The sequence below is a fragment of the Marinomonas foliarum genome, assembly GCF_003337275.1.
Lineage (GTDB): Bacteria > Pseudomonadota > Gammaproteobacteria > Pseudomonadales > Marinomonadaceae > Marinomonas > Marinomonas foliarum.
Window position 1 is genome coordinate 1 of sequence record NZ_QPJQ01000033.1, and the last position, 55,313, is coordinate 55,313.

The following is a 55,313-nucleotide window of genomic DNA, read 5'->3' on the forward strand; positions in this document are numbered from 1 at the left end:
AACAATCAGTCACAACAAAACCCCTAACCTATAAGGGCATTAAAACCAGATAAACACTAGATGTAGTGTCTGGTTGCTCTAAATGGATAGCCCTTGCATATATACAGTATATTGAGTGTTGGGTTTTAATAAAGCAAGTTTTCTTTTGTTGGCTTTTTACAACGAGACGTTACGTTTTTGTCGCATCAGGAATACAAAAGCGATGCCGCCGACAAGGCCTGTAAGTATGCCGATTGGCATGTCTTCGGGTGGCATGATGATTCTGGAAGCGATGTCTGCCGCGACTAGGAACAAAGCACCGAATAGCGCCGATAACGGCAGGACTTTGCGATAATCGCCGCCAACCAGCAAACGCACGATATGCGGTACCATCAAGCCGACAAAGCCGATGACGCCAGAAAAAGCTACCGCAGCGCCAGTCAGCAGTGCGCAGACAACAATCACTATCAGGCGGAAGCGCTCGACCGGAACGCCCAAGGTGCTGGCACTTTCATCGCCAAGAGTCATAGCGTTTAGATAACGGGCGTTGTAAATCAAATAGCCGGAACCGAGTAAAAGCGTGACCAGCGGAAACCAAAGTTGTCCCCATTGAGCCAGTCCTAATCCGCCAAGCATCCAGAAAATCACTGTATGAGACGATCGATGATCGCCCATAAAAATGAACAGATTTCCCAAGGCCGTCAGCACAAAGGCGACGGCGACACCGGCGAGAATCAAACGACCCGCACTGTGTGCCGAGGAAAAATTCGCGACAGCTAAGACCAAAAACATTGCACCTAAGGCGCCAATGAAGGCAAACACGGGAACTGTAACCACACCTAAAATCATGCCAGTGTGGAGCAAGGCGATAATCGCGCCTAACGCCGCCCCAGAAGACACACCCAATAAATGCGGATCGGCCAAAGGATTGCGAGTCACGGATTGCAGTGCCGCACCGACAATCGCCAAGGCAGCCCCGACCATGGCGGCAAGCAGTGTGCGCGGTAAGCGAACTGCCCAGATGATGTTCTCGCGCCCCATCGACCAGTTAGGCAGCGTGTTGGTGATTGACAGTTTATGGCCGATCACGCTCCACACAGTGGACTGGCTAATGGACACGGAACCCACACCAATTGCCACGCCCATTAATAGCAAGAGTAAGATGCTCAACATGATTAACAACGCTGGCAGGGGGATGCGTCCCATGATGGTGAGCTTTTTCTGGCCTGCTTTCATGATGCGGTTCTAAAAGCCTCAGCTAAGCGTTTAATTGCATTAATATTACGAGGCCCCGGCGTTGCCTCGACGTATTCCAATACCACGAAATGATTGTTTTTCACGGCTGGAATATTTTCGAAGGCTGGGTTACTGCGCAAGAAGTTGATCTTTTGTTCTGCAGTCACGTCGCCATAGTTAACGATGACAATTACCTCTGGAGATCGATCAATAACAGCCTCCCATCCCATTTGCGTCCAGCTTTTCTGTACATCATCAACAATGTTTTTACCGCCAGCAGCTTCGATCAAAGCGGTTGGCATGCCGAATCGACCCGAAGTAAAAGGCTGCTCTTCACCGGAATCGTAAACGAAGACTTTCGGTGCTGTTTTTAATGGCTTGAGGTTGGCTTGGAAGTTAGCCAAATCTTGTTGGTAGCCTTTGACTAAAGCTTGCGCTTTTTCTTCTTTGTCAAAAATACGACCTAGATTGAGTAAATCCACATAAAGGTCATCCATGGAAACTTTTGGTTTGTCCATGATGTGAATACAGCTTTCTGTTAACTCGTAAACCTTGATGCCAAGAGGAGCCAAGGTATCAGGTGTGACGCCGCCACCGACACGCATGCCGTAGTTCCAGCCAGCAAAATAAAAGTCGGCATCGGCGCCTAATAGGACTTCTTTGTTTGGGTATTTAGGAGAAAGCTCAGGCAATTCACCAATGCCATTTCGTAGCGTTGGGTCTAGAGTTTTCCAGCCAGAAACACCTGTAAAGCCGACCATGTGGTCCTGTAGGCCAAGGGCCAACATCATCTCAGTTAGATTCACATCGTTTGATATCGCCGCTCTAGGCGCTTGCTCAAACGTGACCTCTCGGTCGCAGCTTTGTATCGTAACAGGATAGCCAGAAGCATTGGCCAAGCAAGTGTGTAAAAGCCCGAGTAATGCTCCGCCAATAATTAGTGACGTGCGTTTGGTGCGTGTATTGACGTTCGTTGTCATCGGTCTGTCCTGTTAATCATTCCGTTAATCGTTAATAAAAAAAGAAAATCTGGGTCGTTGTGTGATGGGATGCTCATCAATAATGGTGTCCACATCAAATACTTGTTTTATGCGTTGCTTGGTAAAGACATCATTGGGTGGCGCGCAGTCCTGCATTTCACCATTTTGCATTACTAAGACTCGGTCAGCGTAAGCGGAGGCGAGGGCCAAATCATGCAATGACACAATAAGCGTGCAGGGCAGTTTTGCTAATAAAGCCAACACATCAAGCTGGTGACGAATGTCGAGATGATTGGTTGGCTCATCGAGAATAAGTACATCAGGGCGCTGCGCTAACGCTCTGGCGATCATCACTCGTTGGCGTTCGCCGCCAGACAAAGAGTCAAAAGAGCGATCGGCCAAATGTGCCACATCAAGTAAGGCGAGTGCGCTATCGACGATTTCGGAATCTTCGTCAGAGCGTCCCCAAACAAGCGACTTTGGTGTCAGGCCGATTTCTACCATTTCAAAAACGCTTAGACCAAATTCACCGCCTGCGTCTTGTAATACGGTAGCGATGCGTTGGGCGCATTGGCGCGGCGACAAGGACCATAAATCTTGGTTATCAAGTAAAACCGTGCCCTTGGTTGGTTTATTGGTACGATAAAGACAGCGTAATAAGCTGGTTTTTCCGGAACCGTTCGGCCCAACAATCGCCAGAAACTCGCCTGGATGAATGGTGGCGGTTATTGGCTTGAGCAAGGTTTTGTCACGATAAGGCGACCAAGCGACGTCGTTCAGTTGTATGCCAGCGGGCTTGCAAGCGGAAAAAAACGCGTAAGAAGTATCGTCTTGTTGGCATTTATTAGTTGGAGTATTACTGGTTTGGCTGGTCAAGGCGATAGGGTTCCGTAATATTTAAATGTTATAATATAACAAAATAAGATATGGACACAATCTGCCCTTTAAAAGGCTGACTATACGTAAGGACGGTTAGCTCAACAAGGCCTGTTGATTGGCGAATTTTCATCTTCACATGCGCTAATTCAATAAAGAATCGGCAAGAGGGCTATATTGGCTCACGGTAGCGAGGTAAAGTTAGCCTATTTATGCCATGAGATGAAATGAGGATCGATATGTCTGAATACTTTGCAACGGTTGAGTGGAAGCGTGGTTCGCAGGTTTTTTCAGACAAAAAATACAGCCGTGCCCATGAATGGCAGTTCGAAGGCGGTATCGTTATTCCTGCTTCGTCGTCGCCACACATTGTGCCTTTGCCCATGTCTGTGGCGGAAAATGTCGATCCTGAAGAGGCCTTTGTTGCTTCTATTTCCAGCTGTCATATGTTGTTCTTTTTGGACTTCGCCTCACGCAAAAAACTCATAGTCGAACAATACACAGACCGCGCTATGGGCACCTTGGCCGTCGGCCCCAACGGCAAACAAATGATGACCGAAGTCGTGCTTCGTCCAACGGCCACCTTTGTGGGTGAAAGGCCCAGCGCCGATGTATTAAAAGCGCTTCATCACCAATCCCACGAAGCTTGTTTTATCGCTAACTCGGTGTTGACCGAAGTTCGAGTCGATGAGGCGTTTTGTATTTGATTTTTGACGTTAAACTTGGGTAATGGGAATGAACCAATCCAAGTCCTCAATCTCTTTAATCCAACGTTGAATATTTGGATACTCAGACAATTGATAAGCGCCGCCTTCTTCCGCCACATGGGTATAAGGGAAAAGGCAAATATCGGCAAGAGTCATAGTGTTTCCGACTAAATAAGTGTGATCGGCTAAGGCCTCTTCCATTTGTTTTAACGCGGCGTGACCTTGCTTAATCCGGTCTGGCAGCATCTGCTTTTTTAGATCCGTCATGGCGTTATGAGTTAGCCAAAATCGTGGTGAAGCAATATTAGGTTCATGGCTGTATTGCTCCCAAAATAACCATTTATAGACCTTGGCTCTAAGGATCGGATCCGGTGGCAATAGCGAGGAATTATACTGTTCCGCAAGATAGAGAAGCACCGCATTACTTTCGCTTAAGCATTGCCCGTCATCCAATTCCAAGACTGGAATTTTTCCATTTGGGTTCATCGCCAAGAAAGACTCTGTACGCGTTTCGCCCTTGGTGATGTCATATTGTTTTAAGATCACTTTCATGTCTAAGCGCGCGCATAACAAACGGATTTTATAACCGTTCCCTGAGGGCAAGAAATCGTGCAGAATCATGAGTGTCTCCTTCTTAGTTGATGCTTTGATCATCTGATAAACAGCGCACGGAAAAAAGCGAATTAAATTGAAGGCTGGCTTAACGCATTTTGATGAATGCATTTAAGTTAAAGTGTGTAAAACAAAGAGAGGACAGCATTGGACACGGAACTATTAAAGACGCTTGTGGCGATTGTTGATCATGGCAGTTTTCAACGCGCCGCTATGCAAACTTTTCGTACTCCCTCGGCCGTCAGCATGCAAATGAAGCGGCTAGAAGAGCAAGTCGGCACCGAGCTGTTTTGCAAGCAAGGTCGGGAGCAAGTGCTTACTGAAGACGGTCAGCAGTTGGTGCATTACGCACGGCGCATCTTGCAGCTGCAAGAGAGCGCATTACAATCCATCAAAGGCCCACAGCAGGGTGTCTTGCTGAATCTCGGTTGCCCAAATGATTATGTGGCGAATTTACTCGTTATTGTCATGTCTGTCATGGAAACCATGCAGCCTAGTATTCGCTTTCGAATTCGTACGGGGACATCGGCTGAACTAAGAGAGCTGATGGACAAGGGGGAGGTGGATTTAGCACTAGTTACACGAACACCTGACAGCGACGAAGGTTTGACCTTGTTCCAAGACAAAGGTGTTTGGGTGGCGAAGAAAGGCTTTGATTGGACGACACTGAATCCTTTATCACTGGCCTTATATGAATCGAGCTGTAAATTCCATTCTAGCGCAGTTGATGGTTTGCAGAAAAAAGGCACGGATTATCAGCTGTATTGTGTGACCGCGAATCTTACCCTGATTGAACGTCTTCTAATGGCCGAAAAAGCTATCTCCGCCATCGCCAGCATCAGCGTGAATGATTCACTGGAAATCATCGAAAGTGACCTATTGCCAGCCTTGCCAGCGGTACAAATTGCCTTTTCCCGCTCCGCCTCCGCACCCGATTGGTTAACGATCGCTTGGATAGAAGAAGTAATTGAACGGGTGAGGAAGTAAAGTTAATGACAAGTTCAAGCCTCTGCAACAGTATAAAACCATTCAACATTTTTCGTTATTTCACCCCAATGTGACGCCTTCACTCTGGCTTGATGTTTTTCAAATGCCGCTTTGTCGGTGAATTCTTCGTACACATCAAAGTGTTGTGGGTTGTTTGAATCTCGCACCACAGTGAAGGCGTTGCAACCCGCTTCTTGCTGCGTCAGGGTGATGTGGTTGGGTAGCTCTGCCAATACCGCATTTAGATCTTCTGATGGCACTTCAATATGACCGCTTAGGGTAACGTTTGGCATGGTCGTTCGTCCTATCGGTTCTTTGTGAGAGAAAATGCCCAATTAAATTTCACTGCGCTGACGGCGAGTAATATCAATATCACTCCGAGTATTTGCGTTAGGCTGATATGGGTCGAAAAAGCCAAATGGTCGACAAATAGAGCGGTGATCGGATAAATAAACGATAGCAAGGCAATTAGACTGGTGGGTAGCTTTTGAAAGCTGTCGTACATGATGATGTACATAAATCCGGTTAGCACGGCACCGAGTATCAATAGATCCATCCAATGACTGGTTTGCGTCGGTAAATTGTTGAAGTCCGCAAAGGGCAAAAGCATAAAGATACCAACGACCACCTGTACCAAGGCCACAAATGTCGAAGGTACTTGGCTGACTTTTTTCGTCACCAAAGTAGTCACGGTATAAAGTAACGCCGCACCTAAGGCGAGTGATAAGCCAAATAATGCATAAGATCCATCGCTGCTTGCTTCACCCGAGAAGAGGGCATTGAGTTCATTCAAATCCAATTCTACGATTAAAAACAGCCCGATAAACGCCAAGGCGAGCCAAAACAGTAAGCTGGCCGATAACTTTTCTTTGGTGATTAACGCACCAGTTATGACTAAAAAGAGTGGTTGCATGTGATAAGCCACTGTGGCGATAGAAAAGGGAATGTAATTGAACGAGGCAAATAGAAATATCCAGTTTCCTACCAAGGTGACGCCACCCAAAATAATCATCAGCAAGACACTGCGCTGAAAGTATTCTCGACGAATTAATCCTGCATAGTAGGCGTAACCGCCTAGAACAAGAGCGCCGATGACGCAGCGGAAAAATACTACGTTCCAAAAGGCTTGGCCTGAACTGATAACAAAATAACCGATAGTGCCAGAGAGAATCATGGCGAGAACCAATTCGATAGTGCCTATGGTGGTGCTGGAGCGCTGCATGGTATTCCTTTGAGTCATGACGAAACTCGATAATAACAGAGTCTTAAATCAAGATTGTCATTTTGCTGTGTTAGAGAAGGTTAATGTGTAAAATGATTAACCATTATCGCTAAAACTGTTCGCGCAACTATCCATGAGAACTTATGACTTCTGACAATTCGTTATTTCCTAAAAATCCATTATTACTCGACAACCAGTTGTGTTTTGCCCTGTACTCGACGTCTCTTGCGATGACGCAGTTTTATAAAGAGCCGCTTTCAGCGATCGGTCTGACCTATCCGCAATATACGGTGATGTTGATTTTGTGGGAGCAAGATGGCGTAAGCTTGAAGCACATCAGCGATGCGCTTGGGCAAAAATCTGGTGCACTTACACCCGTAATCAAGCGTATGGAAGCTGATGGATTAGTGCAGCGTTTACGTGGTGTGGACGATGATCGTAGCTTGAGTATTGCCTTGACTGAAAAAGGCAAAAAACTGCGTGAACAAGGTTTAGAAGTAAACCGCTGTGTTGCTGAAGCATGCGGAATCGATATGAATGAAGTGGTCGCTTTACGTGAGCAGCTCGTTGCCCTTAGGAAAAAACTTACGAAATAGGTATTGCGCAATAATAGTTATTGCAATAACATAAATTCATCGGCTCATCCTATTGAGCCTTTATTTTTAACTTTATTGTTATCGCGATAATTATTAAGTAAGCAATATTCATCAATAGTGTTATTAAGGAGCAATATTATGAAACCTATTTACAGCGCAACAGCAACATCCACTGGTGGCCGCGACGGTCGCTCTGTTTCATCTGATAATAAACTGGACCTCGCTCTAAGCACGCCAAAAGAACTTGGTGGCGCTGGTGGTGAAGGGACTAACCCAGAGCAGCTATTTGCCGCAGGTTACTCTGCTTGTTTTATCGGTGCATTTAAGTTGGTGGCATCCAAGCAAAAAGTGAAACTTCCAAATGATGTCAGCATAACGGCTACCATTGGTATCGGTGAAAACACGAAAGGCGAAGGCTTCACTATCTGTGCAGATTTAGAAGTAGATGTGCCTGGCGTAGAAAAAGACGTTGTTGAGCAATTGGTTGAAGCCGCTCACAAGGTTTGCCCATATTCCAATGCGACACGCGGTAACATTGATGTGAACTTCACCATCAAATAAACGCTTTCAAATTGAAGCGTTAGTCTGAGAGTCCCTTTTGCATGAATTTGCAGAAGGGATTTTTTGTTGCGTTTTAATCATAGTCTTAACCGACTACACTGGTGTTGATACGACACATTTTCTGATTTAAATAGAGGTGAAACAGCATGACACATCGAAAGCTCGAACAGCATGAGATAGAGCAAGCCCTTAACCAGCTAAATACAGAATCGTCAGAAGACTGGGCAATAGAAGACGAAAAACTCAGTAAAACCTTTAAATTCAAAGACTTTCAGCATGCTTTCGGTTTTATGACCATGTGTGCGATATACGCAGAAAAGAAAGATCATCATCCCGAATGGTTTAATGTTTACAACAAAGTTAGCATTCAACTGACGTCTCACGATGTATCTGGCATCTCTAATAAAGACTTTGATTTAGCGAAAAAAATGGAAGCCTTTGCATTGTCTTTGTAACCGATATTTCGCGGTAACGCATAGGCTTTTCATATAACGGAATTAATTGGCCATAATGGCTGCTAATAACTGGCTAGAAGTAGGCACTAGACCCACTTTAATTTCGAAAGGCTTGAATACTTTATTGATGATCTCAGAGGTGTAATTGCCCTTGTCGTTTTCGATCTCGGACAGAGTTTTACGTGACACACCTGCAAGCTCTGTGTATGCATCTTGCCGTAAGCCTAAGACACCAACACGTAGCTCCCGCAACGCCATACCTTGTGTTATTTCATTCATTAGTAGACGTTTAATTATTTGATTGATCGCAATTAGCTGCTCTTCACTTGTCATCGGCTCTAAACTTTTCGATGCGCGTTGGCGAAGAGAGTTGCTAGTCGACGCATTTGGTACTGCTAGATTAATAGTGTTAGCAATAGGCGCAGTCTTCTTTACCTCTACTACAGGCTCTTGTGCAACCTTGGCTGGTTTTTCTATCACTTCTACCGGTGTTTTGGCTTTTACTTCTTTTTTTGCTTTTTCCTGCTTTTTGGCTTCTAACTTTTCTTGTTTCTTCTTTTTTAGCTCATTTTTCTTTGATTTAGCTTTGTGCTTCTTCATTGGTTGAGCGCTGTCTAATTGTCCTTTCATCTTCATTTTTTGTCTCCGCAGTCTTTAGATAAAGCATAGTTGATACTGTTAATAAAGTGAGAGTACAGAGCTAATATGACAGATAAGTAACAATAATGAATGAAGAGAAAGTTTATAACGTCCTCCATCCTGTTTTAGGACGCTTTACTCGCATTTTCCTTTCATTGTGACTTCTTTTAAAAGCACTTTGAAAGGAAATATCTCCATGAAACGATTTGCGTGTTTTGTTTTATTGGTCATCAGTTGGGCGGCGAATGCTTCTGCGTATTCGGTGGGTTTTGATCAGGTTCAGTTATATACAGACAGCGATAGGCCGTTAAAAGCCAGTGTTTGGTATCCATCACAGACGACCTTTCCCACTGAAAGAATTGCGGAAAACGCGGCGTTTTTTGGAAGCAATGTGGTACGAGTGGGAACGCCTTTGGCGGGTAAGTTTCCGCTGGTAGTGATATCTCATGGTTATCGTGGCAATTGGCGTAATCAGAATTGGCTTGCAACGAAATTGGCACAAGATGGTTATGTTGTGGCGTCACTTGATCATCCTGGAACCACGTCGTTTGATCATTCTGCACAAGCGGCAGCTCAGTGGTGGCAGCGCGCAGGTGATTTATCGCGTTTGTTGGATTGGTTGTTAAACGAGTCTTATCTATTGCCAAATATCGATGCTAATAACGTTACCGCAATCGGTCACTCATTGGGTGGCTGGACGGTGATGTTGCTAGCGGGCGCGCAATTTGATCGTGATCAGTTGAAGCAAGAATGCAGCCTGAAAGCGAGTCCTCGTGTGTGTGGTTTAGCGACTGAATTGGGCTTGGATAAACCGCAAGTGGGCGAACCAACGGGTAGTTTAAAAGACAAACGAATTAAGCGTGTTGTGTCGTTAGACTTGGGTTTGGCGCGTAGCTTTTCCCGCCAGAGCTTACAGAGTTTAACCACTCCGACTCTAATCCTCGCGGCGGATGTCGATATTGGCGATTTACCTCAAGCGGAAGAGTCTGGCTTTCTTGCCCAATATATCCCCAAAAATAAGCGTCAATACATTGTCTACCCAGACGCCGCGCACTTTAGCTTTATGCAGCTTTGTAAGCCCGGTGCCATTGATTTGATAGAAGAGGAAGAGCCGGGTGATGGCATTGTTTGCCAAGACGGTAATGACAGGTCACGAGATGAACTTCATCAGGTGATCTACCAAGACATCATTCGATTTATCCACGCTTCTTAACTCTTCATGTTAGCACGCCGAAAGGCGCTCGGTGTTTGTTGCGTCACCCGAGAAAACTCTCGATGGAAGTTAGATTTCGTCTGAAAGCCAGAGTCCAAATAAATTTGGGTGATGGCTTTATCAGTTGAAAGTAAAAGCGTTTTTGCTCGTTCAATACGATATTCGTTCACGACTTGAGAAATGTTGCGGCCGTAAACTTGGTTAATGGCAGCGGAGATCTGACGCGCTGGAATACAGGCTTTTCTGGCGAGTCTGTCGAGTGTTAGATCTGGGTCGAGAAATACTTCTTTGGTACTCAGCAAAACGTCTATTTTATGAATGATGTCTTTCACCTCATCGTCAGTTAACGGATGCTGAGACTTGTCTTTTGATTCTTCTACGGATGTTGTTTTTTCATTTTGATCGGACGCTTCTTCATTAACGCTGGGTGCCATACTTAGACTCATCATAATGACGGCAACTGACAGCATTGGCAGTAATATCGCATGACCAATAGCGAGAATAATCAGTGCATGCTCGCCAGCAAAAAAAGAAAAGTCGACGGCTAAAGCACCATCAATCATGGCAGACATTAAGAGAATACTACCGGCGATGCGTTCGGCTTTTAAGGCGTTATCGATGTCGGATAAACGCACTTGCTCTGGAAGGTTTGATGTTTTAAACGAGGCTCGAATTAATGCAATGCCATAGCTCACATAAAGCAGCGTTAACATTGGGTCCAAAGGTGGTCGCCAAAATGGATAACTGAAAGACGCCAAGGTAACAAAAATAGGTGGTAAAAAATGCCAAACTTTAAACTGATGGCGCTTATGAGCGCTTGAAAAACAGTACCAAGCGGTAACGGGAATACAAGAGGCCAGGATAGGTTGGATCAGACGGAATAAAGAATAATCAAAGGTCCAACGCAGACCAACGACGGTCGTTGTTAGCGCACACAAAGCAATAAAAACAAACGCGGATTGTGTGGTTTCTTCGCGACGAAAAAACAAGACGCCAGCCAAGATAGCTAATAGCAAGGCAACCACAAAAGGTAAGGGAATAGCGATCATTTTGGCTCCATCTTTTATCACTCAGATCTTTATTATGTCCTAGATCCTTATCAAGAACGTCCTTAAACCTGATTTAGGACGCGAATCTTTCTTTCGCAACGTACTGTTAAGCCTTCAATAACTCTTTGGGTTAATCAAAGGAGAAAAGTATGGACTGGTATTTTGATGCGTGGAAGCGTTATGCGCAATTTTCTGGACGAGCATCGCTAAAAGCATTTTGGATGTTCTTCTTGGTGAACTGTTTGATCTCGGTTGTGTTTGTTGTGTTGGAAATAGTCTTTCAATCGACATGGAAAATAGAGGCGCTTTATAGCTTGTTGGTTTTTTTACCCATGCTGTCTTTGACTGTACGTAGATTGCATGACACCAACCGTTCCGCTTGGTGGTTGCTGGTGGTTTTGGTGCCCGCGATAGGCATGCTTGTTTTGCTGATGTTATTGGCCTTACCAAGTGAACCTGACAGCGACTTTGGACATTATCCACAAAATAACGCCATGCTATAAACAGGAGCCAAACATGAAAGATGTTAATAACTTACCCCACTTATCCACCATGTTATGCTCAATTTTACTGCTTTTGTCGGTTTCTGCTTGCAGCAGTGAAGCAAAAACCACGAATGAAAGTAACTTAGCATTTTCAGATGACGTAAAAGCCGTGGTCTACATAGAGTCGCCGAAAGTTGGGACTTTATTGCAGCTGCGAGGTATCGCAGGAAAAGGTGTGTTGATTGCCAAAAAAGACAATCGACAAGAAGATCAATCAACCTGTGTTTCTGCTCCAATTCGACTCGCCGCCGGAGATTTCAGTGGCGACAGCATTGGGATTCAGTCTGCAGAACCTATTCGATTGCTTATCTACTCCGATAAGGTCGCAGAAAAACTGGGGAGAGGGGATGAAGTGGTCAGCGAACATTATGTTATTACCGATCAAAATGATACCGGACTTGGCGACATCAAAATCGAATCTGGTTTAACGCTCAGTTATGGCTTTGTTCTTAACCCCGGCGAATGGTCTTGGTCATCCGTATTTGGTTTGGATCACCACGATGTGAATTGTAGTCTTAATAGTAATGCGTTAAATCGCCCAACTTGAGACGTTTTTCATACTGTCTAACAATATCTTTTTTGCCTGTTCGAAGCCGTCAGGCAACGTATTGTTTTTGTGAGATACAAGGTAAATAGGATAAGTAAATTCAGCCGCGCCTTTTACCTTACGCAAGCGTCCATCTTGTAAATAGCGATCAACTACTCGTGTGCGGAAATAGCCGTTTCCGCCTTTCGCTAACATGTATTTGAGCGCCATAGGGCCAAGCGAAAATTGCATCGCTGCTCGGCGGTTAAAAGGGACACAACGATCAAACTGCAGGGTGAATTCTTCTCCCCATTCAATGAATAAATCTGGCGTTTTTCGCTGTTTGGAGACGACGTGAATGAGCTTTTCCTCAATGATCTGTTCGACGATTAAACCGGGTAAATAGCGTGGACTATGAACAATAATGGCATCTACTTCTTGTTTCTGAAGGGATTGATACAAACTGTCAGTTGTCGTCACTTGGCTGTTGATGACTAAATGAGGCATGTCGTCACTCATTGCCAGTAGCCAGTCGATGAGAATCGGGTTCCACAGGCTAATTTCGCCACCAATCCTCAAAGTCTGCTGAGCCTGATAATCTGAAATGCCGCAAAGCTGCTTTGCCTGCTCCCAAGATTCCAGCATATTTTTCGCCGGGGACACGAAGGCTTCACCACTTTTGGTCAGCTTAGCGCCGGCTCTATTTCGTACAAATAAACGGCAATCTAAGGATGACTCTAGAGCCTGAACCCGCGCAGTTACTGTCGTTTGAGTCACGTATAGACGCTCTGCAGCCTTGGCAAAAGTGCCCGCGTGAATAATTTCGAGAAAGGTTCTGGCTTGTTCAATATCCATCTTTATTTTAAATGCAATTATATTGCACTTAAGCCTCATTTAAATTCGTTATACATGAGGCTATTTTAATCACTAAAATGGCGCCGTTACTAGGAAAACACTATAGATCGCCTTAGTTGTTTGAAATCGTTATTTATTTTTGTAAGGCCTTATTAAATAAATGTTCCTCTCATTTTGTCGTAATACTGCTCAATTCATTGGTATTGAAACCAATAAAACTTCTCACTTTGAACGCTTTTTATCAGGTATGACGGCTTGTCTCGCATTAGTTAGTGTTTACTATTTATCGAGCCTGTTTTTATCTCTGCCGGATTCATTATTGGTGGTCGCTTCTATTGGGGCCAGTGCAGTTTTATTGTTTGCCATTCCCCATGGTGCTTTGTCTCAGCCGTGGCCCTTTGTTACTGGTCATCTAATATCAGCGCTGATTGGTATTGGCTTTTATCAGGCGTTCGGAGCGTCTTTTGTGACTGGAGCGGCCGCTGTGGGCGTATCGATTATCGGCATGCATTATCTTCGTTGCTTGCATCCACCTGGCGGGTCGACCGCACTATCGTGTGTTATCGGTGGCAGCAGCATACATGCGATGGGATTTGAATTTTTACTGTATCCGCTATTGATTAATCTATTAGCGATGCTGGTGTTCGCTTTCATCATCAACAATGGCTTTCATTGGCGGCGTTATCCCGCTTCTTTAAATGTTTCGCTCCATCAAGAAGCCCATGAACAGCACCTGATTGAAATGGAAGACCTTTATCACGTGCTAGAGCAGGAAGACATTTTTATCGACGTGAGTGCAGAGGAGCTTATGCATATCTACAACGCCGCAAGAGAGCACGCGAAAGAGCGCCATAAAAGACGTGTAGCGAAATTGCCGAGATAGGGCGCTATGGCTCTTATTGATCCATTTCGAGATTGATATCTAATGCAAAAGGGCTAACATGTTTTTTCAATTCTCCTTTTTAAAAAACATGGTTTTTTGAGATTATTTCGTTACAGCCAACTGTATTGATAAGACCTTACTTTACCTTCTTCGGCACCTGCTAGCCTAGTAAGCGCTCTTTATCGAATGATACATTCTATTTGGGCTGACACACTTCGATATCCCATAGTTTCATTAATTCTGTAATGGAAGCGTCGAGATCCGAGGCATCCACTCCATCTCTAGCTAGTATCGATACACCTAGCAGGAAACTATTGAAGGCGATTCCCATAGACCTAGCGTTCGCTTTTTTGGACAGCTCTCCCATAGCGATTGCGTGTTCTACGCATCGCACAAAGCCTTGAAACGTTCGTGAACGCGAGGCCGTAAGTGGTTCAACAACGTGAGTAAGCTCTGGCGTGGGTGCGCTCATTGTCCCCAAAGACACCATACATCCCTTGGGATGCCCTGATTCACATTGCATTTTTGTCGAGCGACGGAGTGCAAGCTCAACAGCGTCTTTGGGTGGAATCTCGTCGTCCCATAGGGAGTCTGTTACGCATGCATAAGTTTCTAAATAACATTGTACAGCTTCATTGAACAATTCCTCTTTAGAGCCGAATGCTGCGTAAAAGCTGGGTGTAGAAATCCCTCCACCAATATTAGCCTTTAGTTGGCTTAGAGAAGTCATTTCGTAGCCATGTTCCCAGAAAAGATGCATAGCTTGCACAACTGCTTTCTGGCGATCAAATGTTCTAGGTCTGCCCATTTTTGCCATTTCTTTCTCCATTTCTTTTATGACTTATATACTACTTGATACATAAGTTATTGACAATGTTAGGTGCTTTGTCATATATTTGTATCGATCGATCTATAAGTCGTCACGGAGACACATAAGTGCCAACGTGTAACCCACCAAATTTTTAAAGGACAGTTTTTTTGTGAATAATTCTCTCAATAAAGCAAATGCGGGAGATCCAGATCGCTTACCTATGTCGGCACTGCTTGCATTGGCGATGACCGGATTCATTTGTATCGTCACTGAAACATTGCCTGCGGGGCTGCTGTCTCAGATCAGTGCAGGTTTGGAAATAAGCCAAGCTATGGCAGGTCAAATGGTAACTGCATATGCGTTGGGGTCGTTGCTTGCGGCCATTCCATTGACAATTGCGACACGTGGCTGGAAGCGGCGTAACGTTCTGCTGCTGACCATCTTCGGTTTCTTCGTTTTCAACTCGGTTACCGCTTTATCAAGCAACTATGTTCTAACATTGGTTGCTCGTTTCTTCGCGGGTGTTGCAGCTGGACTTGCTTGGAGTCTATTAGCTGGTTATGCGCGCCGTATGGTCCAGCCCCATCAGCAAGGCCGTGCAATGGCTGTCGCCATGGTCGGTATCCCTCTTGCTTTGTCTTTGGGTGTACCTCTTGGCACATTTATGGGCGCTACTATCGGTTGGCAAACTGCATTTGGCGTTATGTCAGGTTTGGCACTTGTCTTGATCGTCTGGGTGATAGCGAAGGTTCCTGACTATCCTGGGCAGTCCGCTCACGAGCGCTTACCGTTGAAGAAAGTCTTCATGAGTCCCGGAGTACGACCAGTACTCTGCGTGGTTATGACATGGATGTTAGCCCACAATATTCTCTATACCTATATTGCCCCGTTTGTTGAGCAAGCAGGGCTTGGAGAACGAATAGACTTGGTTCTACTTACCTTTGGTCTTGCGGCCCTTGTCGGTATTTGGTTTGCAGGCATGCTGGTGGACCGCTATTTACGTACTACCGTTCTAACAAGTCTTTTAGCATTCGCTTTAATTGCTTTGATATTTGGATTTGGTGCTCAATCTCCAGAAATTATCTATATCGGTGTCGCAGTATGGGGCATCACTTTTGGAGGCGCATCCACCTTATTGCAAACCGCATTGGCCGATGCTGCAGGTAATGGTGCTGATGTGGCGCTTTCTATGAATGTTGTTGCATGGAATTCAGCTATTGCCTGCGGAGGTATCCTTGGCGGGATACTGCTTGATTCAGTAGGTGTTAGCTCTTTCCCTTGGTCTCTGTTGGCCTTACTTTCAATCGCATTTTTAATAGCTTGGTCATATCATTCGCATGCCTTTAAATCTGGGGCGCGTATTGGTGGAAGGTCGGCCGTTTAACATTGATTGAAAAATGTCTGATTAAGTAGGCCTAACAATCTAAGGACGTTTGACTAAGTATCATTATTTCCGCTAGCTTTTTGTAGCATCCGAAGGTTTGTATTACTTCGTTTTGAAAACCACACGCTAACTCTGGCGTGTGGTTTTACTTGGCTTCTGCGACAGTTAAAGCACGGCCCCCATAAATTGTTTCAATTCATCCGTCTGCGGGTTGGACAAGATGGTTTTTGGATCGCCTTGTTCCCAGACTTTGCCTTGGTGCATGAAGACGACTCGGCTGCCGACGTCGCGGGCGAAGTTCATTTCATGGGTCACTAGAACCAAGGTGATGCCTTCTTTTGCTAGTTGCTCTAATACTTTTAATACTTCGCCGACCAATTCTGGGTCAAGAGCAGAGGTGATTTCGTCACACAGCAACACCTTGGGTGACATGGCTAAGGCGCGTGCGATGGCAACACGTTGTTGCTGACCGCCAGATAACTTTTCTGGGAAGCTGTCGAATTTTTCTGCAAGTCCCACTTTTTCCAGCATGGCGCGAGCCGTCGTTTCTGCCTCGGCTTTGCTTTTCTTCAACACAATCGTCGGCGCAAGCATGACGTTTTCGCCCACTGTCATATGTGGGAAAAGGTTAAAGTTCTGGAATATCATACCGACGCTAAGGGCAAGGCGACGAACCTGAATGTCTTCGGTGGTGACTTCTTTACCGTCCACCGTGATGCCGCCTTCTTGGTAATGCTCCAAACCATTAATGCAGCGTAGTAGCGTACTTTTACCAGAGCCACTTTTACCAATGATGGAAACCACTTCGCCCGCTTTGATGTCGAGATCAATGCCTTTTAGCACATGATGATCGCCATAGAATTTATGTACTTGATGTAAGTTAACGAGAGACATTGAATTTTTTCTCCAGATGCTTGCTGTACAGGGACAGTGGATAACAAAGAATGAAGTAGATAAGTGCAACGAGAGTAAAGACTTTAAACGGTTCAAAGGTAGCGTTATTTAACATGGTGCCAACTTTAGTCAGTTCGACAAAACCAATTACTGATGCCAGCGCTGTACCTTTAATCACCTGTACTGAAAAGCCGACCGTTGGTGCCGTCGCCACGCGAATCGCTTGTGGCAAGATAATAAAGCGTAAGGTTTGTAAGAAGCTCAAGCCTATGCATCGGCTGGCTTCCCATTGTCCTTTCGGCAAGGTATCGATACAGCCACGCCAAATTTCAACCAAGAAGGCGCTGGTAAAAAACGTCAGTGACAAAATCGCTGCACCCCACGCGGATATTTCATAACCCAGCATGGATAAGCCAAAGAAGCATAAGAACATCTGCATCAGCAATGGTGTGCCTTGAAACAGTTCCACGTAGATTTTTACGATGCGTTGCATTGTAGGATTACGGGTTAAACGCATGGCGGTTAATGTCAGTGCGACCGTAGTGCCGCCGATAAAAGCTGCGAGTGACAATAAAATCGTCCATTGTGTCGCAAACATTAGATTGCGCAGAATGTCGTAGTTAGAAAATTCGATCATTGAGTATTCCTCATTTTGCTTTTCATCGAGAGCCTCTTAATCGGCTGTACGATAAGCAAATAGGCGTTTTCCTAAAGCGTTGAAAGCAAATCGCAGCAGAATAGACAAACCTAGGTACATCAAGGCGGTCACCAAGTAGCTTTCAAAAGCACGAAAGTTACGTGATTGCACAAGGTTGGCGGCGTAGGTTAAGTCTTGCACCGAGATCTGAGAAATAACCGCAGAACCCAGCATGACGATGATGCATTGGCTGGTGAGAGCTGGGTAAATCTTTTCAAATGCCGGAACGAAGATCACGCGCGTCAGTGTTTGGCGAAAGTTCAGACCTAACACTTTTGCTGCCTCGATTTGGCCTTTGGAAATACTAGCAAGACCTGCACGAATGATTTCTGTGCTGTACGCGCCAAGGTTAATGGTCAGAGCAATCATGCTGGCTTCCCATGGCGACAACATCATGCCAATAGCAGGAAGACCAAAGAAGATAAAAAAGAGCTGAACAATGAACGGCGTGTTACGAATAAGTTCCACATATACACTGACGACTCGTTGACTGGCTCGGTTGCCGTATTGGCGAATCGTCGCGCAGGCTGTTCCCAATGCCACGCCCAAGATCGTTGTCAGTACAGTGAGTTCAACAGTGGTTTTTAAACCACTGAGAAACACGTCGCTGTATTGCAATAGATCAGAGAAATACAACATAACGAAAGCCTTATGCGCCGAAGCCTTTAGGTAGTGGTGCTTTTAGCCATTTCATTGAAATGTCGTTGAGTTCACCCGATGCCAAGGCGCCTTTGATCAGCTCGTTCACTTTAGCTTGTAGAGCCGTTTCGCCTTTTGCCATACCAATGTAACAAGGTGAGTCTTTCAGCATGAATTTACTTTCTGGTGCGCGTTGTGGCTGACGTTTCGCAATTTCAGCGGCAACCAAGTTACCAGTAGCAATCAAATTAACTTGACCTGATAGGTAAGCGGTTAGTGTGGTGTTGTTGTCTTCAAAGCGTCGTACGTTGACAGATTCCGGTGCGTTTTTCTCAAGCTCTAAATCTTCTACTGACCCGCGAGTAACGCCTACGGTTTTGTCTTCTAGTTCGCTAATTTTTGTCACAGCAACCTCTTTAGAGCCGAATACGCCTAAGAAGAAGGGCGCATAAGGCGTTGAAAAGTCGATGGCTTTTTCACGCTCTGGGTTTTTACCAAGGCTCGAAATAACCAAATCTACTTTTTTAGTTTGTAGGTAAGGAATGCGGTTGGCGCTGGTGACTGGGACGATTTCGATTTTTACGCCCATTTCTTTCGCGATGTAATTCGCCATGTCCACGTCGATGCCTTGTGGTTTCAAGTCGGTACCAATGGAGCCAAATGGAGGGAAGTCTTGAGGAACAGCGATACGAATAAGGTTGCGATCTTTGATGTCTTGCAGCACATCAGCGCTTGCGCTTAGTACACTGAAGCTAGCCGCAATGATTAAAGTTTTGCTAAGCAATTTTGTTAATCTTTTCATGGTTGGGGAGTCCTGTTTCATTTTGTGAATGCCTGAAACACAATTTGCAACAGTCATGCCAATATGAAACAAAAGTTTCTTTAATGCTGATTTATGTAACAAATCGCAGCATAATAAGTGTGAAGCGCGTTATCAAGAAAGAGTGAGGTGCTAGGCTCTACAATGGAAGAAGGTTCTAGTATTTATTTGGCGCACTATAGCTGGGCGGCCATGCTTTTTTGGTGCGTTACTGTATTTTCTAGTTATCAAATTACATAAGGCGCTATCAAAGCATTAATCTAAGTTGGCAGCTTAACGATAATCGATTACCGTAGAGCAAAATATCCCCGAATAGAGGTTAACCCGTGGCGACAAAGCAGGATGTGCTATCCCTGATCGAGCAGACTTACCCAACGCTGTCTCCATCAGCGCGATCCATAGCGAATTACTTACAACAGAATCCCTTGGCGATTGTGAGTCAAACGTCTGCCGAGATTGCGGATAACACCAATACGTCAAAAGCGACAGTGAGTCGTTTCTTTCGCCAGCTTGGTTATGATTCTCAGCAAGGCGCGAAGCAAGCGCAATTAGCTCTGCGCGAAAGTGGCGTGCCGATATTCACCCAAGGTTCGTCTTTGGATCAAACCGCACAAGAGCTAAAAAACTTGTCGTTAACCTTTGAAGGATTACGACCAGAGACTCTGAATGAGATCAGCGAACGATTAGCTAAAGCAAGCCGAGTCACCTTGATCGGTTTTCGTAATGCTTATCCGTTGGCGTTGCATTTTCGTCAGCAGTTGCAACAGGTACGTCATTCTGTGCGCTTATTGCCACAGCCGGGGCAAACTTTGGGGGAAGACCTACACGATATTCTGGATGATGAAGTGGTTGTCTTGCTGGGGTTTAGACGTCGTACCCGCCAGTTCAAACAAATCGTAGAAGCTTTGCAAGGCCGAAATACCATCTTGATTACCGATCCAACAGGCCAGGTTTATAATCAACAAGTGTCCCATGTACTGGTGTGTCACCTTGGTAACGAAAGCCCATTCGACAGCTACGCAGCGCCAATGAGCTTGATCTCCATGCTGTGTAATCGCGTGTTTGGTGTTCTGGGCGATGCGGCTAGCCGCCAGACGCAGGCGATTTCGGTATTGTATGAAGATTTGGATGAATTGGAGCCTTAACGGTCTTTGATACTTTTGCAGAAAAAATAGATTTATTTTTCGTTTCAGTTGACAGGATGCTGAAACGATTGTTTCATGTGTTCTACACAAGCGGAGGACATATGAAACATTTTATTGTACAAAATCCTTTTATCAATTTAAGTGAAACGACTTGGAATGATAGTTCCTCTGACGATTCTTTGTTGCCATTAAGCGATTTACGTTTGGCGGTGAAAGACTTGTTTCATATGGCAGAACTGCCGACTTCCGCAGGCAACCCAACTTGGTTAGCGACTCATCCTATCCCGACAAAAACGTCTTCCAGCGTTGCTGCTTTGCTGAATAATGGCGCGATTTTTTGTGGAAAAACCATTACTGATGAGTTGGCTTACAGCCTTAATGGCCAAAATATTCATTACGGAACACCCTCAAACCCGATGACACCTAATCGTCTCCCAGGCGGGTCGTCATCGGGTTCGGCGGTGGCCGTTGCGGCGGATCTTGCTGATATAGGGTTAGGCACAGACACTGGCGGCTCGATTCGCGTGCCAGCAAGCTATAACGGTTTATTTGGATTACGTCCGACCCATGGCGTGATTCCATCAGACAGTATGGTCGCTCTTGCGCCGTCTTTTGATACGGTAGGTTGGCTCACCAGAGACTTAGATACATTAGCGAAAACAGCTAGCGTTTTGCTTAAAAACAAACCGCCGAAAGAATTTAATAACATATTGATTGCTAAGAATTTAATCGATCAAGTTGAGCACGTGAAAGAGCTAAATATTCAGCTTCAAACATGGCGTGAACAAGGTCGCTTTCCCAAAGAATCTTCCGTCGTAATCGACACTAAAGTGTGGAAAACCAGCGAGACATTTCGAACCTTACAAGGCGCAGAAATTTGGCACGAACATGGTAAATGGATCAAGAGTTTAGAAGGTCTTGATGGTGTATTTGCGCCAGATATTCAGTCACGTTTTGAGTGGTGTCAAACTATTTCTGAGGCGGAAGTGGCTACTGCGAAACAACAAAGACAGCGCTTTAGCAATTGGCTAGAAAATGAAATTGAAGGGGCGGTGCTTATTATTCCCACCACGCCAGGTTTAGCGCCATTATTTGATGCGGCCGATGATGAACTCGCGACCTATCGTAATCAGTTGATGGACATTACAGCCATTGCTGGACTAGCTGGTTTGCCGCAATTGCATCTGCCTGTTTGTACCTTACATGGTGCGCCATGTGGCTTGTCTTTAGTGAGTTCAAAAGGTACAGATTTGGCGCTAATTGAATTCGCAAAAACCTTAATGGAGTAGCGTCATGAAAAAGAACGAGATCGCTTTTACTGCGCCGCACTTTAAAGCCACAGAAACAGGGCAAAAAATCCTTAAACAAGGTGGCACAGCGATAGAAGCCATGGTGGCTTCCGCGGCGACGATTGCCGTGGTGTATCCACACATGAATGGCTTGGGTGGCGATGGTTTTTGGTTGATCAGCGAGCCGGGAAAAACACCAGTCGGTATCGATGCTTCAGGGAAAGCCGCTGAATTAGCCACGCTGGATTTTTATCACGGCTACGACAGCATTCCAGCCCGAGACGGCAAAGCCGCTGTGACTATGGCCGGTGCAGTAGCGGGTTGGCAAGAAGCTTTGGCGGTGAGTCAAGCTTGGCAAGCCGCCTCTAACGCACAAAACTTACCTTTATCGACCTTGCTTGATGATGCCATTCAATTAGCGAAAAACGGCAGCAAAGTGACGAAAACTTATGTTGATGCCAGCAAAAAAACCTTTGCTGACTTAGTTGGTGTTCAGGGTTTTTCTGAGGCATTTTTGAACGCTAGTGGCCTCTATAAAGAGGGCGATACGTTGACTTTGCCAGTACTGGCAAAAACGCTGGAACAGTTAGCTGAAAAAGGCTTAGACGATTTTTATCACGGCGATATTGCCAAACGTTTGGCGAAAGATTTAGCCAGCGCAGGCTCGCCGATTCGCTTGGCGGATTTTCATTCTTATCAGGCAAAATGCGTAGAACCTTTGCAGGTCAAAACCAGCGTCGGCTCTCTTTATAATCTGCCAGCACCGACACAAGGCATCGCGTCTTTATTGATTTTGGCCTTGTATGACAAGCTTTATACGCAAGGTAAAACCGCGACAGACATGGCACATTTGTTAATTGAATGCACCAAACAAGCCTTTATTGCCCGTAATCAATTTGTCACTGACGAGTCCCGTTTAGCAATGGACCTGTCATCTTTACTGGATGATGAGCAACTGGAAAAAATGTGTCACGAGATTGCTTTAGAGCGTGCGCAGCCTTGGCCTCATCAAGCCAAGCATGGTGACACTATTTGGATGGGCGCCTGTGACAGTGAAGGCCGTATGGTCAGCTATATTCAGAGTTTGTATTGGGAATTTGGTAGCGGTGTGGTGAGTCCTTCCACTGGTATTGTGTGGAACAACCGCGGCTCGTCGTTTTCTCTTGAAAAAGGCTCTTTGCAAGAACTTGGGCCGAATTTAAAACCTTTTCATACGCTGAATCCAGCGTTTGCTGAACTAAACGATGGTCGTCGTATGAGCTACGGCACCATGGGGGGAGAAGGGCAGCCACAGACGCAAGCCGCTTTGTTTAGCCGTTATGTTTATCACCAGATGCCGTTGGGTCGAGCCATTAGCGAAGGTCGTTGGTTGCTCGGTCGAACGTGGGGCGATGTAAGTCATAATTTGAAAATAGAGCGTGACTTTGCTGATATCGCTGCGGATGAATTGGTGCAACGCGGACATGATCTAGTCATCGTCGACTCGCAAAATGAATTAATGGGTCACGCTGGTGCGGTTGTGCTTCATCCAGAGGGACATACCGATGCCGCAACCGATCCGCGCAGTGATGGTTCAGCCATCTTTGGTGATTTTATCAAGTAACGTGATTATCGAGCTTTAGATTATCGAGTACTATGTTCGATTAGTATTACGATGGTTTGGTAACACCTTGATCTAGTAATACTTTTTTTGGTTATTTTACTTAGGAGAAAACAGAAACATGTCATTCATAATGGAAAACTATTCCATGATTCTCGCCATGATGGCCACGGGTGTGGTTGGCGGTATTTTAGCCGGTTTGTTGGGTGTCGGCGGCGGTATCGTTATCGTGCCGGTGTTGTTTTTCTTGTATCAAGGCTTGGGTGTCAGTGCGGATACCGCCATGCTGGTGGCAACAGCGACGTCTCTAGCGACCATTATTCCGACCTCTATTAGTTCAATTCGCGCCCATAAAGCCAAAGGCAACGTGGATTTCGATCTGCTGAAGCGTTGGGGCTTTTTTATCTTTTTAGGCGTAATGATCGGTAGTTTTGTGGTGACTCGTGTTGATGGCGAATGGTTGACTCTGTTGTTCGGTATTATTGCGACTTTGTCGGCATTGAATATGTTGCTGGGCAAAAAAGACAGCATGTTCAAATCTTTACCGGGTAATGCTGGTCAAGGCGTGATGGCGACCTGTGTTGGTTTCTTCAGCTCTATGGTAGGTATTGGCGGCGGTACGTTAACGGTTCCTATGCTGACCTTCTGTAACTACCCTGCGCACCGTGCTGTCGGTACTGCGGCGGCAGTAGGCTTGATCATTTCCTTGCCAGCAGCCTTGACCATGTTGATCTTCGGACAAAGCCCAATTGACTCCCCTTACGGTACTGTCGGCTTGGTTAACTTGATTGGCGCAGCTTGTATCATTCCATTGACGGTTTTGTTTGCTCCTGTTGGCGCGGGATTAGCGCATCGCTTAGACGCAGCCAAATTGAAGAAAGTCTTCGCTGTCGTGTTGATTTTCACAGGCATCAAAATGCTTTATCAGGTTTTAGGTTAGGAGATCATTATGCAGCCGCTTTCATTACCTCCAAGATTATTAATGGGTCCAGGGCCAATTAACTGCTATCCACGCGTGTTGTCGGCTATGTCGACTCAGTTAGTGGGCCAATATGATCCGACCATGACCAGTTACATGAACGAAGTCATGGAATTGTATCGCCGAGTTTTTAATACCAAAAACCAGCAAACCTTTTTGATAGATGGTACGTCTCGTGCGGGTATTGAAGCGGCTTTGGTGTCTTGCTTAGAACCAGGCGATAAAGTACTGATTCCTATCTTTGGTCGTTTTGGTCACTTGTTGGCTGAGATTGCTGAGCGCGCTGATGCGGAAGTTCACACCATCGAAGTGCCTTGGGGGGAAGTGTTTGATCCTCAGCAAATTGAAGACGCGATCAAGAAAGTACAGCCAAAATTATTGGCGATTGTACAGGGCGATACTTCGACCACCATGTTTCAGCCATTAGAAGAGCTAGGCGATATTTGTCGCGCTCATGATGTGTTGTTTTATACCGATGCTACGGCATCGATTGGTGGTAACCCGTTGGAAGTGGACGCGTGGAAAATCGATGCGGTTTCGGTTGGGTTACAAAAATGCTTGGGCGGGCCATCAGGCAGCGCGCCAATTACCTTGAGCGACCGCTTTGTGTCTTGTGTGCGTAAAAGAGCCCATGTGGAAGCGGGGATTCGTGATGCTCATCATCAAGGTTCGTCTGGCATGCGTATTCGTTCTAACTACTTTGATTTGCCTATGATCATGGATTATTGGGGCGATGAGCGTTTGAACCACCATACGGAAGCGGCAACCATGTTATTTGGTTCTCGTGAGTGTGCGATTCAGCTACTTAGCGAAGGCCAAGATGCGGTGATTCAGCGCCATCAGTTGGCTGGCAACGCCATGCTGCAAGGTGTTCTAGCTATGGGGTTAAAGCCATTTGGTGATTTGAAACACAAGATGAGCAACGTAGTAGGCGTACATATTCCTGACAACGTCGATGGTGAACAAATTCGCCATGATTTGCTAAACATCTTTAACATCGAAATAGGCACCAGCTTTGGCCCATTAAAAGGCAAAGTATGGCGCATTGGCACCATGGGTTATAACGCTCGCCAAGACGCTGTTTTGCATACCTTGCAGTCGCTAGAAACCGTACTTCGTCGTGCTGGTTTTGCGTTACCAGCCGGCGCTGCGGTAGACGCGGCCATGTCGGTTTACGCAGGAGAAAAATAATGACAGATTACGGCAAACTCGCTCAGTTGGTCATGGACCGCTGTGACGAACTTGGCAAAATCAGTCAAAGCGACGATTGTCTAGATCGTCGCTATCTCACCAAAGAACACAAACAAGCCAATGGATTGGTGGGCGGCTGGATGCAAGAAGCAGGCATGCAAACCTGGCAAGATGAAGCGGGCAACCTTTGGGGGCGCTGGCAAGCAGCCGATCCACAAGCTCCTCGCTTTATCATGGGCAGCCATTTGGATACGGTGCCAAATGGTGGTCAATATGACGGAATGTTAGGTGTGATTACGCCTGTTACCTTGATAGCAGCCATGAACCAAGCAGGTATTCGTCTGCCGTTTCACCTCGATGTGGTGGGATTTGGTGACGAGGAGGGCACGCGTTTCAGCTCTACCTTGCTGGGCAGTCGTGCTCTAACGGGTCAATGGCCTGCAAGCTGGGCCGATGTGAAAGACAGCGATGGCATCAGCTTATCGCAAGCACTGAAAGACTTTGGTTCGGACTTTGCGAGTATTCCCAATGCGGCCATCTCAACCGATAACTTACTTGGTTACCTTGAACTGCATATTGAGCAAGGACCAGTGCTAGAAGATTTAGACTTGCCCGTCGGCGTGGTCAGTGCCATCGCCGGGGCAAAGCGCTTTGAATTTAATATTACCGGCATGGCAGGACACGCGGGCACAGTGCCAATGAATCTGCGCCAAGATGCCCTTTGTGCCAGCAGTGAAATGATTCTTGCTGTAGAAAGAGTTGCTCAAAATCATGGTATTGTTGCTACAGTCGGCCGCATTCAAAATCGTCCCAATGGCGTGAATGTGATTTCTGGTAACACCGGCTTTTCCCTCGATATTCGCAGCGAATTTGATGATAAACGAGACGTCGCGCTCGATGAGATCTTGCTGAAATTAGACGCCATTGCCGCTCGTCGTAACGTGGGCATTGAGCGCAAAGCGACCCATGCTGCTAACGCTGTACATTGTGACGCCAAGCTACAAAGCGTGCTCCGTAACGCCATCGAATCACAGAACATCCCCGTTCATACCTTGTTCTCTGGTGCGGGACATGACGCCATGGCGATTGCTGACATTTGTCCTGTGGCCATGTTGTTCATGCGCTGCGAGAAAGGCATTAGCCATCATCCAGCGGAAGCGATTGACACGCCCGATGTAGCCGTGACCTTGGCGGTGCTGAGCCATGCGATACAGAATTTGGTGTGACGCCCCACTCCTTTTGTACTGAACCCAGTATCACGCTTCGCTCCCCGAGCAAGCTCGAAGAATCGCTCTGGCGTTATGCTGGGAAACTAGCCTTATTATTACGGTAAATAGAATTACGGCAAATAGAGGAATATTCAATGCAATTTACGCGCATTTTTAACGATGATCAGGGCAAGAGTCACTTCGGTGATTTGAATGTTGATGTTCGTGATGGTGGCCCAATTGGCTTTTTGTCGGAGCGTTTTCCTGTGGGGGAAATGATGTTTCGTGAAACCCCAAGTGACTATGATTTTAAATGGCACCCAGCGCCACAGCGTCAGTTGTTGTTTATCATCAAAGGGCGTTGTGAGTTTACAGTATCGTCCGGTGAAACTCGTCAGTTTGGCGCGGGTGATGTGGTCTTGTTAGAAGACACCGAAGGCGAAGGCCATTGCAGTAAGGCATTATTCAACGAAGTAAGACATTCTATTTTTGTTACTGTGCCCGAAGACGTGGTGTTTTAAGTTATCTTGCGTGATAACTGACAAGAATCAAAGGGCGTAAGGCCCTTTGATTTAGAGGTGTGAGAATAGGAATTTTTGAGACTCTTTTAAGCCTTGGTGAATGGCTTTAATGTGTTTGACTACGCCGTTTTCTAATTCGGCTAAGTGATCTATCTTTTCTGTACTTGTCTGAGCCATTTTTTGGGTGAGTTGATTGATTTGTTCTAACTCGTGACCAATACGAATAAAATTCGGTGTTTTTCTAAAATCGAATTCGTTATCTGTGCCGTTGAAATACCAGTCCCCAAAAGCCGTCTCTTTTATGTTGACTGGCTGTGTTTGAATATTGCCTTTTAATGCAGAGATTAGGTAGTTTGACTTCCAACAGTTCAGTTCAAGTAGCGCTGATGATGTATGTGCAAACGCCATGGATTTATAGCCAACTTCCATTAATGTTTGAGTACTTTCAGCGGTTTTTTGAAAAGACGTATCTAGGTCGTCACAAGAACGGCTGACATCTAATGTGGCGCGGTGTAGCGACTCTATCTGTTGACTGACTTTTATTGTTCGGTTATCGATGCGATGGACAAGAGCTGAAATGTGTTCGCTGGAATCTTTGGCTTTGGTCGCTAAGGATCTGACTTCGTCTGCGACCACTGCAAATCCACGACCATGTTCACCTGCTCGCGCCGCTTCAATGGCAGCATTCAATGCCAATAGGTTAGTTTGTTCCGAGATACTTTGAATAGTATCGGTAAAGCCTTTGATTTCATTGGCTATGTCTTTCAGTCCATTGACATCTTCTAGGCTTAGTTTAGTTTGGGATGCAATTTCAGCGAGTGCTTTGGTTAATTTGTTGATTGCTTCTTTGTTTTGCTGAATATCTTGATTGCTGCCTTCTGACGCGCTCATTGGTTCAAACAATAGTTCAGATATTTGGTTAAGCGCAGATAATGCGCTTTCAATGATATCTTGTTGAGGCGCTAAAAATCGATCGTCCATTTTCGTTAAGGGAGTCGATAGCGCTTTTTCCTCGTGTGAGGCAATATCCGTTGTTAATTTGGTGATTTTCTGTTCCAAAACTCGCTTCTCAGCGTGGAGTGTAGCCAGTTCATTTTCTAGTATTTGAATGCGCTTTTTGCCAAACCACATAGGCACTGTCCTTTAAGTATAAAAACGGTTGGTGTTTGCCCATGGCATAACATGATGAAAGAAAAGCGCCCATGTCTATGTTGGGAGGCGGTGACACAGACGCTTTTAAATTGGAAAAAGTTAAGCCATGAACAGGCGGGTGATTAGGTGTTACTGGCTGTCAGGCTCAAACAAGCCTCGCTTCATGAAGAATTTCACCCAAATAGCACCGATAATACACAGCACCAATAATATGCCGCCGGTAATGGTGTACACCATTTCCGTCATTTCTGGTGATGGTGAATTGTTTAAAGCGACATACAACATGGCTCCAATCCCCAATATTTGTGGAAGTGGGTAAAACGGTGTGCGATATGGTCGAGCATGATTAGGCATGCGTTTACGTAAAACGATAACGTTGATATGTGCCACAATGTAAGCCAACAGCCAACTTGTTGTTGCTGCGATCACGAGAGTAATCAGTGAGTCAATTCCTAATGCAAAGTATGGAATTGTCGTTAAACCTGTAATCATCAGAATGCCAACCCAAGGTGCATCAAAGCGATTTTTTGCTTTAAGTTGTGGGAAAGCTTGACCTTGTTGTGCCATGCCTTGCAACATTCTTGGAACGGCAGCCAGAATCGTATTCATCGTGCTACATGTGGCGGCCAATGCCATGATGGTCGCAATGACTAAACCACTCTTGCCAAATACAGCGCTGGCATAATCCAAGAAAGGCAGAGGCGCGCCAACTAGTTCTTCAGTATTCAGATAGAGGCTTGCTCCGTACACAAAGGCGCTGAATATTAAGAAAATCATCAATAAAGACAGGTGCATAGCGCGAGGAATATTTTTGGTTGGAGACTTAACCTCTTTGATTAGCGGGCAAATAAATTCGACACCGACCATGGTCCACAATGCCAAGCCAACTAGGCCAATAAAACTACCATCCATCACGCCACCAAAACTCCAATCCACCGTTGTGCCACTTAATTCAGGATGGGGTTCACTTGCTCCTGTAATCGCCACCGCGCCAATAATGATTAAGGCACTGACCAAGATAAACGCTAGCAAGTTTTGAATTCGCGCAAATACGTCAGTACCAATGAGGTTGGTAATGGCGAAAACAAATAGGATGAGCAAGGGCACAACTTTTTCAGGCAGCATCCCTGGAAATAGCTCACCCAGCATGGCGTCGACCAAAAACATTTCCACCGGCAGTGCGAGCACAGCAACCACGACATAACCTGCAAACACGGAAACGATAGCAGGGAAGTGTCCGATGGCTTTTTGAGTGTATGTCGCTAGCGTCCCTTCTTCTGGAAACATCAGAGATAGCTCGGCAAAGCTCATGGCATTAAATTGAGCCAGAATGAGTGCTGTCACCATGGCGGCAATAAAACCCATGCCACCGATTCCTATGCCTTGTAGAGCCGATATCATCGCACCTTGGACGATGACTAAGCCGATACAAATTGCCATCATGGTTGGCAATCCCATCTTTGATTTACTTGAATTTTTCGCTGATAAGTCAGCTGTCATTATCGTTCCTGAACTTGTGATATTGCTCATTTTTTTGTTCCTTTTGTTAATAGGGAACCATCTTGTAGACGTTAGAACCGATCGAATCGATAGGGACTTGGGTCAACGATGGGGGGGACATTCGAAACAATATCTGCAGCAAGTTGCCCAGCTGCAGGGCCAGTACCAAAACCATGACCCGAAAAACCGGTGGCTACCGTCAATCCCGGTATTGTTTTGATACGGTCAATCACCGGTGTTGAATCCGGTGTCACATCAATTAAGCCTGCCCATGATTCTTCTATTTTTGTATTTTTAAACATGGGCCAAGCATTGATGGTGTTATTCATAGCGTCATTAAGGAGGCCATGATTCACCTGCGGCTCGCATACGCGAACGTGTTCGAATGGGGTTTTTGTATTGGCATTCCATGACCTAGGCATGGCTAAATCACGCAAGAAGGTGCCGTTCAGCGCAATATTTAGAGAGTCCTTGCCATGCTTGAGTTGGTCTCTAAATTTTAGACCGATTTTTAGGTGATCTAGGGTGATTGGCGCATCCACTTTGCCGCGTTGCATGATGATAAAGCCGCCATCTTTGTGTTTGCGGAATGAAAAGTCTGGGCCGCCAACAGCGATCTCAGTTGGGCCTTCGACAGGCGCTGTTCTTAATACGGACGCAATGACGGGGAGGGTCGGCAAGGACACTCCAAGGTTTCCGAGAAAACGGCGCGACCATGCACCGCCAGCTAACAGCACTTGTTCACAGCGAATCTCACCTTTTTCTGTGACCACGCCGCTGATTTTCCCTGCTGTGGTTGATAACGTTCGTACGGCACATTGTTGAACGATAATGGCGCCTTTTTTCACGGCAGCTTTGGCGATTGCACTGGTGGCAATTGTGGGCTCTGCGCGTCCATCTGAAGGCGTATAAATAGCCCCCACCCACTTCCCTTGACCATGTGGAACATGTTTGTCGATTTCTTTCGGGCTAAGGAGTTGTGAGCCCAGAGCAAGCGGTTGAACTGACTTTGACCATGCTTCGTAAAGGGCCATTTGCTCGTCTGTTTTGGCTAAAAACATAATGCCGGATTGTTTATAACCAACTGACTGTCCAATCCGCTCTGGCATTTCAGCCCACAGACGGTCTGCAGCCTGTGCCAGTGGTACATCATTGGCGTGGCGGCTGGTTTTACGGATCCAACCTAGGTTGCGAGATGATTGCTCACCCGCAATGTGACCTTTTTCTAATAACACGACGGGAATATTTCGTTCTGCTAGCGTCAGTGCCGCCGTGATACCCACAATGCCCCCACCGATAATAACGACGCTGGTTGAGTCCGGTAATTCATTGGTGGTGTGAACGGCATCAAGCATTTTAGTCATGATTTACTTCCTAAAAATCTCATCAGACTCGATGACAATCATCGGGTCCTTTTTGTTATTTCGCGGTGTTGGTATGGATTACGTCTACTTTCGCGCTAGACGCACCACGATAGGCGGTGACTTCCAGTTCCATTTTGTAAATCGAGGAACCCAGTGGCGGGCATGTCACTGTGGTCGCAGGGTCTACGCCACGGAATTTTTCGCCCACTAACGCCATCACTGTGTGGGTATCTTCTGGGTTTTGAATAAAAACACGCGACATCACCACGTCTTTTAAGCTCGCGCCGACGGTTTTTAAGGCGGCTTCAACGTTGCTAAAAACTTGGTGTGTTTGCTCTAGAAGGTCTTCTGGGATTTCTTTGGTATCAGGGTTCCGTCCTGCGGTATTGGAAACAAAGATCCAATTGTCGACGCATACTAGGCGTGAGTAGCTGCTGATTTCTTCGAGTTTCGAGCCGGTTTTAACTTTGGTGATTTTTGTCATAGCTATCTTTCATACCTGTAGTTAAAGGAAAAATGTGTAAGGCGTTATCTCAGTACGGGGGTTTCCCAGAGGTTCAGTTTCACCCCAATGTTTTTCTCAATGGCATTGCGATACACCATGGTTGCCCAAGCGACGTCTTCCACTGGCATACCACCAACGGACATGATGATGATTTCGTCATCATTTTTTCGGCCCGGTGCTTCACCTGCGGTGATTTTTCCAATGTCTTCTAGGTCATCTAGGGTGATTTTGCCTTCCTTGATCATGTCCATGAATCGAACGCCAGGTAGGGGAATGTAGTTGTGTGCGGGTTTTGGTACTTCCTCGTACCAAGCTTGGTACAAGCCTGTGTTATCGAGTACTTTGCGTACATCGTTCTGTTCCATGGCGTCGTCTAGGCTGCAATACGCTGGCATGACCAAGAAGGTGCCAGGCTTGACCCATTCACGTTTAACGATGGGATAGGTTGATGGATCACCGGTTACGCCTGAGTTGCAGTAGGTGACAATGTCTGAGCCACGTACCACTTCTTCAAGTGAGTCGACAATATGAACGTTAGTAATTTGTGGAAAGGTGTCGTTAACCCATTCAACGAATACATCTAGGCTTTTTTGTCCGCGTCCTTTTACCTTGATCGTATCGATCTCTGGGCATACGGCCATAAACGCTGCCACAGCGGTTTTGCCCATCACCCCCGGTCCAAGCAAGCCAATGACTTTAGAATCTTTACGCGCAAGATAGCGTGCACCAACACCTGGAACGGCGCCTGTGCGGTAAGCGGAAAGCAAATTGGCAGACATATATGCCATTGGTGCGCCAGTGTCAGTGTCGCTTAGTGTGAACATCAAAATAGAGCGAGGTAAGCCTTTGTCTCGGTTCGCTATATTGGATCCATACCACTTCACACCAGAGGTTTGAAAGCTGCCGCCAAGATACGCAGGCATCGCCATTAAGCGACGGTCGGCTGTGGGCTTTGGCATGGTTGGAAATGGGGATTCGTCAGGAAAAGTGATCATTGCGCCATGAGAATCGCTGTTTGGTCCTGCCATGCGGTAGTCTCCGGTATACAGCAAGGTGAACATTTCATCCATGGTGTCTACGCACTGTGGCATGTCCATCACGCCCGCTTTGATCATGTCTTGTTCGGATAAGTAAATGAAGTCGATATTCGTGCTCTCTGACATGGTATTACCTCGAAATTAGAAACCTAAAAATTAGAAAATACGTCCTGCTCCGTCGCGTTTTACGATGGTCGTAATGAGTGATTGCGATGGCTTTTTGAGAGAATGCTGAGTGCTCAAAAAGCGTCGGATGGATTGAATCCTAGGCCTTAGATTTTTTGGCGTATTGAACTTTTGCGACACGAATAGGAAAAGTTAGTCGCTTACAAATTGGCACTTAGCTTGCAGAGGGAAGGGGAAGTTTTTTCTCTTTTTTAGTGGCAGGTGTGAGTCATGTTGAAAGATTCTGTTTATGATCGTGTATCAGGTATTCACTCTAAACAGCCTTGGTTTGTACTCGGTGCTGCACAGGATTTTTTGCTCTATCACTCTGATATTCCAGATATTTCTCATTTTTATAGTTTTGAAGCCGATCCATCGACAGAACAAGTTCTCGCTATTCCTGACGGGTGTGTGGATATTTTGTTTGACTGTGATGAATGTCGACCAACGGCTAAAGTGTGTGGTACGACACTATCGGCAACGAATGCTGAATTTATTCATAACCATCGATATTTTGGTGTTCGATTTGCACCTGGTGTGATTCCTGATTTTTTAGATGCCTCTGCTATCGAGTTAATTGAACATCAACTGAACCTTCTTGATGTTGCACCAAAGGCAATGTCAGCTTTTGAAAAAATTGTAAGCAGGAGAATATTTTCGGAACAAGTAAACGCGTTTGAAAATTTCTATTTAAATCAATCTACTAGAAAATTATCTGTGCTGACGCTGCAAACAGTTGGTGAGATTTTTGCTCAGAAAGGGAATATCCAGATACAGGACTTAGCTACTTCAACAGGATTCACCACGAGAACAATACAGCGTCAATTTCTAGCCGATATGGGCATGTCACCAAAAGCTTTTAGTCGCATTATTCGTTGTCAGTCTGCAGTTTATGACATTAATCATAGCAAAGGCGTCACTTTTTCTGATTTGGCTTGTGACCTAGGGTTTAGCGATCAGTCTCATTTTTTGAGAGAGTTTAAAAAGTTGGTGAGTGTCACACCGCTGGATTATTTACATCGAGTAAAGCATGACGCCTACGTCGGCAGACTGCGTTATTTTTGATCCAAAATACATCAAACATCAGACATATTGCACCTGTGTAGTGCGATACGCCTGATTTATGCATTACATTTTTGGCGGATGGTTTTCTATCCAGTGATCAGCGATGTCTCCACGGCGAGTAATCCAGACGTCGTCGTGGGATTGTACGTAGTCTAAGAATTTCTTCAGTGCCATAAAACGACTTGGTTTACCGAGTGTTCGGCAGTGCATGCCGATGGACATCATTTTTGGTGCGGTCGCGCCTTCTTCATACAAGCAATCAAAGTTGTCTTTCAAGTATTGAAAAAACTCCTCTGCATGGTTGAATCCATAAGGCGAAGAAAACTTCATGTCGTTGCAGTCGAGCGTGTAAGGCACGATCAGGTGTGGTTTGCTACCACCATTTGGAGTGTCGACCTTTACCCAGTAAGGTAGGTCGTCGCCGTAGTTGTCGGAATCGTATTTGAGTTGCGCTTGCTCGGCCACTAAGGCGCGAGTATTTGGCGAGTCGCGCCCTGTGTACCAGCCTGCGGGCTTCACGCCAGTGATTTCTTCGATCAAGGCAAGGGCTTGTTGCATGTGCTCGCGTTCTTGCTCGATTGGCATGTCTTGGTAATGAATCCATTTTAAACCATGACAAACGATTTCGTGTTGGCCTTCCACAAAGGCTTTGGCCACTTCTGGGTTGCGCTGTAATGCCGTGGCGATGGCAAAAACAGTGAGTGGTAAATCACGCTTTTCGAATTCGTTAAGTATACGCCAGACGCCAGTGCGGGAGCCGTACTCGTAAAGGGATTCCATGCTCATATGACGATCTTTGAAAGGCTGTGCACCAAATATTTCGGACAAAAAAGTCTCGGCGTGTTCATCACCATGCAATACGCAGTTTTCACCGCCTTCTTCAAAGTTTAAAACAAACTGGACAGCAACTCGGGCATTGTTAGGCCATTTTACGTTTGGCTGCCCTTGGCGGCCATAACCCGCGTAATCGCGTTCTAAATAGTGTTTCATTATCTGTGTTCCATTATTTTTTTATGTCGTTTAGCAGCGGTTATAAACTCCAGTGGGCATAGCGCCCAGTAAAAGCTTTGCTAACGCGCTGTCCGTATTGACCTTTTTTAGAGGTTTGTAGCCCTAACTGATGCAATGATTCTGCCAGTTTTACCGCGGCGACAACGCCATCAATGATAGGAACAGGTAATTCAGCAGACAGCTTTTCCACCAAACTCGACATGCCTGCGCATCCTAATACTATCGCTTCTGCACCGTCTTGCTCTATGGCCGCAAGGCATTCCGTTTTTAGTAGTAAGTAAGCCGCTGGGTCGATATTTTCTAATGCCAAAACAGGGATGTCGGTGGCTCTGACACCGCTACAATGATGCTTATGACCATACTTTTGTAGTAAATGCTCACACGCTGGTAAAGTGCGAGATAGCGTGGTCACAACACCAAAACGCTGGGCAATCAGGCTGGCCATGTGAAAACCTGCTTCAGCAATGCCGATGACAGGTGCGTCAGCTAATTCGCGCGCTGCATCTAGAGCTGGATCGCCAAAACAAGCAATAATATGAGCGTCGACACCTTGTTGTTTGCCTTGTTCGATAAGATCGAGAAGAGCAGCGCTGGCAATGACTTCATCAAAAGCGCATTCGATGCTTTTGGGGCCATGTTCAGGAGTGCTAGCGATAATATGGGTGCTATCAAGAGCTATAGATTGCGCGCTCAGCACCATTGCGTGAGTCATGTCGGCGCTGGTGTTTGGGTTGATTAGTTGGATTTTCATAATGTCCTTTTAAGGCACCAAAAAGTTTAACGAGAGAACAGTTGTTGGAAATCTATGTGCTCTTCAGATTTGCTTTCGAGAATGAGTGAGGATTTGATGTGTTTAAGGTGATGGCTCATCCAGTTTTGCGCCTTGTCTGCGTTTCCTTGATCAAGAAGATCCAGTAGCTCCGAGTGCTCGCCGCAGTCGCAACCCACACTGCCGCGAGTACCGTAAGCCGCCAGTATTAAAGAAGATCGATAACAAAGCTGTTCGATAAAACTAGCCAGTACTTTATTGCCAGATAATGTTGCCAATTCATAATGAAAGCGAGCGGTTAACTGGATAGAATCAGCTAGTTGATTGCTTTCTTCTGCGCGTTTTTCTTCTATCGCCATAGTGCGAAAGTGTTGAGACTGCGCCGAATTCCAGTGAGATAATACAGCAGGGATGAGTTGTGGCTCGATCAGAATGCGGCTGTCTAGTACTTCTAATGCTTCTGCTTTGCTTGGGTGATTTACTTGTGCGCCTTTGTTTTTCTCGATCACCACAAAATGTTCTAAGGCGAGCCGCTGCAATACTTTGCGGATGCCTGTTCGGCTTACACCAAATGCTTCTGATAAGCGGTCTTCAGGTAAACGCGCCCCAGGAGGTAATTGGTGTTCGACAATGGCTTTTAGTATTTGTCGGTAAATGTTCTCGTCGTTCGACATGAGTATTTCTCTATAAATTGTATACGATATTTTAGTAAATATGCTTGATAAGACAATATAACATGTCAGTTTGTTTCGTACATCTTAAACAAAAAATCAATTTATTGTGCACAATGCTGGTGTGTATAAATAACTTTTGACTTAATTTAGTGCAATTTTATCGATGTTTTCGTTTGTCATTTCTGTTATTGCTTATATTTATTGAACTCTATTGTTGGCACATAAATTGTATTTAGCATTGTATACAATATAAAAGGAATGTAGCCATGAAGAAAGAGTTTGAGCAAAGTCCTAAATTGGCAAATAGTGATCTCTTGCCAGAAAAAGATCAGAAATGGGGTTGGTACAGCATCTTCGCTTTCTGGATGTCTGATGTACACAGTGTGGGTGGTTATGTGTTTGCCGCCAGCCTGTTTGCGCTAGGTCTGAATGGTATTCAGGTGTTTATCAGTTTGTTATTAGGGATTTCTATTGTATTGGTGTTTGCCAACTTGATGGGGAAGCCGGGACAGAAAGCAGGTATCCCTTTTCCTGTGGTAGCACGAATGTCTTTTGGTGTGTTCGGCGCTAATATTCCAGCCATCATTCGTGGCTTGATCGCGGTTGTTTGGTACGGTATTCAAACCTTTTTGGCATCCAGTTCCTTCATCATCCTTCTGTTGTACTTTTTTCCAGATATGGCGTCTCTTGCTGATAAGTCATTCATTGGGCTTTCGTACTTAGGTTGGATTGGCTTCACTGCGATGTGGCTTGTGCAAGGGATTGTGTTCATGTTTGGTATGGATATGATTCGTAAAGTGATCGATTGGTCTGGTCCTGCTATTTATATCGCTATGTTTGCTTTGTGCATTTATATGGTGGATCGAGCGGGTTGGGAAAACATCAGTTTCAATCTGAGTTCAAATAACCTGACGGGCCTAGATGTGTATGTGCAGATGTTCATCGCGATTGCTTTAGTAGCGGCGTATTTTGCAGGTCCAACGTTGAACTTCAGTGACTTCTCTCGTTATTGCGGCAGTTATAAAAAGTTGAAACTAGGTAATATATTGGGCTTGCCCGTTAACTTTGTGTTGTTCTCTTTATTTAGTGTGGTGATTGTTTCTGCTTCGATTCCTGTATTTGGTCAGATGATTACGGACCCTGTGGAAACAGTGAAGCAACTGGATTCTGGCTTTATTACGGTACTTGGCGCGCTGACGTTTATCTTTGCTACAGTGGGTATCAATATTGTGGCGAACTTTGTTGCACCAGCGTTTGATTTCTCGAATGTCTCTCCACAGAAAATCAGCTTTAAAGCGGGTGGCTTTATCGCTGCGTTTGGCTCTGTTTTGCTAACGCCTTGGAACTTGTTCAATAACCCAGAAGTGATCCACTACACAGTGGACGTATTAGGCGCAATGATAGGGCCTTTGTACGGTATTATTATTGTTGATTACTACTTCATCAAGAAAGGTCATATCTATGTAGCGGCTTTGTATACGGAATCGCCAAAAGGTCGATACTGGTATGAGAATGGCGTGAATAAGAAGAGTGTTTATGCCTTACTGATTGCTGGCTTTGTTTCTATCTTAGCGACCTTTGTATTTAGTTCTTTGGCAAATTACGCCATCTTCATTGGTGGTATTGTGGCGGCTTTGGCTTACCGTTATATGATGGAACCTGAGCGTGTTGCCTTGCAAAGTATGAATCTTGCGAAGTCGTAATTTGATCTAAGAAAATGTGTAGAAAATGAAGCCCCGCATTTTTCAATGCGGGGCTTTTTGTTGTGACGAAAGTTATTGAGTCGAATTAAGTTGAGGCAGCAAGGTCTGCTTCAGCAGCGGCCAACATGTCGAACTCTTCTTCAGGTGTTTTCGCCACAAGGCGACTTTTGCTGTACAAGAAGTAGTAAGCGGCGCCAATGGCGAACAAGACCAGCGTGTAGAAAAACGCGCGTGGATCGTAAGCGTAAACGCCAGTCAGAGCCAATAGAGACAAAACAAAAGCGATAGATGAGGTAACGATACCGCCTGGCGTTTTATATGGGCGTTCCATGTTTGGCTGTTTGATACGTAACAAGATATGGCTTAACGCCATCAAAGCATAAGACACAGTCGCGCCAACCACGGCCATGGCTAACATCAGATCGCCTTCGCCAGTTAAAGAGGCAAGGAAGCCCAAAATACCAGATACGATCAAAGCACGAGAAGGCACTTTGCGTTTATCGGTAACAGACAAGCTCTTAGGAAGGTAACCGGCGCGAGACAAAGCGAATACCAAACGGCTGTAACCGTAGATGATGGAGAAGAAAGAGGCGATCAAGCCAGCAAGTCCCAATACGTTAACCGCGGTTGCCAAGGTTCCGTGACCTGCAAAGTTCAATGCATCCACTAAAGGCACAGCGCTCTTACTCATGGCGTCTGCACCTGCAGCGCCCGCCAATAAAAACACTACTAAAAGTGCAGTAAAAAGTAAGAAAATCATCGCGGCGATAATGCCCTTAGGCACATCTTTCGCTGGGTCTTTTGCTTCTTCCGCTGCAAGAGGAACGCCTTCAACAGCCAAGAATAACCACATACCAAATGGCAGTGCGGCCCAAATACCATACCAACCCATAGGCATAAACTCAGACGCGCCTGCCGCATCGGTTACGGCAACATCAAATAAGCGGCTCGTATCAAAATCACCAATCAAGGCAACCGCTGTTGCTAAGATAGCGATAACCGCCAAGCCACTGATAACCATCATGACTTTTAGCGCTTCACCAACTCCAGCCAAGTGGATGGCAATAAAGACCAAATAAAATGCGGCGTAGACCCAAGGCCCATTAAATCCTAAGAGGGCTTCAACCGCAGAGCCGATAAAAATGACAATGGCCGCCGGTGCCAAAGCGTACTCGATTAACACGGCTAATCCAGTTAGATAGCCGCCAGTAGGCCCCATTGCTTGGCGAGCAAAACTATAACCGCCGCCTGCCGCTGGGATCGCTGCGGACATTTCTGCCAAGGATAAAACCAGCGTCAGATACATCACGGCCATCAATCCGGCTGCAATTGCAAAGCCACCCCAGCCAGCTTCAGCGATACCAAAGTTCCAGCCTGCGAAATCGCCTGATATTACGTAAGAAACTCCTAAACCCGCTAGCAAAATCCAGCCAGCGGAGCCCTTTTTTAACTGGCGTTTTGCCAGGTATTCCTTATCTAATTGATCACTCATTGTCGTTCCTTTTATGCTCTAGTTAAGTGGATTAACTGTCATTTTTGCCCGATGGGCTTATGTATTTCTTGTCCCTAAGAGATGAGGAAGTTCTTCGACTCCTTGCTGGTGTCCATAATTAAATCATCGTCTGATCTGTCTTTAAGTTTCACGCCAGACAGCTTCAGGGTTCGTGCTTCGTTTAGTAAGTAAAAGGCTTTGCGCGCCGCTTCTTGGTAAACCAAGCCAGCAGGTCGAACATTAGATATGCAGTTGCGGTAGGCGTCGGTAAAGCCGACTTTGCCACCCCAAGTCAGGTACAAACCTAGGCTATCAGGCGAGCTCAGCCCCGGGCGTTCGCCTATTAACACCAAAACGCACTTGGCGTTGAGTCGTTCGCAAATATCATCGCCAATGGCCACGCGACCTTGTTTTACAAAGCAGATAGGCGTTAGCTTCCAATCGTTTATATGGCTAGCAAGCGCTTGCAGAAAAGGCAGCGTGTTTTGCTCTATTGCCAGTGATGACAAACCATCCACCACCACAATGGCAAGGTCATAATCTTGCGTGGTGGAAGCTCGATGTTCGTCTAGTTTATTGGCGGATTCTTCGTCTAATCGGCGGCCATAATCTGGACGCTGTAGATAGGTTGCGCGATCCGTCGCGCGACTGTGCAGCATTAGGGGGGGACAGTTCTTCGTCCAATCTTTCGCCCAATCTTGCTCTAAAAGAGCCTTCGACAAAGCCCCGCTATCAAGTTGGGTGTGAACGGCATCGATGGCCTGAGCATGAGCCAGCTGAAAGGCTAATAGATGTTTGGTCGGAACGCTGATACCTGAACGCCCCAAGCCCACACGTGCGTCGGTAAAGGCATTAAGCTTGCTCCATGCGTTTTCCGTAACGGGTTCTTCTTTTCCAGTAACAACAGAAGCATGTGGATGGGTCGGAAAAGACTTATTAGATTGAGGGATGTCTTGGCTCATGAGCGACCTCCAATCATACGATTGAGTGACTTATGAAACGCATCGGGTAGCTGGTGATTGAGCGTAAATTGCTCGTTGTTTTTGAAGATTTCCATCTTGGCTAGCCAGAGATCAAATTCCGGCGACGGCTTCAATCCTAATACCTTTCGAGCATATAGCGCATCATGAAACGAGGTTGTCTGGTAGTTCAACATGATGTCGTCGGAACCAGGGATGCCCATAACAAAAGTGCAACCAGCGACACCTAAAAGTGTCAGTAAATTATCCATGTCGTTTTGGTCGGCTTCGGCATGATTGGTGTAGCAAACATCACAACCCATGGGTAAGCCAAGCAACTTGCCGCAGAAATGATCTTCCAAACCCGCACGGGTGATTTCTTTGCCATCGTACAAATATTCAGGGCCGATGAAGCCGACTACCGTGTTAACCAGCAATGGATTGAACTTACGTGCTACTGCATAAGCGCGCGCTTCACAGGTTTGCTGATCCAAGCCGTGATTGGCGTTGGCTGATAAAGCGCTGCCTTGGCCTGTTTCGAAATACATAACGTTGTTGCCAACCGTGCCGCGATTCAGCGACAAGGCTGCATCTTGTGCCTCAGCCAGATTAGCGAGGTTAAACCCAAAGCTGTCGTTGGTGGCTTGGGTGCCGCCGATCGATTGAAAAACCAAATCCACTGGTGCGCCTTGTTCAATGCATTCAATGGTGTTGGTTACGTGAGTTAAAACGCAAGATTGAGTCGGGATTTCATAATGCTGGATGACTTCGTCCATCATCTTGATCAAGCGCGTGGCTTGCTGCACGTTGTCGGTAGCAGGGTTGATGCCAATTACAGCGTCGCCGTTGGCGTAGAGCAAACCGTCTAACATACTGGCCGCGATGCCGGTTAAATCGTCCGTTGGGTGGTTGGGTTGTAAGCGCGTCGACAAATGCCCTGGCAAACCTATGGTGTTACGAAACGCGGTTTTGACATGGCATTTTTTGGCGACCAGAATCAAATCCTGATTGCGCATGATTTTACTCACAGCGGCCGCCATTTCTGGTGTCACGCCCGGGCGAATCTTCGTCAGCACGTCGCTGGTGGCTAAATCGCTCAATAGCCAATCACGAAACCCGCCCACGGTAAGATGTGAAATCAAAGAAAAGGCAGTTTTGTCATGATCGTCTAATATTAGTCGGGTAATTTCATCTGCTTCATAGGGAACGAGGGCTTGCTCTAGGAAAAGGCTCAGTGGAACATCGGCAAGCGTCATTTGTGCAATGACACGCTCCTCAGCGCTTTCGGCGGCCACACCGGCTAAGCGATCACCAGATCGTGCCGGTGTGGCCTTCGCCATTAACTCGGCAAGATCGACAAAGCCGAAGGTGCGTCCTCCAACTATGTTGCTAAATTGAAAGTGCTGACGTTGAGAAGAATGTAGCTTGCTCATAATGATTCTCGCGCTTTACTGAGAGGGTGTTGGTTCAAGAAAGCAAACTAGAAAAAGGTGTCAATTTTGCATAGCTTGAACATATATGACGTTAGTTAACATTACGGAATTCCATAAAACGACGTTATCGAATAATGGCAAAATTAATAAAATCTTTATTTTTCAAATTGTTAGGTTGGTTTTCTATTTATTTCGAAGAAAATCAATAAACATGGACAGACGTGCTTATGTTGAATTCAATGATTGACGCACCAAAACAGGGCATTTCCTCTGATATATCGAAAGCTGATGCATCGCAAGTTCGTGTGCCGAAAGTAAGATTGTCGGAAGCGCACGACGCCGATTTGCACGCCAGTAATCTGACCAATTGGCAACAAGAGTACGATCAGACTAGCCGTGGTAGCTTTTACGGTCGTATTGTCGAGCTGCCGTTTGATGGATTGCAGGTTTTTTGTGAGCACACCAGTCAGTCATTGCAGCAAAAATGTGTCGTTTGGCCTGACTCTGTTTGGTTGGGGATTCCTCTTGCCGATCAAGAAGAGAGTCGCATTAACGGTTTAACGATTCATGAAAATAACATCATGTGTCGACCGGGCGATTGTGATTTCCAGCTTTCCACACCGCAAGATTACGATCTATATGGACTAGTGGTGGATCAGTCCAAGCTAATGAAGATGGCGTTGATTCATGGTGTGGATCTAAATTGGAAAGAACTCACCGAATGTGGTCGCCTTGGCGTACCTGACAAAACCCTAGACGAAGTGCGCTTCTTACTCGCGCGTTTGCTCAGTGCAGAAAGCAGAACGCCACCGCGCTTGCAGCAAGACATTGTCATGATGGCTTTGTTGGAAGTACTCAAAGTAGAAACCCCACAACCTGCCAAAACACAAAGCTATTATCACCGTAAAAGCGTTGTAGATAATGCGCGTCTGTTTTTAGATCAACTCCTTGATGAACCTGTCACAGTTACCCAGTTGTGTGAAGTAACCAACGTCAGCCGTCGCACCCTGCAATACAGCTTTGAAAGCATTCTCGGCGTCAGCCCGATTCAATACCTGCGCATCAGCCGACTAAACGGCGTGCGTCGTTCACTTGTCCAAGCCCAACACGGCCAAGCCGTCAGCGACATCGCCGCCCAATGGGGATTTTGGCACCTGAGCCAGTTTGCCAAAGACTACAAACAACTGTTTGGTGAAACGCCTTCAAAAACACTCACAGGGTTGAGTGGTTGACTTACTTAACAAAGTGTGAAAACCCGAAGTCATCATGATCTGACCTAATAACTTGTGATGCGAAATCATAACCAAAGAAAAGTAATCTAAAAGCGAGTCTGGATCAAACTCGCTTTTAGATGTTATTGAGCCATACCTTTAACACTAACTAAGTACGAGTACAACGAAAGCTCCCATTATCATATCTTGGGTGCTCGATCCCATCTGTGCCAAAGCTAATGCGACCTTCACACGCTGCGTACTGGTATCGTCCACCAGACTTTAACGTTGTTGTTTTCTCATCATAAGGGGAAATGTTCGCTGATTGGGTATAAAAATTGCCGTTTTTCCCATCACCGCATTCGTTTTTACTCCAACGTAAATCACCACACCAAACTACGAATACCTGATACCCACATCGATTTTCAAATACAAGGTTGTCACTACTATTTGAATTGGTCGATGCTCTAATGCAATTCATTGCGCTTTTACCTGGATTACCTGCATGAACTTCAACGCTTACTAACAACATACTAAATACGACACCAATTAACGCTAAATAAGATTTCATCATTATTTCTCCCATAGGCATTATTTAAAGATGGTAGCAACGCTGTAAAAGCGAACGCTTAAAACATCTTAAGCTTTATATTCTCTTTTTTAATGCCTCAAATGGGGGGGTTGTCATTATTTAGACACTTTCTATACAAATCACCACATCGAGTAGGGTGAGGTGTTACCGCCTGACTCCTCTCACAGAACCGCAGGTACGGACCTCGTATACGGCTCATGTAAACTTACATTCAGTGTAAACATTGAACACATACCCCGTTCTCGCTTCTTCAATATTCACAAAATCTTGTTCACAGAACCATTTTTTTGGCATCGCATAGCTGGATAATGGACTCGCGGCATTTCTCCAACTGGTCATGGAGATGGCCTTAAACGACGGCTTTTAACCCAGTTGCTTGAGCTTTCTATGCAGTCGTTTTAGAGCAATTAGGGTCAGATAAAAATTGAAGATTCATTTTCATCTGACCCTAATAACACCGGCAGCGTATTCTTTATCTGCCTCGAATTAGCCCCTTCTTTTACTACTTTTTCATCACCCCGAAAATTATTTTTCAACAAAATATCCTTTATCTGAAACCTTTTTTTAAAAGATGAGTATCTCTGTATGAGCCACCCAACTGGGTGACACCCAGTTCACTGATAAAACTCATATAGGATGATTATGATGAAAAAGACAATTATTGCTGCCTCAACTGCTTTCGCTGTTTCTGCTTGTTCAACTGGCTTTTATGGAACATCAGACCAAGATAGCCATATCGCTGGATACGCGCTTGCCAATAATGGAACGACCTTGATCACAATGGGGTCTATCGCGTCTCCCGCTAAAATGGACACTTTTACGCTAAGTAGTAAGCTTGATGCCGTGGCTTATCGTCCTGTCACTGGCGAGCTGTTGGGCTATTCCAATGGTGCTGTCTATTCTGTTGATGCTAAGACTGGCAAGCTAACTGATCTTGGTGCTAGCTTCACAAAAGGTGCCATGATTTCAAAGGATGCTTCAGCAACCGCGATGGATTTTAATAACGCCATTGATGCTGTTCGTATGGTTGGCTCTGACGGTACCAACTTGGTGTATTTCCCAGTCGGTTTTGGTGACCAAGATAAGCGTGCTAATTCAGTATTAAAATTCACCTCAACATTCTATGCAAAAGGCGATAGCAACGAAGGCATGACGCCTGAAATTTTTGCCAATGCTTACACGAACGCCATTGCCGGTGCAAAAGCATCGAGCACTTTCCAGTTTGCGTTAGACAGCAAAACAGATTCCTTGGTCAGCCTTGCTAATAATGCAGGCGAATTAAAAACCGTCGCTAAGATCACCATCAATGGCAAGGCCGTAGACGTATCATCAATGGGTGGCTTCGATATTGTTTCTGCCAAAGAAGGTTCTGACGCCGCTTACGCTGTATTACAGCTCGAAGGTGCATCAAAAGCTGGTCTTTACTCTATGAACCTTACGACAGGCGCGGCAACCTTAATGGCCGACCTACCAATGGGTGGCTTTAGCGGCTTCGCCGTCTCTGGCGGCAAATAATAACAAGGATAGATAGGGTCAGGCGTATTTTTCATCTGACCCTAATTTGTTCGAAAGAAGAATTTGTTGCCGGTTTCTGCGATGAGCATGCCCAGCAGTATGCTAGCTGCGCCGATTAAGCCGATGATGCCGAGTGTTTCGTTTAGGAATAGGCTGGCGGTGGCGCAGGCAAAGATGGGTTCTAGAGTAAAAATAAGCGCCACTTTGTAGTCGGGTAAGATTTTCTGACACGCCGATTGTGCCCAATAAGCGTAGGCGGTGCCTAATATTCCTGCGATCAAAATAGCCGACAATACGATCGGTGAAAAAACGCTGTCGTACCAGCTAAGTGGCGTATTTCCTGCTAAATAAAATGCAGGTTCAGACGAGAGAAATGCACTGATGCCACTGTAAATTCCCACCGCCAGCAATTGAATGATCGTCAGCGGAATGACGGGCATTGCGCTCACAAAGCGTCCCGTTAACAACATGTGAATGGCAAACGCAAACGCACAAATCAGCACAAGCGAGTCTCCTTGATTGAAGACCAGTTTGTCTCCAACGGTTAACAAGTACAGTCCTGCCGTGGCAAACAACACGCCAACACACACAGAACGACTGACTTTTTTTCTGAACAGCAGTAAGCCAAGTACCGGCAACAGCGGCGACGCCAACCCTGTGATAAAACCTGCGTTCGACACACTGGTATGCCTAAGTCCTTCGGTCTGCGTATAAAAGGCAATAAACAGCAGTAAGCCGAGAAGTGCGCCTTTGAACATCAAAGAGGGCATTTGCTGAGTGGGGATGCGTTCTGTAGAGAAGAAAAATAACGGAATCAGCGCCAGTCCCGCCAAGGTAAAGCGAATCGCATTGAAGGTATTTACTGGCATTATTTCCATTGCCAAATCAATCAAGGTGAACTCAGATCCCCACACAAAGGCGACAAAGGTCAGCATGAATATGGCGGTGCGGTGGGATCGAACTGTCATTATTACGTCCTTGTTGTGGTATTGTTCAGGCTGCATGCCTGACAGGAATGGTTAACAAGCGTAAGCCATCTTCCATGTCGTCTATATACCTACAATGGGTTAGACAATTGATAGGTAGGTTTAGAAGAAAGAAACTGTATTCTTCATCAGTCCCTAATTAGTCGCCGTGTCGCCTCAAATTATCTACTACAGCAATGTAAAGCATGTTAAAAAAAGAGTATCGCTTCAGTCTTAGATAATTGCCATTGGGAGGTGAAAATGAGCATCCAAATTCGTCCTGCTGTGATTGATGATCTACCCGCGTTAACGGACCTTTATAATCACTACATTGTGAATACTGCGACGACTTTCGATATAGAGCCTTATACATTAGAAGGTCGAGCGGTTTGGTTTTCGCAGTTTGCGCCCACAGGTCGACATCGTTTACTGGTGGCGGAACAAGACGGTGAAATTCTTGGTTATGCTTGTAGCGGTCAATTCAAACCAAAACGCGCTTATGAAACCTCGGTGGAAGTTAGTATTTATCTAAAGCCAAACACCAAAGGTCGAGGTCTAGGAACCGCTCTGTATCTTGAGCTGTTTGAGCAACTGGAAACAGAAGACGTACACCGCGCCTACGCGGGCATCACCTTACCCAACGAAGCCTCACAAATTATCCATGAAAAATTCGGCTTTGAATCCGTAGGTGTCTACCTAGAAGTGGGCCGAAAATTTGGACAATACTGGGATGTAGAGTGGTTTGAAAAAGAGGTTGGTGGAAGTCATTAAAAAGCCAAGCCCAACGTCTTTGAAAAATTGGGTTTGGCTTAACGTCGTTTTTCTGGGATCACTTCCTCATTAGATAAAGAAAGTAAGCACCGCCAATTAAGGATGACAGTAATCCCGCGGGGAATTGCCAAGGGAACCAAATAACTCGACCCATCCAATCTGCCATCACCATGACTAAAGCGCCAAGTAGGCAAGCGGTTATTAGCTGTTTATAGGCCGTGTTTTGGTTAAGTGCGCGTGCCATGTGTGGCGCTAACAAGCCGATAAACGTCAGTGGGCCTATGATGGCGGTACAGAGTGTTGTTATTGCCGCAATCAAGACAAATATGACTCGGCGAACGAGCAGTGTATTGAGTCCTACACTGCTGGCAGATACTTCACCAAGAGCGATTAAATCTAGCCACCGATGAAGCAGCACGGCGATAAGGCCAAACACAGCCACGCCAACCGCTAAAATACTCACGTCTTGATAACTCACTAAGTAGGTGGATCCTGAAAGCCAGGTCAGCAGGGTGCTGACATTTTCTTGGCCAGATGACATAGAAATTCGCATGATCGCATCTAAAGCCGCGCTTAAAGCTATGCCTGTTAGTAATAGCTGAGAGGGAGCAAAACGATGCTTTTTACCTAGCCACCAAATCATTGAGGTAACGGCGAGAGCACCCAATGTGCCAATAAGAATTTGCTCATAGCGGTTAATGCTGATGCCAAAAATAAGAGTGCATAAGACAAGGGTAAGCGCCGCGCCGGAGCTTATGCCTAAAATTTCTGGGCTAGCCATCGGGTTGTTCGTTAGGCGTTGAATAAGCGTTCCTGTAATGGCTAAACCAATACCCGCAAAAAGGGCGCCCAGTATTCGGGGTGTACGCAGATGCAGTAACGTATCATTGACCGCGAATTCCCAGCCCAGTGTATTTTTACCGACAAACAAAGCCAGGAAAGAAATGCTTACCAAGGCGACAAGTAATGCGACAAGAAGGGGCAGAAAACGGCGGTGGCGAAGGTGAGGAGCAGCTTCATCGGTCGCACGTAACTGAGATGGCCAAGTTTGGCGATTGAGCAGCCATAATAAGAACGGTGCACCTAACAGTGCGGTCATTGCGCCAGTAGGAAGCAAATCACCTGTCGCTGCCGATATAGGCTGCGTCAACTGATCGGCGAACAACAGAATTAACGCCCCCACTAATCCGCTAGCAAGTATTTGCTTTGTCAGGTTTCTAACGCCTAATAGTCGAGTAATGCCTGGTGCGACAATGCCAATAAAGCCAATAATGCCCACTTCACTCACAATCACAGCGGTAATGAAAATGGCCGAGGTCAAGGCAATAAGCTTAATGCGTTTTACATTGTTGCCTATTGTGTTGGAAACACTGTCTCCTAAAATTAACGTATAAAGAGGTCGTTGAATGAGCAATAACGCAATCATTGGCACACTCAGCAGGGGCAAAATACGTTGCACTGACTCCCAACTATTTTGGTGTAATGCGCCTGCTCCCCAAATGAAAACAGAGCTTAAATTGCGTTCATAAACCAACATAAGCATGGTATTTGTTGCGCCAATAAATAGGCTGATGACCATTCCTGAAAGAATTAAATGAATGGGAGCAAAACCTTTTCTAGCGGCAATTAAAAACACGAGTATGCTGGTGCCTGCACCACCAATGAAAGCCGGAATAAAATGAGGTAATGTCATGCTAGCGGGTATAAAAAGCACCCCCAAAACCATACCTAATTGAGCGCCAGAGGCGACTCCCAATGTCGTCGGTGCTGCGATAGGGTTGCGCAATACAAACTGCATAATGCAACCGGCGACGGCAAGCGAAAAACCGCAAATGCAGGCTATGGCGAGTCTAGGCAGGTACGTTAAATAAACAATGAGCTCTTTATAATTGGTCGTATCGTAGTCAAACACGACTTTTTGTAAAAGCGACCAGCCACCGGCATAAGGCGTCGTATACTGAATAAAGGCGATGACTAAGCTAAGTGCCAGCACTAAGCCAATAGGTAGAGTGATTCGAATCGGTAAAGCTGTCATAAAATAAAAAGCCGTTATGGTTGCGCCGCGAAAATATCAACAAGCTGATTGCTTAATCGCTGAACGGCTAACAACCCGCCATAGTTCCAGACTGGAGGTAACTTGTGTACTTTGTTTTGACGGGTAAATGCCATCGCCTGCCATAGTGGTGAGTTTTGAAACTTATCGAACTCGGTTGGCTTGGTTGATTGCAATAAAACGACATTGGCTTGCTGGTGCTCTGCTATTTTTGCCAGTTCTACGGTCGAGAATCCCCAAAAGCTCGTACTTTCCTGCCATTCATTTTGTAGACCCATTTCGTTAACTGTATCTTGGATTAATGAGCCAGCCCCTTCAAAGTGGAGTGTGCTGCTGTCGACAAAGCGGACAAATAAGAGTGGGTCCAATTGAGGGTTAGCGGCCTTAATTAACGCCCCGTTTTTCTTCAATAGAGCTTGTGTGTCGGCAATGATTTTTTGGGCTTCTTGTTCTTTTCCAAGTATGTCGCCGAGCTTTAGCGTCAGTTCTTGAGCGTTTTTGTAGGGCGTTCTTTTGTCACTATAAACATCGTAAATCAATGTTGGGGCTATGTTGCCTAGTTTCTTTATAGCAGGAGCCAAATGACTACTGATTAAGATTAGGTCAGGTTTAAGGCTTGTTAATAACTCTAAACTTGGTTCGTTACGCGCGCCAACATCTTCAATGCCTTTCGGTAGCTTAGGGCTTGCTACCCATGCCGTATACCCTTCTTTATCCGCCATTCCTATTGGTGTAACGCCAAGGCTGAGTAGTGTCTCTGTCATGTCCCAGCCGATAGAAATGATTCTTTTTGGCGGCGTCGTAAAAGCACTTGAGGTGATCTCGGATGAGTTAGCCGCAAACACCAGCGTCGATATAAATAAGGCGAGACAAATAAATAAACATTTCATGATAGGTCCTTAAGGAATGTAGCTAATGGGATGGCCGGTTATTGGGTGTTGAAAAAGTGCCAGCTCCATGCCGTAAATTTTCTCTAGTGTGTCCACTTTCATCATTTCGCTTGGTGATCCTTGAGCAATGACTTCGCCTGAATGCAGAGCGATTAAGTGATCACTGAATTTGGCGGCCATATTGATATCATGCAGTACCATAATGACGGTTAACCCAAGACTCAGATTCAGTTCTCTTATTAGGGCTAATAGCTCGTATTGATGTGAAATATCTAAGGCAGATGTTGGTTCGTCAAGTAAGATGCACTCACTTTGTTGGGCTAATAACATGGCGATCCAAGCACGCTGGCGCTCACCACCAGACAGGGTGGCGACAAAGCGATCTTGATAGTCTTCTAGCCCAACTTTTTGAATTGCCTCTTGAATGAATGCTTTATCTTGCGCTGTGTATCGACCAAAGGCGCCTTTCCATGGAAAACGCCCAAAGCTAACCAGCTCCTTAACGGTAACACCATCGGTGACTGGAGGATGCTGCGGGAGATAGGCTACTTTGAGTGCAAACTCTTTTGGCTTGAAGTGGGTTATTGCTTTGTCCTCAAGCAAAACCTCGCCTTGAGACGGCGCATTTTGACGACTTAGAAGCTTCATTAATGTCGATTTTCCGCAGCCGTTATGGCCAAGCAGCGTCGTAATAATACCTTTTTGAAAAGTTAGATTTGTTGGTTGTAATATGGTGTGCGGGGATATCGTAACGGAGGCATTATTAAGCTGAAGCATAGGGTTCGTCGTAATTATGTATAGGGTTCGTCTTGTTGTATGGGCTTAGGCTACAAATATCATACATTGATAATATTAATAATGCTTCTCATTTATAGCGTTTATTCGACTAGCTTTAGCAAGATACTGTCCAATGTGGCTTTAAGTTACCAATAATTAACCTAGGTTAATTTCTTCTCTTTTTTGCATCTGTAGTCTTGGTTGTACTCTATATCTACAGATTATTGAAAGGATCGCAGTATGTCGTTGTCGTCTAGTCTACAAAATTATCTATCTGATCTTGATTTGACTGTGCCAGAACAGCCAAATATGGAATTTGTTAAAGCATTACAGTCGGCCCATGTGGCTCGTTATAGCTTTAATAGTTTGGCGGTGGTGCTGGGTGAAGAAATCTCTTTGGGCCTTGATGCTATTAGTCAGAAAATCGTCACGCGAGGATTAGGTGGATATTGCTTTGAGCATAACAAACTAACCTTTGAGCTGTTGAAAGCGTTGGGTTATGACGTACAGCTTAAGTTGGCGCGCGTGCTGAATAATAACCTCGAGCGCGAAGCGGGTAGAACCCACCGAGTAACCTTGTTAACGCTAGAAGGTGTGAGCTATTTAGTGGACACCGGCTTTGGTGGTAATGGGCCAATTGCGCCATTACGACTCGATATCAATACTGACCAAACAGCGGGTTTGGATCGTTATCGTCTGTTGGCAAAAGGTAAGGGCGAATACGATCTTCAGGTAATAAAGGACAATGACTATTTCACCCTTTATCGCTTTGACAATGCGGCTTACAGCGATGCAGATTGTGAGTTAGGGCATTTTTATTCTCATAAAAATCCACAAGCGGTGTTTTTAAAGAACTTGATGGTGACGCTGAAAAAGCAAGATCAGACCCTTGCTTTGGTGAACAACGAATTTATTACGAGAGATTACCAAGGTGAACAGAAGCGGTTGATCGAAAGCTCTGAATCTCTTGGTAATATTTTAGCGTCTGAGTTTGATATTGCCCTTGAACCCGCAGTGGTTGAGCATTTATTTATTCGTTTTTTAGAGCCCATATTGTCGGTAAATAAAGTTGGAGCAAAGTCATGACTGCGTTTTTTACTTTATTGTTGTGGGCTTGGTTGATGGCGTCTTCTTTTATCGTATCGGGTCATATGGTGGAATACGCGAGTCCTATTGCGACCTCGGCGTTTCGCTTTTTATTGGCGATGTTGATTATGTTGCCGGCGCTATTGTTCATTTGGCAGCGTGGCAAGCAGAATAAAATAGAGCAGTTTAAGGCGTTGTTTGCTTCGCGCCAGCGACTTTTTCATTACGTGGTGATCAGTGGCGCGTTAGTCGGCTTTTTTATCGGTTTGTTTGTCGCTTTGCAGTCGACCACGCCTTTGAATACATCGGTTTTGTACACACTGGTTCCCTTAATTGGTGTAATGATTGCGAGAGTTTGGCTCAAAGAAGTCGCGCCTTTATGGCGAGTGATTGGTTTTGTTCTTGGCTCTATCGGCGCGATGACAGTGTTATTTTCTACACAAGGCAATGATGGATTTCAGTGGCATTCCGGTGATTATATTTTTATTGGGGCATGTTTTTTATTGGCGCTGCATGTGGTGTCTGTACAAAAATGGGGGCGTTCGTTAGGCGCGCTGTCTGGCGCATTTATGATTATGTTATTTGGATCGCTCTGGCTGCTGCCTGTTGCGATGATCTGGGGGGAACTGGATCAGGTGCAATGGTCGTCACAAGGTTTTTGGGTGAATGTAATGTATTTAACGGTATTTACCACCTTGTTTACTTTTGTCTTGCAGCAGCGTTTGGTGATGACAGTTGGGGCGAGTCGGTTGCTGGCGATGTCTTATACGATACCCGTTTGGGTTGCGTTATTTACCGCGTTGACTCAATCACGTTTATTAAGCTTGGTAGATTGGCCTTTTACTTCAGGTATTCTCATTTTAAGTGTTGCACTGTTTCTTATTGATGGCAATTTAAGCAAGGTGAAAATAGTCCATGGATCGAATTCAACTGCAAAATAGTTTTCAAGCCTATTTTAACGAATTAGGTTATGACATTGATTGGCAAAGGCTGACGGTGCCAATGGACGTTCATGTCATTCGAAAAGGCGATTATTTATTTCAACAAGGGGATTTTGCGAATCGTCTGTATTTTTTACATTCTGGACTCGTGCGTTATGTGAGTGTTTCCGATGAAGGCAAAGAGTTCACGCAAACCTTTGCGAAGAGCCCAAGAATCATTGGCTCAACTAAGGCGATGGTGACTGAAACACGTGTTTTGTTCGGTATTCAGGCCTTGGAAGATAGCATGATCTCTTCCTATCCTTGGCGAGCTTTTTATGAGCAGATGCGTCAGGATGTTGGCTTTTTAGAGTGTTACGCTAAATTTCTAGAGCGCATTTTTATTGCTAAAGAAGAGCGTGAAAATGCCTTTGTAAAACATTCCGCCGAGCGTCGCTATCTCGATTTTTGTGCCGACTACCCTGAACTTAAAAATGTTATTCCGCAGCAACAAATTGCGTCTTATATTGGAATCACGCCAGTGGCGTTGAGTCGAATTAGACAAAAGTTAAATCGACGTTAATTTATGTTGAATAGAGACCTTCAACTCATTAATAAAGGTTTGGGTGATTGCGGACTGTCGCTCGCGATGCAAGGTAATTCCTATTGTGCATTCAGGTTGGGGGAGCGTAATGGGTATTTGCTTCAGGCGTGGGTTGAGTTTGTTAATGTTCCAATCATCATAAAATAGTAGCGCAATGGCGTCGCTGTGAATAACGAGCTCTTCTGACGAAGCAAAGGTTAACATTTCAAGCGCCTGAATCGGTGGCTTGTTATCGATACTATGAAACAAACTCTCGAAATAATCCCGAATAGGCGTGCCATGACGCGCTACGATCCAACGTTCATTGACCAAATCGCTTAGTGTTTTTGCATAGCTGTGAACGGGATGATCAGCACGAGCTATTAAGGCGTATCGAGCACGCAATAATGGCAGCTCGATGAGCTCTGAATGGATTGGCCCTTTTCTCATCAGTCCTAGAAAACAATCTATTTCACCTTGTCGTAGTGCATTCGCCAACATGTGGTAAGGGCCCTGCATGGCTTGTAGCCGAATGCCTGAGTGTTGCTTAAAAATTGAGGCGAATGCAATGGGGACAATATCTTGGCAGGAAAAAGACAACATACCGACGGATAATCTGCCTGTTAGTTCATTGGGTAGAGATTGCAAACGATCTTGAAGAGATTGGGCCTCAGGCGAAATTCTGAGATAAAGTGAGGCGAGCTGTTTGGCGGCATTTTTGGGTATCAAACCACGGCTGGCTCTCGAGAAGAGAGGCTGCTGCACCATGTTTTCGATTTCTTTTAAGGTTTTGCTGACCGCTGGCTGCGTCATACTAAGCGTTTGCGATGCAACAGAGGCACTGCCTACTCTAACTACGGCTTCTATGATCATAAGATGTCGCCATTCTACGTAGGCTTTTAGTTTAAGTGGGGGGCTTATATCTGGCTGTAGTTTACGTTCCGTGTCGGCAATTGCTTGCAAAATACTGTTGCAAGACGAAATCACTAGTTCCCCTGCTGCAGTAGGCTCCGCTCCGCTCCAACCACGCGTGAAAATATTCACCTCTAAGGTATGCTCTGCTTGTGACAATGCTCGCGAGACACTGGATTGACTTAGGTTTAATGAGGTGCCAGCGCCTTTTTCGGTGCCTTTTTTCATGATTTCTCTAATGACACGACATTGTTTTATGGTTAAAGGAAAGCGTGTCGAGGTATTCATTTTGTATTTCCTGTTAGTAAATATCTTCCAGAAGAGATTTACTAATTTATGATATAACCAAAATTAAATCTATATTTTTAATTTTGCACATGTCAGATCGATGTTTTATGTGTACCTTTAAATAAACAAGTTTTATTTAGGGAACGTGCGATTAAGTCAGATTATTAGCACTAAGTCGCAGCTGGCCTGATTCACTCTTTAATTCACTAAAAATCTCGGTTTTTAGTGTGTCTATTCCTTAGTTGGAGGCTTAAAAGCTCCAACTGCCGTCATCAAGACGGATTAACCCCGTGCAGACCTTATCATCTGATCCACTCGCAATATGTTTCCCAGTGCAAACAGCACCGCGAGCTTATTATCATTTTTTGATAAACCTTTATAGACCACTTTGCGGAAGCCAAACTGGCACTTCAGTATCCGAAACGGATGCTCTACTTTTGCTCTGATACTGGCCTTTATGTACCCAGTCTTAATGGGGAGTTTGTTAATACGGGGATGCTTCTTCCATTCCCGAACCTTGCTTGGCATCTCCGCAATCAACCAGTCCAACGTCTTATTATTGGTTTCCTCACGTTTTTCTACGCCACGGTAGCCTGAGTCAGCAGAGACAAACGTCTCATCGCCATGTATGAGCTCAGTGATTTGGTTTAGGTCATGTTCATTGGCAGAAGTGGTGGTGAAACTATGCACCAAGCCACGTTTAGCATCGACTCCAATATGTGCTTTTAGTCGGGTAAGGACAGTGTGTTACCACACCATCCTCCCCTAAGAACCGTACTTGAGAGTCACCCCTCATACGGCTCAAGCCTCTCAACAGCCTTG

Annotated in this window: 56 protein-coding genes and 1 pseudogene; 25 read left to right on the forward strand and 32 right to left on the reverse strand. The window is 45.5% G+C overall.

Annotated elements, in window-relative coordinates; translation table 11 throughout:
* Positions 1-156: 156 nt before the first annotated feature.
* From DFP77_RS15235 to DFP77_RS15245, 3 genes are read right to left on the reverse strand one after another with little or no spacing between them, the layout of a single operon-like run.
* Complete coding sequence (locus tag DFP77_RS15235; protein WP_309477165.1) at positions 157-1,185, reverse strand: FecCD family ABC transporter permease; 1,029 nt, start codon at positions 1,183-1,185, stop codon at positions 157-159.
* 26 nt (positions 1,186-1,211) lie between these two features.
* Positions 1,212-2,195: an ABC transporter substrate-binding protein gene (locus DFP77_RS15240; RefSeq protein ID WP_114413092.1), complete on the reverse strand. Its 984-nt coding sequence runs from the start codon at positions 2,193-2,195 to the stop codon at positions 1,212-1,214.
* Between the two features lie 24 nt (positions 2,196-2,219).
* Positions 2,220-3,071 carry an ABC transporter ATP-binding protein gene (locus tag DFP77_RS15245; protein WP_114413093.1) on the reverse strand — a complete coding sequence of 284 codons (852 nt, stop codon included), beginning with the start codon at positions 3,069-3,071 and terminating at the stop codon, positions 2,220-2,222.
* A gap of 239 nt (positions 3,072-3,310) precedes the next feature.
* On the opposite strand from DFP77_RS15245, the gene DFP77_RS15250 reads away from it, so the two are divergent.
* Entirely contained in the window at positions 3,311-3,778 is a 468-nt protein-coding gene (locus DFP77_RS15250; protein WP_114413094.1) for an OsmC family protein, read from the forward strand.
* 9 nt (positions 3,779-3,787) lie between these two features.
* Here the strand turns inward: DFP77_RS15250 and DFP77_RS15255 are convergent, their stop codons facing one another.
* Positions 3,788-4,399, reverse strand: coding sequence for a glutathione S-transferase family protein (locus tag DFP77_RS15255; RefSeq protein ID WP_114413095.1), 612 nt, complete (start codon positions 4,397-4,399; stop codon positions 3,788-3,790).
* Between the two features lie 138 nt (positions 4,400-4,537).
* Here DFP77_RS15255 and DFP77_RS15260 point away from each other — a divergent pair, with 138 nt between their 5' ends.
* On the forward strand, positions 4,538-5,377 hold the full coding sequence (locus DFP77_RS15260; RefSeq protein ID WP_114413096.1) for a LysR family transcriptional regulator: 840 nt from the start codon (positions 4,538-4,540) through the stop codon (positions 5,375-5,377).
* A 14-nt stretch (positions 5,378-5,391) separates the two neighbouring features.
* Here the strand turns inward: DFP77_RS15260 and DFP77_RS15265 are convergent, their stop codons facing one another.
* Together DFP77_RS15265 and DFP77_RS15270 are read right to left on the reverse strand one after the other, a co-directional pair.
* A complete protein-coding gene (locus DFP77_RS15265) occupies positions 5,392-5,670 on the reverse strand; it encodes a putative quinol monooxygenase (protein WP_114413097.1) in 279 nt (92 codons plus the stop codon).
* Positions 5,671-5,681: 11 nt separating this feature from the next.
* Positions 5,682-6,617, reverse strand: a complete 936-nt coding sequence (locus DFP77_RS15270) for a DMT family transporter (RefSeq protein ID WP_258861186.1) — start codon at positions 6,615-6,617, stop codon at positions 5,682-5,684.
* 125 nt (positions 6,618-6,742) lie between these two features.
* Here DFP77_RS15270 and DFP77_RS15275 point away from each other — a divergent pair, with 125 nt between their 5' ends.
* The 3 genes from DFP77_RS15275 to DFP77_RS15285 all read left to right on the forward strand — a co-directional run bounded on the left by DFP77_RS15275 (position 6,743) and on the right by DFP77_RS15285 (position 8,211).
* Positions 6,743-7,195: a MarR family winged helix-turn-helix transcriptional regulator gene (locus tag DFP77_RS15275; protein ID WP_110574699.1), complete on the forward strand. Its 453-nt coding sequence runs from the start codon at positions 6,743-6,745 to the stop codon at positions 7,193-7,195.
* Between the two features lie 138 nt (positions 7,196-7,333).
* Positions 7,334-7,756: an organic hydroperoxide resistance protein gene (locus DFP77_RS15280; RefSeq protein ID WP_110574701.1), complete on the forward strand. Its 423-nt coding sequence runs from the start codon at positions 7,334-7,336 to the stop codon at positions 7,754-7,756.
* Between the two features lie 146 nt (positions 7,757-7,902).
* On the forward strand, positions 7,903-8,211 hold the full coding sequence (locus DFP77_RS15285) for a 4a-hydroxytetrahydrobiopterin dehydratase (RefSeq protein WP_114413099.1): 309 nt from the start codon (positions 7,903-7,905) through the stop codon (positions 8,209-8,211).
* 42 nt (positions 8,212-8,253) lie between these two features.
* Here the strand turns inward: DFP77_RS15285 and DFP77_RS15290 are convergent, their stop codons facing one another.
* Entirely contained in the window at positions 8,254-8,847 is a 594-nt protein-coding gene (locus DFP77_RS15290; protein ID WP_114413100.1) for a helix-turn-helix transcriptional regulator, read from the reverse strand.
* Positions 8,848-9,046: 199 nt separating this feature from the next.
* Here DFP77_RS15290 and DFP77_RS15295 point away from each other — a divergent pair, with 199 nt between their 5' ends.
* The gene (locus tag DFP77_RS15295; protein WP_114413101.1) at positions 9,047-10,063 is read left to right on the forward strand and encodes an alpha/beta hydrolase family protein; all 1,017 of its coding nucleotides are present in this window, start codon (positions 9,047-9,049) and stop codon (positions 10,061-10,063) included.
* On the opposite strand, the gene DFP77_RS15300 is transcribed toward DFP77_RS15295, so the two are convergent.
* The gene (locus DFP77_RS15300) at positions 10,060-11,112 is read right to left on the reverse strand and encodes a helix-turn-helix domain-containing protein (protein WP_114413102.1); all 1,053 of its coding nucleotides are present in this window, start codon (positions 11,110-11,112) and stop codon (positions 10,060-10,062) included. The genes DFP77_RS15295 and DFP77_RS15300 overlap by 4 nt on opposite strands.
* Before the next feature lie 149 nt (positions 11,113-11,261).
* Here DFP77_RS15300 and DFP77_RS15305 point away from each other — a divergent pair, with 149 nt between their 5' ends.
* Both DFP77_RS15305 and DFP77_RS15310 read left to right on the forward strand, forming a co-directional pair.
* The gene (locus DFP77_RS15305; RefSeq protein ID WP_114413103.1) at positions 11,262-11,615 is read left to right on the forward strand and encodes a DUF805 domain-containing protein; all 354 of its coding nucleotides are present in this window, start codon (positions 11,262-11,264) and stop codon (positions 11,613-11,615) included.
* Between the two features lie 13 nt (positions 11,616-11,628).
* Positions 11,629-12,204 (forward strand): hypothetical protein, encoded by a 576-nt coding sequence (locus DFP77_RS15310; RefSeq protein WP_114413104.1) that lies wholly within the window; start codon positions 11,629-11,631, stop codon positions 12,202-12,204.
* On the opposite strand, the gene DFP77_RS15315 is transcribed toward DFP77_RS15310, so the two are convergent.
* Positions 12,187-13,038, reverse strand: coding sequence for a LysR family transcriptional regulator (locus tag DFP77_RS15315; protein WP_181858573.1), 852 nt, complete (start codon positions 13,036-13,038; stop codon positions 12,187-12,189). The two genes, DFP77_RS15310 and DFP77_RS15315, sit on opposite strands and share 18 nt — an antisense overlap.
* A 160-nt stretch (positions 13,039-13,198) precedes the next feature.
* Here DFP77_RS15315 and DFP77_RS15320 point away from each other — a divergent pair, with 160 nt between their 5' ends.
* Entirely contained in the window at positions 13,199-13,921 is a 723-nt protein-coding gene (locus DFP77_RS15320) for an HPP family protein (protein ID WP_114413106.1), read from the forward strand.
* A 196-nt stretch (positions 13,922-14,117) separates the two neighbouring features.
* On the opposite strand, the gene DFP77_RS15325 is transcribed toward DFP77_RS15320, so the two are convergent.
* Positions 14,118-14,738 (reverse strand): TetR/AcrR family transcriptional regulator, encoded by a 621-nt coding sequence (locus DFP77_RS15325; protein ID WP_114413107.1) that lies wholly within the window; start codon positions 14,736-14,738, stop codon positions 14,118-14,120.
* Positions 14,739-14,901: 163 nt separating this feature from the next.
* On the opposite strand from DFP77_RS15325, the gene DFP77_RS15330 reads away from it, so the two are divergent.
* The gene (locus DFP77_RS15330) at positions 14,902-16,116 is read left to right on the forward strand and encodes an MFS transporter (RefSeq protein ID WP_255827685.1); all 1,215 of its coding nucleotides are present in this window, start codon (positions 14,902-14,904) and stop codon (positions 16,114-16,116) included.
* Positions 16,117-16,281: 165 nt separating this feature from the next.
* Here DFP77_RS15330 and DFP77_RS15335 read toward each other — a convergent pair whose 3' ends face one another.
* Genes DFP77_RS15335 through DFP77_RS15350 form a run of 4 tightly spaced genes read right to left on the reverse strand, consistent with a single transcriptional unit; the run spans position 16,282 to position 19,148 of the window.
* Positions 16,282-17,010, reverse strand: coding sequence for an amino acid ABC transporter ATP-binding protein (locus DFP77_RS15335; protein ID WP_114413108.1), 729 nt, complete (start codon positions 17,008-17,010; stop codon positions 16,282-16,284).
* Positions 16,997-17,647 (reverse strand): amino acid ABC transporter permease, encoded by a 651-nt coding sequence (locus DFP77_RS15340; RefSeq protein WP_114413109.1) that lies wholly within the window; start codon positions 17,645-17,647, stop codon positions 16,997-16,999. Before DFP77_RS15340 ends, DFP77_RS15335 begins: the two co-directional genes overlap by 14 nt.
* Before the next feature lie 36 nt (positions 17,648-17,683).
* Positions 17,684-18,346 carry an amino acid ABC transporter permease gene (locus DFP77_RS15345; protein ID WP_114413110.1) on the reverse strand — a complete coding sequence of 221 codons (663 nt, stop codon included), beginning with the start codon at positions 18,344-18,346 and terminating at the stop codon, positions 17,684-17,686.
* Positions 18,347-18,356: 10 nt separating this feature from the next.
* Complete coding sequence (locus DFP77_RS15350) at positions 18,357-19,148, reverse strand: transporter substrate-binding domain-containing protein (RefSeq protein ID WP_114413142.1); 792 nt, start codon at positions 19,146-19,148, stop codon at positions 18,357-18,359.
* A 344-nt stretch (positions 19,149-19,492) separates the two neighbouring features.
* Here DFP77_RS15350 and DFP77_RS15355 point away from each other — a divergent pair, with 344 nt between their 5' ends.
* From DFP77_RS15355 to DFP77_RS15385, 7 genes are all read left to right on the forward strand, one after another.
* Positions 19,493-20,311 (forward strand): MurR/RpiR family transcriptional regulator, encoded by an 819-nt coding sequence (locus DFP77_RS15355; RefSeq protein ID WP_114413111.1) that lies wholly within the window; start codon positions 19,493-19,495, stop codon positions 20,309-20,311.
* 101 nt (positions 20,312-20,412) lie between these two features.
* Positions 20,413-21,600, forward strand: a complete 1,188-nt coding sequence (locus tag DFP77_RS15360; RefSeq protein ID WP_114413112.1) for an amidase — start codon at positions 20,413-20,415, stop codon at positions 21,598-21,600.
* Between the two features lie 4 nt (positions 21,601-21,604).
* Positions 21,605-23,203 (forward strand): gamma-glutamyltransferase family protein, encoded by a 1,599-nt coding sequence (locus DFP77_RS15365; RefSeq protein ID WP_114413113.1) that lies wholly within the window; start codon positions 21,605-21,607, stop codon positions 23,201-23,203.
* A 118-nt stretch (positions 23,204-23,321) separates the two neighbouring features.
* Positions 23,322-24,140, forward strand: a complete 819-nt coding sequence (locus DFP77_RS15370; protein WP_114413114.1) for a sulfite exporter TauE/SafE family protein — start codon at positions 23,322-23,324, stop codon at positions 24,138-24,140.
* Positions 24,141-24,149: 9 nt separating this feature from the next.
* Positions 24,150-25,370 carry a pyridoxal-phosphate-dependent aminotransferase family protein gene (locus DFP77_RS15375; RefSeq protein WP_114413115.1) on the forward strand — a complete coding sequence of 407 codons (1,221 nt, stop codon included), beginning with the start codon at positions 24,150-24,152 and terminating at the stop codon, positions 25,368-25,370.
* On the forward strand, positions 25,370-26,596 hold the full coding sequence (locus DFP77_RS15380) for an allantoate amidohydrolase (RefSeq protein ID WP_114413116.1): 1,227 nt from the start codon (positions 25,370-25,372) through the stop codon (positions 26,594-26,596). Before DFP77_RS15375 ends, DFP77_RS15380 begins: the two co-directional genes overlap by 1 nt.
* A 137-nt stretch (positions 26,597-26,733) precedes the next feature.
* On the forward strand, positions 26,734-27,099 hold the full coding sequence (locus DFP77_RS15385; RefSeq protein WP_114413117.1) for a cupin domain-containing protein: 366 nt from the start codon (positions 26,734-26,736) through the stop codon (positions 27,097-27,099).
* 51 nt (positions 27,100-27,150) lie between these two features.
* On the opposite strand, the gene DFP77_RS19885 is transcribed toward DFP77_RS15385, so the two are convergent.
* The 5 genes from DFP77_RS19885 to DFP77_RS15410 all read right to left on the reverse strand — a co-directional run bounded on the left by DFP77_RS19885 (position 27,151) and on the right by DFP77_RS15410 (position 32,783).
* Complete coding sequence (locus DFP77_RS19885) at positions 27,151-28,230, reverse strand: methyl-accepting chemotaxis protein (RefSeq protein ID WP_114413118.1); 1,080 nt, start codon at positions 28,228-28,230, stop codon at positions 27,151-27,153.
* Between the two features lie 150 nt (positions 28,231-28,380).
* Positions 28,381-29,781 (reverse strand): APC family permease, encoded by a 1,401-nt coding sequence (locus DFP77_RS15395; protein WP_114413119.1) that lies wholly within the window; start codon positions 29,779-29,781, stop codon positions 28,381-28,383.
* A 41-nt stretch (positions 29,782-29,822) separates the two neighbouring features.
* Entirely contained in the window at positions 29,823-31,115 is a 1,293-nt protein-coding gene (locus DFP77_RS15400; protein ID WP_114413120.1) for an NAD(P)/FAD-dependent oxidoreductase, read from the reverse strand.
* A 55-nt stretch (positions 31,116-31,170) separates the two neighbouring features.
* Positions 31,171-31,599 carry a Rid family hydrolase gene (locus tag DFP77_RS15405; protein WP_114413121.1) on the reverse strand — a complete coding sequence of 143 codons (429 nt, stop codon included), beginning with the start codon at positions 31,597-31,599 and terminating at the stop codon, positions 31,171-31,173.
* A 44-nt stretch (positions 31,600-31,643) separates the two neighbouring features.
* The gene (locus tag DFP77_RS15410) at positions 31,644-32,783 is read right to left on the reverse strand and encodes an ornithine cyclodeaminase family protein (protein ID WP_114413122.1); all 1,140 of its coding nucleotides are present in this window, start codon (positions 32,781-32,783) and stop codon (positions 31,644-31,646) included.
* 270 nt (positions 32,784-33,053) lie between these two features.
* Between DFP77_RS15410 and DFP77_RS15415 the strand changes: the two genes are divergently transcribed.
* A complete protein-coding gene (locus DFP77_RS15415; RefSeq protein WP_114413123.1) occupies positions 33,054-33,887 on the forward strand; it encodes a helix-turn-helix domain-containing protein in 834 nt (277 codons plus the stop codon).
* 63 nt (positions 33,888-33,950) lie between these two features.
* Here DFP77_RS15415 and puuE read toward each other — a convergent pair whose 3' ends face one another.
* The 3 genes from puuE to DFP77_RS15430 are packed head-to-tail and all read right to left on the reverse strand — an operon-like array spanning position 33,951 to position 36,341.
* Positions 33,951-34,877 (reverse strand): allantoinase PuuE, encoded by a 927-nt coding sequence (puuE, locus tag DFP77_RS15420; RefSeq protein WP_114413124.1) that lies wholly within the window; start codon positions 34,875-34,877, stop codon positions 33,951-33,953.
* Positions 34,878-34,917: 40 nt separating this feature from the next.
* Complete coding sequence (locus DFP77_RS15425) at positions 34,918-35,649, reverse strand: aspartate/glutamate racemase family protein (RefSeq protein WP_114413125.1); 732 nt, start codon at positions 35,647-35,649, stop codon at positions 34,918-34,920.
* Between the two features lie 26 nt (positions 35,650-35,675).
* Positions 35,676-36,341: a GntR family transcriptional regulator gene (locus DFP77_RS15430; protein WP_114413126.1), complete on the reverse strand. Its 666-nt coding sequence runs from the start codon at positions 36,339-36,341 to the stop codon at positions 35,676-35,678.
* 266 nt (positions 36,342-36,607) lie between these two features.
* On the opposite strand from DFP77_RS15430, the gene DFP77_RS15435 reads away from it, so the two are divergent.
* Positions 36,608-38,044, forward strand: coding sequence for an NCS1 family nucleobase:cation symporter-1 (locus tag DFP77_RS15435; RefSeq protein ID WP_114413127.1), 1,437 nt, complete (start codon positions 36,608-36,610; stop codon positions 38,042-38,044).
* An 85-nt stretch (positions 38,045-38,129) separates the two neighbouring features.
* Here DFP77_RS15435 and eat read toward each other — a convergent pair whose 3' ends face one another.
* The 3 genes from eat to DFP77_RS15450 all read right to left on the reverse strand — a co-directional run bounded on the left by eat (position 38,130) and on the right by DFP77_RS15450 (position 41,928).
* The gene (gene eat / locus DFP77_RS15440) at positions 38,130-39,536 is read right to left on the reverse strand and encodes an ethanolamine permease (RefSeq protein ID WP_114413128.1); all 1,407 of its coding nucleotides are present in this window, start codon (positions 39,534-39,536) and stop codon (positions 38,130-38,132) included.
* Between the two features lie 74 nt (positions 39,537-39,610).
* Positions 39,611-40,498: an ethanolamine ammonia-lyase subunit EutC gene (gene eutC, locus DFP77_RS15445; protein WP_258861187.1), complete on the reverse strand. Its 888-nt coding sequence runs from the start codon at positions 40,496-40,498 to the stop codon at positions 39,611-39,613.
* Positions 40,495-41,928, reverse strand: a complete 1,434-nt coding sequence (locus DFP77_RS15450; RefSeq protein WP_181858574.1) for an ethanolamine ammonia-lyase subunit EutB — start codon at positions 41,926-41,928, stop codon at positions 40,495-40,497. The genes eutC and DFP77_RS15450 overlap by 4 nt, the downstream gene beginning before the upstream one ends.
* A gap of 227 nt (positions 41,929-42,155) precedes the next feature.
* Here DFP77_RS15450 and DFP77_RS15455 point away from each other — a divergent pair, with 227 nt between their 5' ends.
* The gene (locus DFP77_RS15455) at positions 42,156-43,160 is read left to right on the forward strand and encodes a helix-turn-helix domain-containing protein (protein ID WP_114413129.1); all 1,005 of its coding nucleotides are present in this window, start codon (positions 42,156-42,158) and stop codon (positions 43,158-43,160) included.
* A 148-nt stretch (positions 43,161-43,308) separates the two neighbouring features.
* Here the strand turns inward: DFP77_RS15455 and DFP77_RS15460 are convergent, their stop codons facing one another.
* On the reverse strand, positions 43,309-43,713 hold the full coding sequence (locus DFP77_RS15460) for a hypothetical protein (protein WP_114413130.1): 405 nt from the start codon (positions 43,711-43,713) through the stop codon (positions 43,309-43,311).
* Positions 43,714-44,376: 663 nt separating this feature from the next.
* Here DFP77_RS15460 and DFP77_RS15465 point away from each other — a divergent pair.
* A complete protein-coding gene (locus tag DFP77_RS15465) occupies positions 44,377-45,246 on the forward strand; it encodes a DUF4394 domain-containing protein (protein ID WP_258861188.1) in 870 nt (289 codons plus the stop codon).
* 41 nt (positions 45,247-45,287) lie between these two features.
* Here the strand turns inward: DFP77_RS15465 and DFP77_RS15470 are convergent, their stop codons facing one another.
* Complete coding sequence (locus DFP77_RS15470; RefSeq protein WP_114413132.1) at positions 45,288-46,214, reverse strand: DMT family transporter; 927 nt, start codon at positions 46,212-46,214, stop codon at positions 45,288-45,290.
* Between the two features lie 258 nt (positions 46,215-46,472).
* Between DFP77_RS15470 and DFP77_RS15475 the strand changes: the two genes are divergently transcribed.
* Positions 46,473-46,982, forward strand: a complete 510-nt coding sequence (locus DFP77_RS15475; RefSeq protein WP_114413133.1) for a GNAT family N-acetyltransferase — start codon at positions 46,473-46,475, stop codon at positions 46,980-46,982.
* 58 nt (positions 46,983-47,040) lie between these two features.
* Here the strand turns inward: DFP77_RS15475 and fhuB are convergent, their stop codons facing one another.
* Genes fhuB through DFP77_RS15490 form a run of 3 tightly spaced genes read right to left on the reverse strand, consistent with a single transcriptional unit; the run spans position 47,041 to position 50,702 of the window.
* A complete protein-coding gene (gene fhuB, locus DFP77_RS15480; RefSeq protein ID WP_114413134.1) occupies positions 47,041-49,017 on the reverse strand; it encodes a Fe(3+)-hydroxamate ABC transporter permease FhuB in 1,977 nt (658 codons plus the stop codon).
* A 14-nt stretch (positions 49,018-49,031) separates the two neighbouring features.
* Positions 49,032-49,925 carry an iron-siderophore ABC transporter substrate-binding protein gene (locus tag DFP77_RS15485; protein WP_114413135.1) on the reverse strand — a complete coding sequence of 298 codons (894 nt, stop codon included), beginning with the start codon at positions 49,923-49,925 and terminating at the stop codon, positions 49,032-49,034.
* A gap of 9 nt (positions 49,926-49,934) precedes the next feature.
* Positions 49,935-50,702 (reverse strand): ABC transporter ATP-binding protein, encoded by a 768-nt coding sequence (locus DFP77_RS15490; RefSeq protein ID WP_114413136.1) that lies wholly within the window; start codon positions 50,700-50,702, stop codon positions 49,935-49,937.
* 240 nt (positions 50,703-50,942) lie between these two features.
* Here DFP77_RS15490 and DFP77_RS15495 point away from each other — a divergent pair, with 240 nt between their 5' ends.
* The 3 genes from DFP77_RS15495 to DFP77_RS15505 are packed head-to-tail and all read left to right on the forward strand — an operon-like array spanning position 50,943 to position 53,291.
* A complete protein-coding gene (locus DFP77_RS15495; RefSeq protein WP_114413137.1) occupies positions 50,943-51,788 on the forward strand; it encodes an arylamine N-acetyltransferase family protein in 846 nt (281 codons plus the stop codon).
* A complete protein-coding gene (locus DFP77_RS15500) occupies positions 51,785-52,729 on the forward strand; it encodes a DMT family transporter (RefSeq protein ID WP_114413138.1) in 945 nt (314 codons plus the stop codon). Before DFP77_RS15495 ends, DFP77_RS15500 begins: the two co-directional genes overlap by 4 nt.
* Positions 52,704-53,291 carry a Crp/Fnr family transcriptional regulator gene (locus tag DFP77_RS15505; protein ID WP_114413139.1) on the forward strand — a complete coding sequence of 196 codons (588 nt, stop codon included), beginning with the start codon at positions 52,704-52,706 and terminating at the stop codon, positions 53,289-53,291. Before DFP77_RS15500 ends, DFP77_RS15505 begins: the two co-directional genes overlap by 26 nt.
* On the opposite strand, the gene DFP77_RS15510 is transcribed toward DFP77_RS15505, so the two are convergent.
* Positions 53,277-54,491: a LysR family transcriptional regulator gene (locus tag DFP77_RS15510; RefSeq protein WP_114413140.1), complete on the reverse strand. Its 1,215-nt coding sequence runs from the start codon at positions 54,489-54,491 to the stop codon at positions 53,277-53,279. The two genes, DFP77_RS15505 and DFP77_RS15510, sit on opposite strands and share 15 nt — an antisense overlap.
* 282 nt (positions 54,492-54,773) lie before the next feature.
* Positions 54,774-55,220: pseudogene (locus tag DFP77_RS15515) on the reverse strand (transposase); the annotation flags it as partial.
* Positions 55,221-55,313: the final 93 nt, after the last annotated feature.

What these genes read in the sequence shown, in the direction of transcription:
- DFP77_RS15485 (WP_114413135.1), bottom strand. Translation starts at nt 49,925, where the DNA reads ATGAAATGTTTATTTATTTGTCTCGCCTTATTTATATCGACGCTGGTG.
- DFP77_RS15410 (WP_114413122.1), bottom strand. Translation starts at nt 32,783, where the DNA reads ATGTCAGAGAGCACGAATATCGACTTCATTTACTTATCCGAACAAGAC.
- DFP77_RS15340 (WP_114413109.1), bottom strand. Translation starts at nt 17,647, where the DNA reads ATGATCGAATTTTCTAACTACGACATTCTGCGCAATCTAATGTTTGCG.
- DFP77_RS15415 (WP_114413123.1), top strand. Translation starts at nt 33,054, where the DNA reads ATGTTGAAAGATTCTGTTTATGATCGTGTATCAGGTATTCACTCTAAA.
- DFP77_RS15510 (WP_114413140.1), bottom strand. Translation starts at nt 54,491, where the DNA reads ATGAATACCTCGACACGCTTTCCTTTAACCATAAAACAATGTCGTGTC.
- DFP77_RS15310 (WP_114413104.1), top strand. Translation starts at nt 11,629, where the DNA reads ATGAAAGATGTTAATAACTTACCCCACTTATCCACCATGTTATGCTCA.
- DFP77_RS15350 (WP_114413142.1), bottom strand. Translation starts at nt 19,148, where the DNA reads ATGAAAAGATTAACAAAATTGCTTAGCAAAACTTTAATCATTGCGGCT.
- DFP77_RS15425 (WP_114413125.1), bottom strand. Translation starts at nt 35,649, where the DNA reads ATGAAAATCCAACTAATCAACCCAAACACCAGCGCCGACATGACTCAC.
- DFP77_RS15265 (WP_114413097.1), bottom strand. Translation starts at nt 5,670, where the DNA reads ATGCCAAACGTTACCCTAAGCGGTCATATTGAAGTGCCATCAGAAGAT.
- DFP77_RS15300 (WP_114413102.1), bottom strand. Translation starts at nt 11,112, where the DNA reads ATGATCGCTATTCCCTTACCTTTTGTGGTTGCCTTGCTATTAGCTATC.
- DFP77_RS15495 (WP_114413137.1), top strand. Translation starts at nt 50,943, where the DNA reads ATGTCGTTGTCGTCTAGTCTACAAAATTATCTATCTGATCTTGATTTG.
- DFP77_RS15270 (WP_258861186.1), bottom strand. Translation starts at nt 6,617, where the DNA reads ATGACTCAAAGGAATACCATGCAGCGCTCCAGCACCACCATAGGCACT.
- DFP77_RS15395 (WP_114413119.1), bottom strand. Translation starts at nt 29,781, where the DNA reads ATGAGCAATATCACAAGTTCAGGAACGATAATGACAGCTGACTTATCA.
- DFP77_RS15475 (WP_114413133.1), top strand. Translation starts at nt 46,473, where the DNA reads ATGAGCATCCAAATTCGTCCTGCTGTGATTGATGATCTACCCGCGTTA.
- DFP77_RS15235 (WP_309477165.1), bottom strand. Translation starts at nt 1,185, where the DNA reads ATGGGACGCATCCCCCTGCCAGCGTTGTTAATCATGTTGAGCATCTTA.
- DFP77_RS15375 (WP_114413115.1), top strand. Translation starts at nt 24,150, where the DNA reads ATGCAGCCGCTTTCATTACCTCCAAGATTATTAATGGGTCCAGGGCCA.
- DFP77_RS15460 (WP_114413130.1), bottom strand. Translation starts at nt 43,713, where the DNA reads ATGATGAAATCTTATTTAGCGTTAATTGGTGTCGTATTTAGTATGTTG.
- DFP77_RS15380 (WP_114413116.1), top strand. Translation starts at nt 25,370, where the DNA reads ATGACAGATTACGGCAAACTCGCTCAGTTGGTCATGGACCGCTGTGAC.
- DFP77_RS15385 (WP_114413117.1), top strand. Translation starts at nt 26,734, where the DNA reads ATGCAATTTACGCGCATTTTTAACGATGATCAGGGCAAGAGTCACTTC.
- DFP77_RS15400 (WP_114413120.1), bottom strand. Translation starts at nt 31,115, where the DNA reads ATGACTAAAATGCTTGATGCCGTTCACACCACCAATGAATTACCGGAC.
- DFP77_RS15290 (WP_114413100.1), bottom strand. Translation starts at nt 8,847, where the DNA reads ATGAAGATGAAAGGACAATTAGACAGCGCTCAACCAATGAAGAAGCAC.
- DFP77_RS15240 (WP_114413092.1), bottom strand. Translation starts at nt 2,195, where the DNA reads ATGACAACGAACGTCAATACACGCACCAAACGCACGTCACTAATTATT.
- DFP77_RS15325 (WP_114413107.1), bottom strand. Translation starts at nt 14,738, where the DNA reads ATGGCAAAAATGGGCAGACCTAGAACATTTGATCGCCAGAAAGCAGTT.
- DFP77_RS15360 (WP_114413112.1), top strand. Translation starts at nt 20,413, where the DNA reads ATGAAACATTTTATTGTACAAAATCCTTTTATCAATTTAAGTGAAACG.
- DFP77_RS15500 (WP_114413138.1), top strand. Translation starts at nt 51,785, where the DNA reads ATGACTGCGTTTTTTACTTTATTGTTGTGGGCTTGGTTGATGGCGTCT.
- DFP77_RS15505 (WP_114413139.1), top strand. Translation starts at nt 52,704, where the DNA reads ATGGATCGAATTCAACTGCAAAATAGTTTTCAAGCCTATTTTAACGAA.
- DFP77_RS15335 (WP_114413108.1), bottom strand. Translation starts at nt 17,010, where the DNA reads ATGTCTCTCGTTAACTTACATCAAGTACATAAATTCTATGGCGATCAT.
- eat (WP_114413128.1), bottom strand. Translation starts at nt 39,536, where the DNA reads ATGAGTGATCAATTAGATAAGGAATACCTGGCAAAACGCCAGTTAAAA.
- DFP77_RS15435 (WP_114413127.1), top strand. Translation starts at nt 36,608, where the DNA reads ATGAAGAAAGAGTTTGAGCAAAGTCCTAAATTGGCAAATAGTGATCTC.
- DFP77_RS15285 (WP_114413099.1), top strand. Translation starts at nt 7,903, where the DNA reads ATGACACATCGAAAGCTCGAACAGCATGAGATAGAGCAAGCCCTTAAC.
- DFP77_RS15320 (WP_114413106.1), top strand. Translation starts at nt 13,199, where the DNA reads ATGTTCCTCTCATTTTGTCGTAATACTGCTCAATTCATTGGTATTGAA.
- DFP77_RS15405 (WP_114413121.1), bottom strand. Translation starts at nt 31,599, where the DNA reads ATGACAAAAATCACCAAAGTTAAAACCGGCTCGAAACTCGAAGAAATC.
- DFP77_RS15315 (WP_181858573.1), bottom strand. Translation starts at nt 13,038, where the DNA reads ATGGATATTGAACAAGCCAGAACCTTTCTCGAAATTATTCACGCGGGC.
- DFP77_RS15345 (WP_114413110.1), bottom strand. Translation starts at nt 18,346, where the DNA reads ATGTTGTATTTCTCTGATCTATTGCAATACAGCGACGTGTTTCTCAGT.
- DFP77_RS15370 (WP_114413114.1), top strand. Translation starts at nt 23,322, where the DNA reads ATGTCATTCATAATGGAAAACTATTCCATGATTCTCGCCATGATGGCC.
- DFP77_RS15280 (WP_110574701.1), top strand. Translation starts at nt 7,334, where the DNA reads ATGAAACCTATTTACAGCGCAACAGCAACATCCACTGGTGGCCGCGAC.
- eutC (WP_258861187.1), bottom strand. Translation starts at nt 40,498, where the DNA reads ATGAGCCAAGACATCCCTCAATCTAATAAGTCTTTTCCGACCCATCCA.
- fhuB (WP_114413134.1), bottom strand. Translation starts at nt 49,017, where the DNA reads ATGACAGCTTTACCGATTCGAATCACTCTACCTATTGGCTTAGTGCTG.
- puuE (WP_114413124.1), bottom strand. Translation starts at nt 34,877, where the DNA reads ATGAAACACTATTTAGAACGCGATTACGCGGGTTATGGCCGCCAAGGG.
- DFP77_RS15450 (WP_181858574.1), bottom strand. Translation starts at nt 41,928, where the DNA reads ATGAGCAAGCTACATTCTTCTCAACGTCAGCACTTTCAATTTAGCAAC.
- DFP77_RS15490 (WP_114413136.1), bottom strand. Translation starts at nt 50,702, where the DNA reads ATGCTTCAGCTTAATAATGCCTCCGTTACGATATCCCCGCACACCATA.
- DFP77_RS15305 (WP_114413103.1), top strand. Translation starts at nt 11,262, where the DNA reads ATGGACTGGTATTTTGATGCGTGGAAGCGTTATGCGCAATTTTCTGGA.
- DFP77_RS15295 (WP_114413101.1), top strand. Translation starts at nt 9,047, where the DNA reads ATGAAACGATTTGCGTGTTTTGTTTTATTGGTCATCAGTTGGGCGGCG.
- DFP77_RS15255 (WP_114413095.1), bottom strand. Translation starts at nt 4,399, where the DNA reads ATGATTCTGCACGATTTCTTGCCCTCAGGGAACGGTTATAAAATCCGT.
- DFP77_RS15430 (WP_114413126.1), bottom strand. Translation starts at nt 36,341, where the DNA reads ATGTCGAACGACGAGAACATTTACCGACAAATACTAAAAGCCATTGTC.
- DFP77_RS15365 (WP_114413113.1), top strand. Translation starts at nt 21,605, where the DNA reads ATGAAAAAGAACGAGATCGCTTTTACTGCGCCGCACTTTAAAGCCACA.
- DFP77_RS15275 (WP_110574699.1), top strand. Translation starts at nt 6,743, where the DNA reads ATGACTTCTGACAATTCGTTATTTCCTAAAAATCCATTATTACTCGAC.
- DFP77_RS19885 (WP_114413118.1), bottom strand. Translation starts at nt 28,230, where the DNA reads ATGTGGTTTGGCAAAAAGCGCATTCAAATACTAGAAAATGAACTGGCT.
- DFP77_RS15465 (WP_258861188.1), top strand. Translation starts at nt 44,377, where the DNA reads ATGAAAAAGACAATTATTGCTGCCTCAACTGCTTTCGCTGTTTCTGCT.
- DFP77_RS15470 (WP_114413132.1), bottom strand. Translation starts at nt 46,214, where the DNA reads ATGACAGTTCGATCCCACCGCACCGCCATATTCATGCTGACCTTTGTC.
- DFP77_RS15250 (WP_114413094.1), top strand. Translation starts at nt 3,311, where the DNA reads ATGTCTGAATACTTTGCAACGGTTGAGTGGAAGCGTGGTTCGCAGGTT.
- DFP77_RS15455 (WP_114413129.1), top strand. Translation starts at nt 42,156, where the DNA reads ATGTTGAATTCAATGATTGACGCACCAAAACAGGGCATTTCCTCTGAT.